Source organism: Oligoflexus tunisiensis (assembly GCF_001748245.1).
Taxonomy (GTDB): Bacteria; Bdellovibrionota_B; Oligoflexia; order Oligoflexales; family Oligoflexaceae; genus Oligoflexus; species Oligoflexus tunisiensis.
Genome location: NZ_BDFO01000001.1, coordinates 283924 through 341594, shown reverse-complemented (window position 1 = coordinate 341594; position 57671 = coordinate 283924). Strand labels below are relative to the sequence as shown.

General features: G+C 54.1%; 57 protein-coding genes and 1 tRNA gene (2 of these 58 only partly in view). 28 read left to right on the top strand and 30 right to left on the bottom strand.

Annotated elements, in window-relative coordinates:
* On the bottom strand, positions 1-16 hold the 5' portion of the coding sequence (tilS, locus tag OLTU_RS01565; RefSeq protein ID WP_141731006.1) for a tRNA lysidine(34) synthetase TilS. Its footprint begins 1037 nt before the window's first position; the window shows 16 of its 1053 coding nt (coding positions 1-16); it begins with the start codon at positions 14-16; the stop codon falls past the left edge of the window.
* A gap of 231 nt (positions 17-247) precedes the next feature.
* On the opposite strand from tilS, the gene OLTU_RS01560 reads away from it, so the two are divergent.
* The 4 genes from OLTU_RS01560 (at position 248) to tgt (ending at position 5170) form a co-directional block, all read left to right on the top strand.
* Entirely contained in the window at positions 248-1129 is an 882-nt protein-coding gene (locus tag OLTU_RS01560; protein ID WP_141731005.1) for a flagellin N-terminal helical domain-containing protein, read from the top strand.
* A gap of 33 nt (positions 1130-1162) precedes the next feature.
* Complete coding sequence (locus OLTU_RS01555; RefSeq protein WP_141731004.1) at positions 1163-2083, top strand: flagellin N-terminal helical domain-containing protein; 921 nt, start codon at positions 1163-1165, stop codon at positions 2081-2083.
* Positions 2084-2314: 231 nt separating this feature from the next.
* Positions 2315-2992, top strand: a complete 678-nt coding sequence (locus OLTU_RS01550; protein ID WP_141731003.1) for a PDZ domain-containing protein — start codon at positions 2315-2317, stop codon at positions 2990-2992.
* A gap of 144 nt (positions 2993-3136) precedes the next feature.
* Positions 3137-5170 (top strand): tRNA guanosine(34) transglycosylase Tgt, encoded by a 2034-nt coding sequence (gene tgt, locus OLTU_RS01545; protein ID WP_141731002.1) that lies wholly within the window; start codon positions 3137-3139, stop codon positions 5168-5170.
* Here the strand turns inward: tgt and OLTU_RS01540 are convergent.
* Positions 5154-6809, bottom strand: coding sequence for an AMP-binding protein (locus OLTU_RS01540; RefSeq protein WP_141731001.1), 1656 nt, complete (start codon positions 6807-6809; stop codon positions 5154-5156). The genes tgt and OLTU_RS01540 overlap by 17 nt on opposite strands.
* Before the next feature lie 138 nt (positions 6810-6947).
* Between OLTU_RS01540 and OLTU_RS01535 the strand changes: the two genes are divergently transcribed.
* From OLTU_RS01535 to OLTU_RS01520, 4 genes are all read left to right on the top strand, one after another.
* Entirely contained in the window at positions 6948-7466 is a 519-nt protein-coding gene (locus OLTU_RS01535; RefSeq protein WP_141731000.1) for a CinA family protein, read from the top strand.
* Positions 7463-8110 carry an outer membrane lipoprotein carrier protein LolA gene (locus OLTU_RS01530; RefSeq protein WP_141730999.1) on the top strand — a complete coding sequence of 216 codons (648 nt, stop codon included), beginning with the start codon at positions 7463-7465 and terminating at the stop codon, positions 8108-8110. Before OLTU_RS01535 ends, OLTU_RS01530 begins: the two co-directional genes overlap by 4 nt.
* Before the next feature lie 164 nt (positions 8111-8274).
* Positions 8275-9837 carry a sigma 54-interacting transcriptional regulator gene (locus OLTU_RS01525; RefSeq protein ID WP_141730998.1) on the top strand — a complete coding sequence of 521 codons (1563 nt, stop codon included), beginning with the start codon at positions 8275-8277 and terminating at the stop codon, positions 9835-9837.
* Between the two features lie 111 nt (positions 9838-9948).
* Positions 9949-10296, top strand: a complete 348-nt coding sequence (locus OLTU_RS01520; protein WP_141730997.1) for a hypothetical protein — start codon at positions 9949-9951, stop codon at positions 10294-10296.
* Here OLTU_RS01520 and OLTU_RS01515 read toward each other — a convergent pair whose 3' ends face one another.
* The 5 genes from OLTU_RS01515 to OLTU_RS01495 are packed head-to-tail and all read right to left on the bottom strand — an operon-like array spanning position 10297 to position 14908.
* Positions 10297-11382, bottom strand: a complete 1086-nt coding sequence (locus OLTU_RS01515) for an MBL fold metallo-hydrolase (RefSeq protein WP_218109779.1) — start codon at positions 11380-11382, stop codon at positions 10297-10299. It lies immediately after the preceding gene.
* A complete protein-coding gene (locus OLTU_RS01510) occupies positions 11333-12202 on the bottom strand; it encodes a carbon-nitrogen hydrolase family protein (protein WP_141730995.1) in 870 nt (289 codons plus the stop codon). The genes OLTU_RS01515 and OLTU_RS01510 overlap by 50 nt, the downstream gene beginning before the upstream one ends.
* Entirely contained in the window at positions 12202-13200 is a 999-nt protein-coding gene (locus tag OLTU_RS01505; protein WP_141730994.1) for an aspartate/ornithine carbamoyltransferase family protein, read from the bottom strand. The genes OLTU_RS01510 and OLTU_RS01505 overlap by 1 nt, the downstream gene beginning before the upstream one ends.
* Positions 13201-13214: 14 nt before the next feature.
* Positions 13215-14243 carry a phosphoribosylformylglycinamidine cyclo-ligase gene (purM, locus tag OLTU_RS01500; RefSeq protein WP_176736242.1) on the bottom strand — a complete coding sequence of 343 codons (1029 nt, stop codon included), beginning with the start codon at positions 14241-14243 and terminating at the stop codon, positions 13215-13217.
* Positions 14240-14908 carry a hypothetical protein gene (locus OLTU_RS01495; protein ID WP_141730992.1) on the bottom strand — a complete coding sequence of 223 codons (669 nt, stop codon included), beginning with the start codon at positions 14906-14908 and terminating at the stop codon, positions 14240-14242. The genes purM and OLTU_RS01495 overlap by 4 nt, the downstream gene beginning before the upstream one ends.
* A 183-nt stretch (positions 14909-15091) precedes the next feature.
* On the opposite strand from OLTU_RS01495, the gene OLTU_RS01490 reads away from it, so the two are divergent.
* The 5 genes from OLTU_RS01490 to OLTU_RS01470 all read left to right on the top strand — a co-directional run bounded on the left by OLTU_RS01490 (position 15092) and on the right by OLTU_RS01470 (position 18949).
* Entirely contained in the window at positions 15092-15892 is an 801-nt protein-coding gene (locus OLTU_RS01490; RefSeq protein WP_218109778.1) for an OmpA family protein, read from the top strand.
* 91 nt (positions 15893-15983) lie between these two features.
* Positions 15984-17189 carry an agmatine deiminase family protein gene (locus OLTU_RS01485; protein ID WP_141730990.1) on the top strand — a complete coding sequence of 402 codons (1206 nt, stop codon included), beginning with the start codon at positions 15984-15986 and terminating at the stop codon, positions 17187-17189.
* A 27-nt stretch (positions 17190-17216) separates the two neighbouring features.
* The gene (locus OLTU_RS01480) at positions 17217-17870 is read left to right on the top strand and encodes an SET domain-containing protein (protein ID WP_141730989.1); all 654 of its coding nucleotides are present in this window, start codon (positions 17217-17219) and stop codon (positions 17868-17870) included.
* A 193-nt stretch (positions 17871-18063) separates the two neighbouring features.
* Positions 18064-18585: a MarR family winged helix-turn-helix transcriptional regulator gene (locus OLTU_RS01475; protein ID WP_218109777.1), complete on the top strand. Its 522-nt coding sequence runs from the start codon at positions 18064-18066 to the stop codon at positions 18583-18585.
* Positions 18569-18949, top strand: a complete 381-nt coding sequence (locus OLTU_RS01470; RefSeq protein ID WP_141730987.1) for a hypothetical protein — start codon at positions 18569-18571, stop codon at positions 18947-18949. Before OLTU_RS01475 ends, OLTU_RS01470 begins: the two co-directional genes overlap by 17 nt.
* 18 nt (positions 18950-18967) lie before the next feature.
* On the opposite strand, the gene OLTU_RS01465 is transcribed toward OLTU_RS01470, so the two are convergent.
* The 12 genes from OLTU_RS01465 to OLTU_RS01405 all read right to left on the bottom strand — a co-directional run bounded on the left by OLTU_RS01465 (position 18968) and on the right by OLTU_RS01405 (position 31419).
* On the bottom strand, positions 18968-20104 hold the full coding sequence (locus OLTU_RS01465) for a hypothetical protein (protein WP_141730986.1): 1137 nt from the start codon (positions 20102-20104) through the stop codon (positions 18968-18970).
* A 110-nt stretch (positions 20105-20214) separates the two neighbouring features.
* Positions 20215-20604, bottom strand: coding sequence for an aminoacyl-tRNA hydrolase (pth2, locus tag OLTU_RS01460; RefSeq protein ID WP_218109776.1), 390 nt, complete (start codon positions 20602-20604; stop codon positions 20215-20217).
* A 4-nt stretch (positions 20605-20608) separates the two neighbouring features.
* Positions 20609-21199: a TetR/AcrR family transcriptional regulator gene (locus OLTU_RS01455; protein WP_141730985.1), complete on the bottom strand. Its 591-nt coding sequence runs from the start codon at positions 21197-21199 to the stop codon at positions 20609-20611.
* A gap of 3 nt (positions 21200-21202) precedes the next feature.
* The gene (locus tag OLTU_RS01450) at positions 21203-22024 is read right to left on the bottom strand and encodes an SDR family NAD(P)-dependent oxidoreductase (protein WP_141730984.1); all 822 of its coding nucleotides are present in this window, start codon (positions 22022-22024) and stop codon (positions 21203-21205) included.
* 116 nt (positions 22025-22140) lie between these two features.
* Positions 22141-22614, bottom strand: coding sequence for an SgcJ/EcaC family oxidoreductase (locus OLTU_RS01445; RefSeq protein WP_141730983.1), 474 nt, complete (start codon positions 22612-22614; stop codon positions 22141-22143).
* Positions 22615-23391: 777 nt separating this feature from the next.
* On the bottom strand, positions 23392-23757 hold the full coding sequence (locus tag OLTU_RS01440; protein WP_141730982.1) for a GIY-YIG nuclease family protein: 366 nt from the start codon (positions 23755-23757) through the stop codon (positions 23392-23394).
* A gap of 117 nt (positions 23758-23874) precedes the next feature.
* Positions 23875-23951: transfer RNA gene (locus tag OLTU_RS01435), tRNA-Ile, on the bottom strand.
* 137 nt (positions 23952-24088) lie between these two features.
* Positions 24089-24373: a helix-turn-helix domain-containing protein gene (locus tag OLTU_RS01430; RefSeq protein WP_141730981.1), complete on the bottom strand. Its 285-nt coding sequence runs from the start codon at positions 24371-24373 to the stop codon at positions 24089-24091.
* 486 nt (positions 24374-24859) lie between these two features.
* The gene (mutM, locus tag OLTU_RS01425) at positions 24860-25693 is read right to left on the bottom strand and encodes a bifunctional DNA-formamidopyrimidine glycosylase/DNA-(apurinic or apyrimidinic site) lyase (RefSeq protein ID WP_141730980.1); all 834 of its coding nucleotides are present in this window, start codon (positions 25691-25693) and stop codon (positions 24860-24862) included.
* An 86-nt stretch (positions 25694-25779) separates the two neighbouring features.
* Positions 25780-26877 carry a ParB/RepB/Spo0J family partition protein gene (locus tag OLTU_RS01420; protein WP_218109775.1) on the bottom strand — a complete coding sequence of 366 codons (1098 nt, stop codon included), beginning with the start codon at positions 26875-26877 and terminating at the stop codon, positions 25780-25782.
* A gap of 29 nt (positions 26878-26906) precedes the next feature.
* Positions 26907-27809, bottom strand: a complete 903-nt coding sequence (locus OLTU_RS01410) for a ParA family protein (RefSeq protein ID WP_176736238.1) — start codon at positions 27807-27809, stop codon at positions 26907-26909.
* Between the two features lie 190 nt (positions 27810-27999).
* Positions 28000-31419 carry a methylmalonyl-CoA mutase family protein gene (locus OLTU_RS01405; RefSeq protein ID WP_141730976.1) on the bottom strand — a complete coding sequence of 1140 codons (3420 nt, stop codon included), beginning with the start codon at positions 31417-31419 and terminating at the stop codon, positions 28000-28002.
* Between the two features lie 210 nt (positions 31420-31629).
* On the opposite strand from OLTU_RS01405, the gene OLTU_RS01400 reads away from it, so the two are divergent.
* A complete protein-coding gene (locus OLTU_RS01400) occupies positions 31630-31932 on the top strand; it encodes a hypothetical protein (protein WP_141730975.1) in 303 nt (100 codons plus the stop codon).
* A gap of 878 nt (positions 31933-32810) precedes the next feature.
* Here OLTU_RS01400 and OLTU_RS01395 read toward each other — a convergent pair.
* On the bottom strand, positions 32811-33767 hold the full coding sequence (locus OLTU_RS01395) for a UDP-glucuronic acid decarboxylase family protein (protein WP_141730974.1): 957 nt from the start codon (positions 33765-33767) through the stop codon (positions 32811-32813).
* Positions 33768-33867: 100 nt separating this feature from the next.
* Between OLTU_RS01395 and sucC the strand changes: the two genes are divergently transcribed.
* From sucC to murB, 4 genes are read left to right on the top strand one after another with little or no spacing between them, the layout of a single operon-like run.
* Complete coding sequence (gene sucC / locus OLTU_RS01390; protein WP_141730973.1) at positions 33868-35028, top strand: ADP-forming succinate--CoA ligase subunit beta; 1161 nt, start codon at positions 33868-33870, stop codon at positions 35026-35028.
* Between the two features lie 19 nt (positions 35029-35047).
* Positions 35048-35932: a succinate--CoA ligase subunit alpha gene (gene sucD / locus OLTU_RS01385; RefSeq protein ID WP_141730972.1), complete on the top strand. Its 885-nt coding sequence runs from the start codon at positions 35048-35050 to the stop codon at positions 35930-35932.
* 3 nt (positions 35933-35935) lie between these two features.
* Positions 35936-36499: a macro domain-containing protein gene (locus OLTU_RS01380; RefSeq protein WP_141730971.1), complete on the top strand. Its 564-nt coding sequence runs from the start codon at positions 35936-35938 to the stop codon at positions 36497-36499.
* On the top strand, positions 36496-37458 hold the full coding sequence (gene murB, locus OLTU_RS01375; protein WP_176736237.1) for a UDP-N-acetylmuramate dehydrogenase: 963 nt from the start codon (positions 36496-36498) through the stop codon (positions 37456-37458). The genes OLTU_RS01380 and murB overlap by 4 nt, the downstream gene beginning before the upstream one ends.
* Here murB and OLTU_RS01370 read toward each other — a convergent pair whose 3' ends face one another.
* Positions 37459-37932 (bottom strand): response regulator, encoded by a 474-nt coding sequence (locus OLTU_RS01370; RefSeq protein WP_218109774.1) that lies wholly within the window; start codon positions 37930-37932, stop codon positions 37459-37461. It lies immediately after the preceding gene.
* A gap of 539 nt (positions 37933-38471) precedes the next feature.
* Here OLTU_RS01370 and OLTU_RS01365 point away from each other — a divergent pair.
* Positions 38472-38906: an Hpt domain-containing protein gene (locus OLTU_RS01365; RefSeq protein ID WP_141730968.1), complete on the top strand. Its 435-nt coding sequence runs from the start codon at positions 38472-38474 to the stop codon at positions 38904-38906.
* Positions 38907-38913: 7 nt separating this feature from the next.
* Here the strand turns inward: OLTU_RS01365 and OLTU_RS01360 are convergent, their stop codons facing one another.
* Genes OLTU_RS01360 through trxB form a run of 3 tightly spaced genes read right to left on the bottom strand, consistent with a single transcriptional unit; the run spans position 38914 to position 41116 of the window.
* Positions 38914-39210 (bottom strand): DUF971 domain-containing protein, encoded by a 297-nt coding sequence (locus OLTU_RS01360; RefSeq protein ID WP_141730967.1) that lies wholly within the window; start codon positions 39208-39210, stop codon positions 38914-38916.
* Entirely contained in the window at positions 39203-40171 is a 969-nt protein-coding gene (locus OLTU_RS01355) for an Mrp/NBP35 family ATP-binding protein (RefSeq protein ID WP_141730966.1), read from the bottom strand. The genes OLTU_RS01360 and OLTU_RS01355 overlap by 8 nt, the downstream gene beginning before the upstream one ends.
* Positions 40172-40180: 9 nt before the next feature.
* A complete protein-coding gene (gene trxB, locus OLTU_RS01350) occupies positions 40181-41116 on the bottom strand; it encodes a thioredoxin-disulfide reductase (RefSeq protein WP_141730965.1) in 936 nt (311 codons plus the stop codon).
* Positions 41117-41604: 488 nt separating this feature from the next.
* Between trxB and OLTU_RS01345 the strand changes: the two genes are divergently transcribed.
* A complete protein-coding gene (locus OLTU_RS01345; RefSeq protein WP_141730964.1) occupies positions 41605-41946 on the top strand; it encodes a hypothetical protein in 342 nt (113 codons plus the stop codon).
* A gap of 68 nt (positions 41947-42014) precedes the next feature.
* Here OLTU_RS01345 and OLTU_RS01340 read toward each other — a convergent pair whose 3' ends face one another.
* The gene (locus OLTU_RS01340; protein ID WP_141730963.1) at positions 42015-42785 is read right to left on the bottom strand and encodes a hypothetical protein; all 771 of its coding nucleotides are present in this window, start codon (positions 42783-42785) and stop codon (positions 42015-42017) included.
* Positions 42786-43358: 573 nt separating this feature from the next.
* Here OLTU_RS01340 and OLTU_RS01335 point away from each other — a divergent pair.
* Positions 43359-43838 carry a hypothetical protein gene (locus tag OLTU_RS01335; protein WP_141730962.1) on the top strand — a complete coding sequence of 160 codons (480 nt, stop codon included), beginning with the start codon at positions 43359-43361 and terminating at the stop codon, positions 43836-43838.
* Between the two features lie 489 nt (positions 43839-44327).
* Here the strand turns inward: OLTU_RS01335 and OLTU_RS01330 are convergent, their stop codons facing one another.
* The 5 genes from OLTU_RS01330 to OLTU_RS01310 form a co-directional block, all read right to left on the bottom strand.
* Positions 44328-45857, bottom strand: a complete 1530-nt coding sequence (locus OLTU_RS01330; protein WP_141730961.1) for a PAS domain-containing protein — start codon at positions 45855-45857, stop codon at positions 44328-44330.
* Between the two features lie 11 nt (positions 45858-45868).
* On the bottom strand, positions 45869-48172 hold the full coding sequence (locus OLTU_RS01325; protein ID WP_141730960.1) for a PAS domain-containing protein: 2304 nt from the start codon (positions 48170-48172) through the stop codon (positions 45869-45871).
* Positions 48165-48527, bottom strand: a complete 363-nt coding sequence (locus OLTU_RS01320) for a response regulator (protein WP_141730959.1) — start codon at positions 48525-48527, stop codon at positions 48165-48167. Before OLTU_RS01320 ends, OLTU_RS01325 begins: the two co-directional genes overlap by 8 nt.
* A 230-nt stretch (positions 48528-48757) precedes the next feature.
* A complete protein-coding gene (locus OLTU_RS01315) occupies positions 48758-50728 on the bottom strand; it encodes a 7TM diverse intracellular signaling domain-containing protein (protein ID WP_141730958.1) in 1971 nt (656 codons plus the stop codon).
* Positions 50729-50839: 111 nt separating this feature from the next.
* Complete coding sequence (locus OLTU_RS01310; protein WP_176736236.1) at positions 50840-51880, bottom strand: alpha/beta hydrolase; 1041 nt, start codon at positions 51878-51880, stop codon at positions 50840-50842.
* Positions 51881-51942: 62 nt separating this feature from the next.
* Here OLTU_RS01310 and OLTU_RS01305 point away from each other — a divergent pair, with 62 nt between their 5' ends.
* The 7 genes from OLTU_RS01305 to OLTU_RS01275 all read left to right on the top strand — a co-directional run.
* Complete coding sequence (locus tag OLTU_RS01305) at positions 51943-52593, top strand: site-2 protease family protein (RefSeq protein WP_176736235.1); 651 nt, start codon at positions 51943-51945, stop codon at positions 52591-52593.
* A gap of 12 nt (positions 52594-52605) precedes the next feature.
* Complete coding sequence (locus OLTU_RS01300; RefSeq protein WP_141730955.1) at positions 52606-53043, top strand: VOC family protein; 438 nt, start codon at positions 52606-52608, stop codon at positions 53041-53043.
* Positions 53040-53561: a phosphatidylglycerophosphatase A family protein gene (locus OLTU_RS01295; RefSeq protein ID WP_141730954.1), complete on the top strand. Its 522-nt coding sequence runs from the start codon at positions 53040-53042 to the stop codon at positions 53559-53561. The genes OLTU_RS01300 and OLTU_RS01295 overlap by 4 nt, the downstream gene beginning before the upstream one ends.
* Positions 53562-53934: 373 nt before the next feature.
* Positions 53935-55389 (top strand): D-alanyl-D-alanine carboxypeptidase/D-alanyl-D-alanine endopeptidase, encoded by a 1455-nt coding sequence (dacB, locus tag OLTU_RS01290; protein WP_141730953.1) that lies wholly within the window; start codon positions 53935-53937, stop codon positions 55387-55389.
* 77 nt (positions 55390-55466) lie between these two features.
* A complete protein-coding gene (locus OLTU_RS01285; protein ID WP_176736234.1) occupies positions 55467-56861 on the top strand; it encodes an FAD-binding oxidoreductase in 1395 nt (464 codons plus the stop codon).
* Positions 56858-57589, top strand: coding sequence for a helix-turn-helix domain-containing protein (locus OLTU_RS01280; protein ID WP_141730951.1), 732 nt, complete (start codon positions 56858-56860; stop codon positions 57587-57589). Before OLTU_RS01285 ends, OLTU_RS01280 begins: the two co-directional genes overlap by 4 nt.
* Positions 57586-57671, top strand: partial view of a hypothetical protein gene (locus OLTU_RS01275; RefSeq protein WP_141730950.1) — the beginning only. 202 nt of this gene lie beyond the right edge of the window; only the first 86 of its 288 coding nucleotides appear in the window; its start codon is at positions 57586-57588; its stop codon lies beyond the right edge, outside the window. Before OLTU_RS01280 ends, OLTU_RS01275 begins: the two co-directional genes overlap by 4 nt.

The window sequence follows — 57671 nt, the reverse complement described above, 5'->3', positions numbered from 1 at the left end:
GTCCTTGAGGATTCATGAAAAAAACCCATTTTTCTAAATCATTTTTTACTTGTACGAAATAATTTCGTCCACAGCAACATCATAACTATTTGATTTTATTGAGATTTAATATCTCAGACCGAAGCCCCGGAAACCCCACCGCTCTCTCCCGCTTTTAAGGAAATTTCCAAACTCCCGATGGTTCTTTTGCAAGTTGCGACACCTTTCCCAGCCCAGGTACGGGCATACGCTTTTCAAGGAGGAAAGTATGGGTCTTCGCATAGCCACCAATGTGTCTTCTCTCATAGCTCAGCGCCACTCTCAAACGAATTCCAATCTATTGGATCGCAGTCTGGAACGGCTGTCATCCGGCTATCGCATCAACAAATCGTCGGATGATGCAGCAGGTCTGGCTGTTTCCGAAAGCTTGCGGGCCAAGGTTCGCGGGCTTAATCAAGCCAAACGCAACGCATCTGACGCTGTGTCGATGGTGCAAATCGCGGAAGGCTCACTGAATGAAGTGGGCAATATCATGATCCGTCTGCGCGAACTCACCGTGCAGTCGGCCTCGGATACCATCGGTGATGTCGAGCGGGGTTACCTCAACCGCGAATACACCCAGCTCGTCGATGAAATCGATCGCATCTCCAGCACGACCGAATTCAACTCCCTGAAGCTCTTTGATCCCAACCAAAAGGATCAACTGGTGATTCAGGTGGGCGTCAACCAAAGCGCGCCCGAAGACAACATCGACACCATCTCCATCGGTCTCGAAGGTTTGAAGACCTTCAACTCCGAACAGCTTGGCCTTGGCAAAGGTGCGGAAATCGGCCCCACGGAAGCCGATGGCAGTGACGCCATCTCCCGTGACGACATCACCGAAAAACTCAACACCATCGACAATGCCCTCACCCGCCTGAGCGGTGAACGCGCCACCCTCGGCTCCATTCAAAGTCGTCTGGATACCGCGGTGAATAACCTCGGCATCCAAACGGAGAATCTCACCACAGCCAACAGTCGCATCCGTGACGTGGACTTTGCGGAAGAGACCTCAAATCTCATGCAACGCAAGGTTCTTCAAGCGTCTTCCATGTCGGTTTTAATGCAGGCGAATGCCAAGCCAGAGATGGCTTTGCAGCTCCTGCGCTGATTTTCATAGGTCTTTCAACAAGGAGGTTTCGTTATGGGTATCCGAGTCAAAACCAACGTCGAGTCCATGATCGCACAGAAAAAACTTTCGGACAGTCGCCGCGAAGTCGCGTCGTCCATCGAGCGCTTGTCCTCCGGTCAGCGCATCAACAAATCAGCGGACGATGCCGCCGGACTCGCTGTATCGGAGCGAATTCGTTCCCGTATCGCCAGCATGGATGTTGCCAAACGTAACGCCAACGACGGTATCAGTTACATTCAGGTGGCGGAAGGCGGCCTGAATGAGATGACCAACGTCATGCTCCGTATGCGCCAGCTGGGTTCCCAGGCCGCATCGGATACCCTGGGTAACCGTGAGCGCGAGTTCCTGGACCGTGAATTCCAGCAGCTGCGCGATGAAGTCGGTCGTATCATGAAGACGACCGAGTTCAACGGGCGGAAGGTCCTGGAAGCCGGTGAAAACACTGCGATGCGCATCTTCGTGGGTTCCTCGAACCGGGCGGATGTCGATGGCAGCGCACCCGATATCGATCCCGAAAACGATTCGGATATCGTGACGATCAACCTGGAAGAGCTGAGCATTTTGAATGAAGCGATCGACCGCGTCGTCAACGGTGGTTTGGCCGTGGTTCCTGATGATCCAGACGGTGGCGCGGCTGACCTGAGCCCTGATGGAACGGATGCGCTTTTCAACGTGATCGATACCGCCATCAACGAAGTGGCCGGTTATCGCGCCTCCCTCGGTGCCGTTCAGTCCCGGTTGAACACAGCGATTTCAAACATCGATGTGACCAACGAGAACCTGAACGCTGCCAACAGCCGGATCCGTGATGTGGACTTCGCAGCGGAAACCGCCCGTTTCACCCAGAACAAGATCCTGGAACAGGCGGGTGCTGCGGTTCTGTCTCACGCCAACTCCAACCCTGAAATTGTGCTCCAGCTGCTCCGCGGCTAAGGCAGGAGGGGGCGGGTCTCCCGCCCCCTGACCCCACCCATCACACGGGTGACCTCTGTCGTTCTTTATGACAGTAAGGTCTGACTCTTACCCAAACATTCCCCATAACTTTCCAGAGCTTGATGACCCAAAGCCAGCACCCGTGAATCGGCACAGGCCTTGCTCCGATAGAGGTGGAGTGGTCTTCTGTGTGGATCCCGTTGTTGATCGGATACTGGAAAGGTTGTGGCCATGAAGAACTTCGCCGGACTCCTGTTTCTCCTTAGCCTTCTCATGGGGGCCTCCCTTGCCCAGGGAAACCCCTTTGATTATAACGTCCTCGGTGTGATCGCCAGCAGCCAGAATCAAAAGGGTGTGGCCCTCATCAAACACAAAACCAGCGGTCGCGTGGCTGCCTTCCGGGAAGGCCATGATGTGGTTCCCGGCTGCCGTATTGAAAAAATCTTCCGGAAAACCGTGACCTTTTCCTTTAACAACAAGTTCTACGACCTGAGCGTCGGCGACGAGAATCCGACCGAGGTGAAGTCCACCCCGGCTGTGAATGTTGCAGATAACCTCGTTCACGCCGACGGCATCGAACGTCAGGGCAATACCCTGAAGGTCACCCGCATGCTCAAGGACAACCTGGTCGGTGAAAACCTCAATAAGATCCTGATGCAGGCCGCTGCCGTCCCTCATGTGGAAAACGGCCGTCTCACCGGCTTTCAGCTGCTTGAGATCGATCAAGGGAGCATCTTTGATATCGCCGGTTTGAAAAACGGTGACATCATCACGCATATCAACGAACAGCCCATCAATGATGCCGCTTTGGCCATCAGAGCCCTGAGCCAGCTGAAAGCCGCCACCAGCGCCACCTTCAGCTACATTCGGAACCGCAAGCCGATGGAACTTGTGATCCAGATCAACTGACCTGATCCACGCCTTCCTATCCAGCCTGACTCCGATGCCAGTTTTCCCTGGTCCTTTTCAAGGAACGGCATTGCCCGTCTCTGCGCCATTGGGTATAACCCAGGGTCCGGCACTTGCCCAAGTCAACATTTATAGGTCAGCCCCATGACTCGTTTGAATTTTCGCGTTGAAGCCAAGGCCTCAGGGTCCCGCGCCCGCGCCTGTCGCTTTCAAACTCTGCATAGTGAAGTCCAGACGCCTATCTTCATGCCCGTCGGCACCCAGGCCACGGTCAAAGGCGTCAAGCCCGAGGAACTGGCCGCCACCGGCGCCAACATCCTGCTCGCGAATACCTATCACCTGATGCTCCGGCCTGGTGCCGCTGTATTTGAGCGCATGGGCGGGATTCACAAATTCACGAGCTGGGAGAAATCCTTTCTCACCGACTCGGGCGGTTTTCAAATTTTCTCGCTGCCGAACTCCCGGGTCATGGGCGAGGATGGAGCGCGTTTCCGCAGTTATGTCGATGGCACCGAACATCTTCTCACGCCCGAGCGCAGCATCAGCATGCAGCGTTCGATCGGCAGCGATATCATGATGGTGCTCGATCAGTGTGTGCCCTCCACCTCCGATTACCAGGTGGCGAAGGATGCCATGGAACTGACCCATCGCTGGGCCAGGCGCAGTCTCATCGCCCGCGGTGATTCCCCGCAATCCCTCTTTGGAATTGTTCAGGGTGCCTGCTACGAGGATCTGCGGCGACAGAGTGCAGCCACGCTCTGCGAGCTGCCCTTCGATGGATTTGCCATCGGCGGACTGGCCGTCGGGGAAACGAAGGCCGAGCGCGAGGATTTCTGTGAACTGACGGCCGGCCTTCTGCCGGAGAACCTGCCGCGCTATCTGATGGGCGTTGGCACGCCGATCGATCTGCTCGAAGCCGTGCATCGCGGTGTGGATATGTTTGACTGCATTATTCCCACGGCCCATGCGCAGCAGAGTGTAGCCTACACGACCCAGGGTCAGTTGCGCCTGGAGCGCGGCGTTTATAAATTTGGCGAAGAAAGAATCGATCCCGCGTGCAGCTGCTATACCTGCCAGCGCTATTCGCGGGCGTATATTCACCATCTCTGCAAAGCCAGCGAGGGTCTTGGCTCGCAGCTTCTCTCGATTCATAACCTGCATTTTTATCAGGACCTCATGCGCCGCATGCGGGAGCACATCCTGAATGATACCTTTGCCGCCTTTTATCGGGAGCAGCGTGAGGTGCTGGTCATCCGGGATCGCGACTTCCCGGCGAAACCGACCAAGCCTAAACGCAAGCCCCGCGAGGCGGCCCGGCAGCGCGGCGATTATCAGCTGATCGAATCCACCCAGGGTTTTTTCAGCATCGGTCAGCGTTCCAGCGGCGAGGTCATGCATTCCTTTGTGCATCCGGATGAAGAGGCCCGACTTCTTTATGCCGAGCAATCGCATCTCAGTCATCGCCTGCGGGAGGGTGGTGAGGAAGCGCTCGTCCTTTGGGATGTGGGCCTTGGAGCTGCGCATAATGTGATGGCGGCCATCCGGGTTTATGAAGGGCTGCTGGCTGATGGTCACACGGGACTCAAGCCTTTGCACATTTACAGCTTTGAAAATGATCTCGATTCCCTGCGTCTGGCCATGGATCATCTTTTGAAATTCAAACATCTCTGGCACAGCGGGCCTTCGCATCTGCTCCGCAAAGGCGAATGGAGCAGCGCGGATGGGCGCCTTGTTTGGAAACTTCTTGAGGGTGAGGCTCTGGAACGCATGCCGGAAGCTCCTGCTCCGCATATCGTATTCTATGATCCCTTCTCGGCGAAAACGAACGGGCCGCTCTGGTCGCTCGAAGCCTTCCAGAAACTCCATGCGTTCTGTGGCCACGAGACCGCTGAAATCTTCACCTACTCGGCTTCGACCCCCGTGCGGGCCTCGCTGCTGGCGGCAGGTTTCACCCTGGCCAAGGGTCGACCGTCGGCGGCGAAGGCGGATACGACCATCGCCCTGACCCCGCGCATGGCGCAGACCAATCCGTTTCAAAGAGAGCTGTTGGATCATGGCTGGTTTGGCCGCTGGGAGAGAAGCGATCGGCCTTATCCGGAGAATCTGGATGCCGGCCTGATCCCGTGGTTTTTGGGCCAGGTCCGGCAGCATCCGCAATGGGTCAGGTCCCTGTCCTGAGTTTACGCCGAAGGATCTTGCCGACATTGGTTTTCGGCAGTTCCTTCTCAAATGAATAATGCCGCGGCCGCTTGTAGCCGGTGAGATTTTTCTCACACCATTCGCGCAGTTCATTCTCGGTCAGCGATTCATCCTTTTTCACCACAAAAGCCTTCACAGCCTCGCCGGAGGTATTATCCGGCACACCAATCACAGCGGCTTCCAGGACCTTGGGGTGCGAGACCAGAACGTCCTCCACTTCATTCGGATAAACGTTGAAGCCCGAGACCAGAACCATATCCTTCTTGCGATCGACGATGTAGAAGAAACCGCGCTCGTCCATTTTCGCCACATCGCCCGTGTAGAGCCAGCCGTCGCGAATGGAGGAGGCCGTTTCCTCGGGCCGATTCCAGTAACCCGCCATCACCTGAGGACCTTTGACGATCAACTCACCGGGCTCGCCCAGGGGCACGTCGCGGCCATCATCATCGACGACGCGCGCTTCCGTCGAGGGCAAAGGCAGACCTATGGAGTTCGCTGGACAGTCGATATGCAGCGGGTTGCAGTGGGTCACCGGCGAGGCTTCCGTCAGACCAAAGCCCTCGAGCACCCGGGTTCCCGTAATCTGTTGGAATTCAGAAGCGACCGCGGACTGCAGAGCCGTACCTCCCGCCAGAGCAATTTTCAAGCTCTTGGGAGCAAGGTCACGGAAGACCTTGCAGTTATTGAGGGCATTATAAAGAGTGTTCACACCCGTCATCACCGTGATGTTATACTTGGCAAACATCTTCGCGGTGTTTTCAATGGGCACCGGTTTGGGCAGAAGTATCATGCGCCCGCCGAGGTTCAGGAAGGCCAGGAAGTTTACGGTCAAGGCAAAGATGTGATAGAGCGGCAAAGCCGTGAGGATGGTTTCATCACCTTTGGCCACATAAGGTTTCGACCATTCCTGAATTTGATACATGTTCGCGACGATGTTTCGATGAGTCAACATCGCACCTTTGGAGAGACCCGTGGTTCCGCCGGTATACTGGAGCACGGCGATGTCTTCGAGTTTGATCTGCGGCTTGGTATAGGGCTTGGCCGAGCCTTTCCGCAGACTTTCCTTGAAGGGAATGACGGTCAGATTATGTTTGGGGATCTGACCTTTCAAACGCAGAACGGTATTGACCAGCAGACCTTTCCAGGTCGGCAGCTGATCCCCGATCGAGGTGACGATCACCGATTGAATATCGGTTTCCTTGATAATCTCTTCGAGCTTGTCGAGGAACATATCAAGAATGAGCAAGGCTTTGGCGCCGGAGTCATGAAACTGATGCTTCATTTCACGGGACGTATAAAGCGGGTTGGTGTTGACACAGATCACACCGATTTTGGTGGCCGCATAGAGCGCGATAGGGAATTGCAGCACGTTCGGCAGCATGATGGCCAGGCGATCGCCCTTGCGAAGACCCATTTCATTTTGCAGATACGAAGCAAAATCATTTGCCAGCCGATCGAATTGACGAAAGGTCAGGTCCGCTCCCATGCAGGTCAGTGCGATTCTTGAGCTGTATTTATGACAGGTATCCTCAATCACGGAGGCGATATGAGTCCCTTCGGATAATTCGATCGTCGGTTTGACGATTTCGGGATAGTGCTGCAACCAAGCATGGCTCATGACCGCGTGACCTCCAAGTCAAAATTTCATATTTTCCCGGTGACCCTACCGCTACACTTTTTTACGGTCTTGTTTAGAATAAAGTGCGAATATACCTGTGTCTGGCTGTCCCGGCCAGTTAAAAGAGAGAGTACATAAGTGTTTGCTATTGATGATGTGATTTTTCAGGAACCGCTGCGCGAGCTGCAGGACTTGTCCCTGTCTCATCAGTTCCTCATTGCCACTGCTGAAAGCTGTACGGGAGGACTGCTGTCCGCCTTGCTCACCCATAGACCCGGGAGTTCCGGATTTTTTCTAGGTGGTGTGAATGCCTACGCAAACAGCGTCAAATCCCGGATTCTGGGCGTGCCCGAGGAGGACCTGAAACGATTTGGAGCGGTTTCCACCGAGGTGGCGAGCCGCATGGCAGCCGGTGTGCAGCATTTGTTTCAGTCCCACTTCAGCTGTTCGATTACCGGCGTGGCTGGACCCGGCGGTGGCACCCCGGACAAGCCGGTGGGCCTTGTCTGCTTTGGCTGGTCCACACCCGAAGGCACCACGTTTCAGGCCAGCCAGCTCTCAGGATCGCGTGAGGAGATCCGGGCCGCAAGTTGCCATGTGGCTTTGTCAGGACTCCTGCAACGAGTGAAGGCTTATGCCCATAAGGAGGTTTTGTGATTCGAATCGCGTTGTTTCTGGTTCTGAGTTTAACAACCCTGCCTCTGGCGCGTGCGGCTGAGCCCAGACTGCAGGATAAATATGCAGAAATTTTCTCCAGCCTGGATCATGTCGCAGTGGACTTTTCCCAAACCACTTACAAAAAACTCCGCGATCGTTCGACGATCCGCAGCGGCAATGCATACTTCTCCAAGCCCGGTATGTTTCGCTGGAATTTTACCGAGGGCAAAGCCGGCCTGGAGGAGTATTACTTCAACGGCGAAAAGCTGACCCACTATCGGGAGAAGGATAGACTGGTCAACCACTACAACACCAATGCGAGCCTCGCCCGCGAGCTGCAGGAAGTGGTGAATCTGGTCCTGGATCCGCGTGCGCTTTTGAACCGTTACAAGGTGAAGGAGATCAAATCCAAGGGTGGCCGGACCCAGGCGGTCCTGGTTCCGCAGCACCCGGAGAGCACCGATGTGAACTCGATCTTTGTCAAAGTCTCAGACGTCAAGAAATTCGTGGAGGAGGTCCAGATTTTTTACAATGACGGGAATTATACACAGTTTGCCTTCAAGAACCCGGTGAACAAAACCAACGACCGCAAAATCTTTACCTTTTCCCGCCAGGGCAATTTCACCGTCCGGCACCACGGTTGATCAGCTGCTGGGCAGTCCCTGCCCAGCCTTCCGGCAGTAATTTCCCAAGTCCTTAAAATCCCAACTGGAAACGATGTAAAGTTTTTGGCCGCTCGAGCCGATAAGTACTTTGATTGCGAAGTCCATGGACACTGCATAATGAGTACATATTCGGGAGCTTTGGTATGAGCCAGGAATCTGTCCGTTGGGAAGACTTTGACAAGATGCACGTCATCCGGAAGCTGAAGGAAATCGTTGGCAAATGGTGGCGTGTTCAAATCAACTTCACGGATAAAAAGGGCTTCCTGCGTGGAGTGCCGGAAGGCAAGTTCTTCAACCCTCTGAACCCCATCTGTCAGGCGATCGTCGCGGACAGTAAAGGCTTTTCCAAGCGCCTGGAAACAGCCAGGAAAACGACCGTTGAGTCGATGCATGGCAAAAAACCGAAGATTTCGATCGATCCGACCGGACTTTCGGTGATTTCGGTGCCCATTAACGTCAAAGGCGAGTTCCTGGGGACCGTCTTTGGGGATGGGTTCATCTGTGAAGACACCGCAGCGCAGCAGAAAGTTCAGATCAGTAACTATCTGGAACGCGACTTCCCCGACCGCCAGGACCTCCTCAGCAAGATTGATGAGCTGCCGGTCCTGTCCACCAAGGAACTGCATTATCTAACTGAACTCATCAACCTCGTGGTGGATGAGATTCTGGTCATGCACCGTTATCTGGATGATGAAAAGAGCAAGGTCAGCGAGCTCTCCAAGGAGCTCGGCCAGCGCTATGGTTTTGACCGCATGATCGGTAAATCCATGGCCATGCAGGAACTTTATCGCCTGCTGGAACGCGTCTGCGATTCCGAGACCACGGTCTTGATCCAGGGTGAAAACGGTACAGGTAAGGAACTGATCGCCAAGGCCCTGCATTACAACTCCAAGCGCAAGAACAAGCGCTTCCTCGTTGTCAACTGCGGTGCTTTCAACGAAAACCTTTTGGAATCCGAGCTCTTCGGTCATATGAAGGGCGCCTTTACCGGCGCTGTGAAAGACAAGAAAGGTCTTTTCGAAGCAGCCGATGGAGGCACGCTCTTCCTCGATGAGATCGGTGATACCTCGATGCAGATGCAGGTGAAGCTTCTCCGCGTTCTGCAGGAAGGGACCTTTACTCCCGTCGGTTCCACCGAGGTCAAACGCAGTAATGTCCGCGTCCTCGCGGCCACCAACCGCAACCTGATCGAGATGGTCAAACACGGCGAGTTCCGCGAAGACCTTTACTATCGTTTGAACGTGATCAACGTCGTGGTTCCGCCCCTGCGCGACCGCAAGGACGATATCGTTCTGCTCGCCGATCACTTTCTGACCAAATTCTCCAAGGCCACCAACAGCCCGAAAAAGCTGGTCAAGCAGGAATGCCTCGAGCGCCTGATGGATCATGACTGGCCCGGCAACGTTCGTGAGCTGGAAAACGAAATTGAACGTCTTTGTGTTCTCGCCGGCGATCAGAAGGAGATCAACTCCGAGCAGCTGTCGCAGCGGATCAAGGAAAGCACGAAGAAAAAATTCCCCGGTCTGCGGGTCAATGGCAACCTGAAGGATTCCCTCGAAGTCATGGAAAAGCAGATGATCCTCGAAGGCCTCGAACGCACCGGCTGGAACAAATCCAAGCTGGCGAAGGAACTCGGGATCAGTCGCGCGGGTTTGATCACGAAGGTGCAGAAGTACAATCTGGAGAAGCGGGCGAAGTCCAGCTGATCGGGAGCCCTGTTTGTCAGCCCCGAAGGGGCGCAAACGACCCGAGTCCGTCCGCGGACCACCAACCCACAAGAGCAGGCAGGCATGCCTTTAACGCCCCAAGGAGGGAATATGGTGCTCAAACTTTTCAGTAAAACGGCCGAGCAGGACGGAACCCCTGAGGGGCCATTGGATGGCAGTCAGCGTATGGAGCAGATGGAAAGTCATCTGCGCGACCTGGGCATTGAAGTTCTTAAACTTCGCCAGGAAGTAAACACGATGCTGGCGCGTCAGCAGACATTCAAGATCGCCCTGGGACGCCTGCGTGAATATCTCGAGGATCGTGGAGCACTGGACGAAGCCGCTCAGGAAATTCAGGTTCCCTTCCAGGAACTGCTCCATGAGAACGCTCAGGAAAGCGGCGAGGCGCCGCGTCATGCTCCAGCCGCAGCCCGCAAGAACAAAGGCAATCTGCACTGATCAAGACAGCACCCTGGACAACTCGATCTGGATTTCCTGATCGAGTTCCGGCCCGGGTCCTGGCAGACTATGAAAGAAGTTTCGCGCTTCCTCCGCCACCTGCTGTGGCCCCTGTCCATAGATACCCGACACATGAAAAACATGGAAATGCTGAATGCCGAGACTGCGGGCAATCAATGCACTCTGCCGGCTCGTCAGATGCGCCTTGTCTACCGCTCGCGAACGATCCTCATCGGCAAAACTGCTTTCGGAGATTCCATCGGACGCCTGACCAAAGGCCTTCCGCAAGGCTTCCAGATTCCGCGCCGAGAAGGATAAATCGGTGAGATAAACCAGCGAGCGTCCCCGCTGCTGGGTGATGATTTCCGCCGCCAGCTCGTCGATGGGAAACATCCGGCCATCCGCCTCGATCGTGCCCTCGGCCTGGCCTGTGCGCACCCGATACTGCAGATCCCCGAGCCAGGGACCGGCCTTGAGCTGCAGAGCCTTTAATTTTTCCGTGCGCACCTTGAGGATCGCCGGCGCTTCCAGCTTATAGGACACCGAGGGAATCCCTTTGTGATCCATGAGCGCCGCGGCCACCTGCGATCCATCCCGCAGGGTGACCAGATGATGATGCTTCAAGTCCGTGCGCGTCGCGGGAGCGGAAAATTTATCCGTATTGGTGAGGGAAGCCGTCCAAACCGATCCATCCCCACGCACTTCATAAACGTGAAAGCGGATCTGATCCGGATCAATCAGATTCCAGGTATAGGAATTGAGTTTGCACCGCACACGTTCAATGAAATCCTCGGGACCAAAGAGCGTGAGCTGCCGCCGATGCGGAACATTCACCCGCAGAAGGCGATCAAAGCCCACAAAATGATCCATATGCGCATGTGAAACAAACACGTGCCGCACCCGCAGCATATCCCGATGCCCCAGGTTTTCAATCACACCCAGATCAAACAGCAGAGCCTCGCCCATGCGTTTCAAAAGCACGAACACCGCAGGATCCCCCTGCAGGCCGTTGATCAATCGAAAATCGAAGGGCTTGTCACTCATAAAGCTCAGGACGCCTATTGCGAAGAGCGGGAAGACGATCACGCACGGCCTGAATACGATCCTTGTGGATTTCCGCCACCGCCACACCGGGAACACCGCCGGTATTGGCCAGCACATAACCCCAGGGATCGACGATCATGGAATGCCCATACGAGGAGCGGCCACGGCCGTGTTCTCCGGTTTGGTTGGCGGCAAACACATAGGCCTGCTGCTCCACGGCACGAGCCCTGAGGAGCAGTTCCCAATGATCCATGCCGGTATGCAGCGTGAACGCCGAAGGCAGGACGATAATATCCAGCGGCTGATCCTTCGCCAGTCGATCGAAATAGGCTGGAAAACGCAGATCATAACAGATGCCAAGGCCCACGCGGAAACCTTCCAGATCAAACGTGACCGGCTCATCACCGGCCAGGAATCCATCCGATTCGCAGTAAAGCGCTTCACCCTTGGTGCTGTATAGATTGAAAAGATGGGTCTTGCGATACTTGGCCGCACGCTGGCCCTGGCGGTCGAAGACATAGCAGGTGTTATAAACCCGGCGATGACCGAGGCGACCTTTTTCATCCGCCTCCTTCAACTCACCCGGCGCCGCCTGCTCGCCGAAGCTGCCAGCAAAAAGACAAATCTTATGCTCCCGCGCTGCGGCGGCCAGTCGCGTGCCCAGGGCTCCGCCCTCAGGCTCCCCCATTTCATGAATGCGGTCATACGATCCATGATAGGCAAAAACCTCAGGCAAAAGCACCCAGTCAGCTCCACGTGCGGCAGCCTTCGCTACCCAGTGCAGGGCTTCCTCGATATTCCGTTCCCGATCGTCGGTACTGGTCATGCAGATGCTGGCCAGGACAAGATTTTCTTTGCGCATTAAAGCTCCGGCAGAACGATCTTCCGATCCACTCCAAAGATCTTAGTCAGCAGGGCCACCCTTGTCCACATACCGTTTCTTTCCTGGCGCCAGTACCTGGCGCGGGGATCGGTGTCGATGGCCACATCCAATTCCTCGCGGCGCGGCAGGGGATGCATGATCACCGCGGTGCTCTTCATCAGCGGCAGGTGTTCGGCCTTCAGATGAAAGCGCCGGGAGTCGACTTTTTTCGACTCGCCGTTCGTATCATACTCATCCTGCACCCGGGTCATATAAACTGCATCGGCCATGCGCAGGGCGTCCGTAAACTGATCGGTTTCCTCGAACTTCTGGCCCTTTTGCTGAAGCTTCTGCCGCAGGTCATCGCTGATGCGGAATTCAGGCGGCGAAACGAAGAGGATCTTCACATCGCGATAGTTGCTCAGAAGGCCGCTCAGCGAGCGGATGGTCCGGCCCCGCTTCAGGTCGCCGACCATCATGATGGTCTTGCCATCAATGCCGCCGTTGCGCACAAAGCTCCGGTTCAAGGTATAAATATCAAGCAGCGCCTGCGTCGGGTGCTCATCCGGTCCGGAACCGGCATTCACAATCGGAATGGGTCGTTCGGTCTCGTCCAAAAGATTCGCGATGCGATCACAGAGGCCGGGCACCGGCGTCCGCATGATGATGACATCAACATAGCTCGAAAACGTGCGCAGCGAGTCCTCGATGCTCTCCCCCTTGCGCTCCGAACTCGTCGAAGAGTCGCGGATCTCGTTGGTCCCCATGCCCAGGATCTGACAGGCGGTTTGACAGGAGAGAAAGGTTCGAGTCGATGGCTGCGTAAAATACAGCATGGCCCGTCGATGAGCCAGGAGTCCCTGCAGATACATCAGACCTTCCTTCGACTTATCGAAGCGGCGGATGGTATCGGTCAGCTGACACATATGGTCCAGAAACGGACGATCAAACTGCGAGGAGCTGAGAACATGCAATGGTTTGGCTGGAGTCACTTCCATAAAACAATCCCTTCTCAAAGATAACGAACCGTGGATTCGCCGGAACCCGGGATCATCTCACCGATGGTCGCGCTGCCGAGACCGAGTTCCTTGCAAATCTGATGGAATTTTCCTTCTGCGTCGGCGGCCACCGCCGCGATCATGCCGGCCCCCATATTGAAGACGCCTTCGACATCTTCAAAGCGCGCGCCATGACTTTCATAAAAGCTGCGCATCCAATCGGGTGTGGGAATTTTCAGGGGATCAATCTGAGCGTCCAGGCCCTCCGGCAGAACGCGCGGCAGATTCCCCGAGATGCCACCACCCGTGATATTGGCGAGAGCATGCAGGGAACCCCAGCCCAGGCGGCGCAAAAGTTCGGGCACTTCATAATAAATTTTTGTCGGCTCGAGGATACGGTTCAGCATCGTCTGATCGACCGGTTTTTCCGCCAGCCACTTGCGGACCAGCGAATAACCGTTGCTATGAAAACCGCTGGCGTTCAAAGCAATCAGTTTATCACCGCGCTGCACGAGTTCCGGGCGCAGGCGTTTTTTTCCATCGACCACGCCGACCACAAAACCGGCCAGATCGAAATGTCCTTTTTCATAGAGTCCGGGAAGCTCGGCGGTTTCTCCGCCAAGCAGAGCCGCCTGGGATTGGGCCAGGCCCTTGCGGATCCCGGAAAGGATGGCCTTGAATTGTTTCTCATCCAATATTCCGGTCGCATAGTAATCGAGGAAAAAGAGCGGCCGGCCGCCGACCGTATAAAGATCGTTGACGCACATGGCGACTAGGTCCACGCCCAGCCCTTCGAGTTGATTGTGTTCGAGACCAAGCAGAACCTTGGTGCCGACGCCATCCGTTCCGGTCACCAGCAGAGGATCCTCCATGCCGGAAAAATCCGGGCGGAACAGCGCCGCGAAACCGCCAATCCCGGAGACAACTTCACCCCCGATTACCTGCTCGCCCTTGCGCGCTTGCAGCCAATCCACCAGAGCATCACCTTTGGCAACATCAACACCGGATTCCTTGTAAAAATCTTTGCCCTTTTGCTCGGTCATCGTTGAGGCTCCTCTATTATTTCTATATGAAGGATCAATTGTTTCAGTTGATGCCGGGTCCATTCCTCAGCGTTGCCATAAGGCAACAGAACCTGGCGGTTCTCAAAAATAGGCAGTTCCAAAAGTTCGGGCACCGCCACCGCAGCTTCAAGTCCGATCCACGTATCCGCTTCCACAAACAGCGCGCGCGCCAGCTCCTCTTCGCTCGTGCAACGGAGCAGCACGGGCACACCATAGTCCACGCCGACTTCCGCGAGGTACTGCAGCGTCGCCGTATCATGATCCTGCACCTTCAGGCTGTAGAGGTCGGCTCCCATGGCGATGGTTTCGAGCACCTGCGCTTCACCTGGCAAGGGATCCCAGCGTCCGAAGGCGCGTAAAGGATCCAGGTCCTTGGCCTGCCGGAACCATCGTGGTTCGGCCTGCTCATCCTTCAGCTCATAAAAGAACAGCTCCACGTCCGGTCTTGATTGAAAGAGCCTGGAATCGGGAGCTGTTTTCAGGGTGGTGGCGCGGAGCGGAACTCCGGAACCTCGGCTGGGAATTTTTCGTTGGGGCGGAGCCGTGGTGGCCAAACTCTTGAGACGATTGAGATAGATGGCCTCGTCATGAGCCGATCGCGGTTGATCCATCTGTTCAAGCAGGACATCCAGAAAATCTTTCACGTCCGCCTCCTGGAGTCTTCAAGAAAAAATTCAGTCATTTGAGAGGTTTGCTGGAAGGTGTCTAAAGTTTTGACGGGCCGTGCCGAACTCTTACCTGGAAGACAGAAGGACCCGTAGCCTTGAGTGGTGGCCATGGTAGCACTTAAGAATGTCCGTACAAACTGGATCATAATGGCTTTGTGCATGCCTCTCGTTGCACTTACAAACCATAGTCATGGAGAAGTTGTCTACAGGAAACTCAGCGCCGTGCAGATCAATGCGCCGGCGGCATCCTGTAAGCCTTTACCGGCTTTGCCTTCCCCCGAGGAGGAAGCGTCAGCCGGACTTGCTGTGATCAAAATTCAAAAGAAGGGGCGTTCCCTAATAGCACTTTTGGCTGGGGGACAGCGGGATGGTCTTCTGCCCGGCAGCCTCCTGCAAACCAGTCGGCAAGGAATTCCCACGGCCCTTTTAAAAACCACCGAAGTCCGCGAAAACTATACGATCGCCGAAGTCACGGCCGATGGCTCCAAGGATTCAGGTCTATATTTTCCCGAGGCCCCTGGGGTGATGGTGGGTGACCGGGCCGAACTGCAGGATATCAAAATCAGTCAAACACTTCGGATCCTGCCGAGTCGGACTCTGACCTATGATCGTCTTTTCATCGATCCGAAAATTTTTCCAACCACGTTCGAACTTTCCACCGAGGGACGCCATGCTCTCATCGAGCAGGCCCGGATTCTCATGACGGCGCATGCCCCCCTTCTCCTGGTCGAAGGTCATACCGATCCCAAGGGTGAAAGTGAAAGCAATCAGGTGGAATCCTATCAACGGGCCATGACGGTTCGGCAGGTGCTGATCGACGAGTTTGGACTCGATCCCAACCGTGTGGTTGCAATCGGACTCGGCGAAACCGAACCACTGGATGAACCCTATTTACCAGGTCGGGCGGAGGAAGCCCGAAGAATTGTCCTGAAGGTAAAATCCCAACCCCTCCCCCATTGATTGGTGTATCTATTTCAAAGGAAATCGGGCAACATGATCCCTTGTTGCCTGACTTTTTTTAGGGACTTTTTATGGACGCCGACGACTGACGATGAAAAAGAAACTGCTTCTGCCAGCAACCTGCTTGCTCGCCATCGCTGCTGTTCTGGGTTATCAGAACTGGGCTCCGCAAAAGATCCAAATTTCCAGCTTTAAATTCGAAAAAACCATTCAGCCGCGCCCTCTGGCCGAATATGAGCCTATGTTTGGTGTCGCTGTGAGTGAGCAGGTTCTGTTCCGGGAATCCGGTATAGAATTGGTTCGGGCGATGCTGGCTGCCAAGGCGAAAGTCTATATCTTCATGACGGCGGGTTTCAAGGAACAGGTTGAAGAACTTTTCACGGAAAAGAAGCCCTTCAAAGCGGATGAGCTGAAATCGATCACCCGGGTTGAGCTCGAGCATGAGAGCCCCTGGCTGCGCGATTTTTTTCCCATTCCGGTTCTCAGAGCCTATCCCTTCATTCCTCCGACACCCAGCTTCGTGGATTTTGTTTACCGTGATGGGAGCAGCTACGACGATGCTGCAATTCATCAATTTGCCTTGGCCATCAATTCCAGTGTCGAACATCTGCCCATCGTGATGGACGGCGGCAACTTCATGACCAATGGTGAAACCTGCATCGTCTCCGAGGAGATGTCGGACGACCCGGAATCCAATCGTCCCAAGGACCCCAATTTTTCGATCAGTGATCATGTCGCAGACATTTTTCAGCTGGCCCTCGGCTGTCGCAAGACTCGGGTCGTGAGCCAAATTCCTCATCCGCATGTCGACATGTTTTTGAAATTCGTCAACAGGAACACTATCCTGGTCAACGAGATTCAGGACCGGGCCATGGACCTGTTGGATGACGCGGACCCCGACTCCAAAGTCAAGATTCCCAAGATCAAGTCGGAACTGGATCGGATCGCCAAGGATCTGAGCAAGACCTTCCGGGTGGTCCGGGTACCCATGCCTCTCCCGGTCTACGATATTTTCTTTACTTATGCGAATTCTGTGATAGTAAACGATACAGTGATCATTCCAAGTTACAAGAACCCCGACCCCAGTCGAGGCACCTATCCGGACCAACACTTTTACGCGTCCTATGAGGAAGAGGTTCGAAAGGCTTATCAGGAAGTCGGGCTGAAGACGGTTTTTCTGAAGGCGGACGACTTGATAAAGGATGGGGGGGCCTTTCATTGCGTGACGTTTCACCTTCCCGATCTTGAAGCGATTGTACCCGAGTCGAGTCATTTGGCGGCAAAACCTAAGCCATGACTATTTTTAACGTGGGAGAGAGCCTACATGATACACCCCGACACCAAGTTAAAATGGGTTAGCAAAGAGATCGGCTACGGTGTCTTTGCAACCAAGTTGATCCCGAAAGGCACAGCGGTCTATGTGCGGGATCAGCTCGAGATCATCGTGGAGCGCAATGCCGCCTTGCTGAAAAATCCCGCCTACACGGATATTATTGAAAAATATTCGTACATCGACCCCAAGGGCGACTATGTCCTGAGCTGGGATCATGGCCGTTACGTCAACCATTGCTGCAATCCCAATACGGTGACGACCGGCTATGGTTTTGAAATCGCCCTGCGCGATATCGCTCCCGGGGAAGAGGTAACGGATGACTATGGTCTTCTGAATCTGGACGAAGAAATTCCACTGGCCTGCTGCAAGGAAAACTGCCGCGGCGTGGCACGTCCTTCGGATTTTGATGTCTATGCCGATCACTACGATGCGCTGGTCGTGGATGCTCTGACCCATTTTTATCTGGTGGATCAGCCGCTCCTTAAATTCTTTGATCGGAATACACTCAATCAGTTGAATGGTTATCTGGAAACCGGAAGTGCCTATATTTCCGTGCTTTCCCAGAAGTTCGTGGAAGGAGCCCGGCCGACTCCCGAGCTCCGCTATCGCAATGAACGGAAACGCAGTCTCGAGCGTTCCGAATAAGAGGCCGCTCTCGCCCCTACTCATGTCATGCTCAAAAAAAAGAAGACGCCGGGTTATGACCCGGCGTCTTTTATTTGGTGCTGCGCCTCGGCAGGAGCAGGCGGAATCACCCACCCTGGCATGATCGTGTCGCCGCTGAGGTTTCTGTTGCCTTGGACGGCTTTTGATGAAAATATGGGATCCCATATATCGGATGAAGACCATGACAGAAGCCAGATCCTCACATTGCCATAGTATCCTGAACTCGTTCCGCCGTCTGGTGAGTACGTTACATGTGGCTTCGCGCCAGGCGGAAAAGCAGCTCGGCATGAGCACCGCTCAGCTCTTTGCTTTGCAAAAACTTCAGGATGGACGCAAGCGTTCCCTTAACGAACTGGCCCTGCTGACCCACACGCATCAAAGTTCGCTCTCCGTGGTCGTCCGCAAGCTGGTGGACAAAGGCATGATTCAAAGCAGTCCCGCTCCCGAGGATTCCCGGCGTCTTCTGCTGCATCTCACGGCCAAAGGTCGACGGGTTTTGGAGAAGGCCTCCACGAGCGTTCCCGATCGCCTGCTTGAGGCTCTGGCGGCCATGAAGCCCAGGGATCAGATGGAACTCGATAGGCTTCTCTCCGAGCTGCTGGAGCGCGCAGCGATGGGCGATATGAAGGTCGAACTTTTCTTTGAATATGATGAAAACAAAAATAAAGAGGAACGTCATGAACAACGGGGCTGAAGGTCAAATGCGGGTCGTTTCAAGCGGCAAGGAAATCACGGGCTCGGCCCGCATCGTGCACGTGACCCAGCGCGATGCCGTGTTACGGGGCTTGAAAACCTTTGCCCTGACGGTGCTGGCCGCGCTCGCCACGATCATTATTCCCGGCGTGCATTTTATTTCCGTTCCTGGTGGCCTGATCGCGGCGCCCATCGTCGGCGTGATGGTCTTTATGAAAAGCCGCGGCGCCGTCAAGGGCATGTCCGGCTCGTTCACCTGTCCGCAATGCGGCGGGAGCAATGTGCTGGACTATCAGGAGGGCAAGCCGCCCTACTACGGATCGTGCCCAACCTGCAAAAGCCCCTACCAGGCCTTCCCCGCGTAAGGGCTCTGGACGTCGCCCTTATCGAGATTCAGGAAGACCCAGTACCTGATGGACGGCTGTGCCCGCTTCATGCACGATGCTCGTACAGTCCGCGATCGTTTTTTGAAATGCGAACGGCATCGGCACCGTCCGCGCGGTTATCGCCCGTCCCTCTTCGAAAAGCTGCGGCTGACAAAATTTGCCAGTCATCCCCCAGTGAATCGGAAAGTCCCGAAGATTCTCATTCTCCTTCGGATTATCCGTCAGCAGGTCCACGCGATTGTTGCCATCAAATTCAAAGGCCAGATGATTTTGCACGATCATGGCCAGATGCTCAAACTGGTTGCCGTAACCATAGATATCGACGATCGGACTTTCCTCATAGGATCGGCCGATCTCAGCCGGCGTGTACGTGGCCAGCTGGTCTTTGGCATTGGCGTCGCCGAAGAAAAGCCATTGCGCCAGGTAATAGACAGCATTATGCGGCGCTTCAGGCAACGCAGCGGACAGGTATTGACCGGTCAACGCCGCTGCTTTGAAATCGCAGGCATGAGCCAGTTCATGGGCCAGCAGTCCTTCCAGGTCCAGGCGTCGCGCATCCTCAATGGTCTCCGGCATCGCAGTATCCACCGAGAAAAAGAGGAGATTGATCTGATCATAATTTTCCTCGCGCGCATCTGGTCGCGTGCTGACCGTTTTCGCTTCCTCTTCGTTGGCTGCAAAATACCGGGCATCCAGATAGATGGCGCCACTCGGTGGATAATAAAAGGAAGGTCGGATATCGGTGGAAATCGCGATGCCTTTCACACAGGACAGCATGGAAACGAGTTCCGGCCTGGTTTGCAAGAGAAAGCTGCGGAAGCGTTCCGTCTGCCAGTCATGGCTGATCAGAGTATGACTCATCACCTGAGCCACCTGCTCCTCGCGCGTGGTCTCCTGGAGCTCCAGATAAGGCAGGTTACAGCCCGCCAGCGCCTCAGGGTTGCCATTCCCGGCGATGCAGCGATTGAATTTGGCATCATCCCGTTCCGAGGGGCTAATGCCTGCGAGATTCAGAGGTGTCTGTACCAGAAGTTGATCCGGTGCATGCAGAATATCCTTGCGACTTTTCTTTTTTTGACCGCAACCGGTCATGGCCACGAGACATGCAGCAATACAGATGACTATGCGTTTCACAATAGGGTCCCCCCGACCTGGCCTGAGTGGAAATTCAAATTGAGGCGGCTTGCCTGGATTTCCTATAGCCGATTTTTTGGATTTCGGGAACTCGACCCTTATTGACGTAGTTAATACAGGACGAGATCGCCGGTAATGGCGTCGATGCGCTCGGTCAGATCCGGCCCTATGGCGCAGGCTGTCAGGGTCGGCTGGCCGTGAAATTCGGTGCGACCGCTATCACGAATCATGTAGCTTTTCAGGCCGGCGGCCCGGGCCTTTTCGTGATGGGCCACCAGTTCCTCTTCACTATTCACACGCAGGCAGACCTTGGCCATGCCGTGCACGATCCAATGTTTTTCCATGTCTGTCAGCTCAATCGTGGTCGCCTTGTTTTGCAGGAGCAGCAGGCGCAAGGGTTCAATCAAAAAATCCATCGCCGCGTGCGACCCTTGAGCGATTTCCTTGCCGCGCCGCATGTTGAGATCCTTGCGGACCAGGATCACCTGTTTGATGCGCATGATTTCATTCCTCAGGCTGAACGGATCGCCAGATGCGTTCCGGTAAATGGTCCCAGGCCGCATCCATATCCAGTCCGGAGCCGCCGCTCAGCCAGCGACGGGCCAGCTCGGCAAGAGGGCCAATCAATAGAATTTCATAGAGAGGCAGCGGCAGGGCGATCACCTCACGGGCCCGGATATGCGGTTCAAAGAGAGCCATGAGCGCCTCGAGGATCGGCTGCTTCGCCTTGCGGATGTCCTCTTCATATTGCTGCATATAGGGGGCGTAGGCCGAGGCATGAATGAAACGCGCGGCGGTTTTTTTCTCGCGGGTCCATTCCATGTACGCGCGTGCCTGGGCGATCACCTTCGCCCGCGCTGTGGTTTCGGTTTCAACCGCACGGATAATGCTGTGCAGAAGATCAGCCATTGCACTTTGATAAAGCGCGGCCGAGACGCCATTGAGATTTCCAAAGTGATGATAGATGGAGCCGATGGAAACGCCGGAGACTTCACTCAGGCGCTCAATGGAAAGTTCATGACGGCTGAAAAGTTTCAGCGCCGCTTTCAGGACCCTGTCGGCCGTCTCCTGACCGCGCTGCTGTTTTCCGGCCATGATTTAACCCGCTTGTTTCATGTACTGCAGGGCCTGCTGCCACACCGCTTCCCGAAAGCCCGTATCCTGCATGAAGGGAGCAAGTGGCGCTTCCTTGAAACGATCATAAAAACGGCCATTGATGCCCTTGAATGCGGGATCCGTGCAAAGGCTCAGCGGAGCCCTGGCCCCTTCCTCAGGTGTCAGCCAAAGTCTTTTGACAAGATTCAACAGCATGCCCTTCACCCCACTCATCGCCCCAAGGTCCGTGCGCACCACTCCGGGATGCACCGCATTGATCGTCGCAGGACTGCCCTGCCAACGTTCAGCAAACGTCATGGTCGTAGCAAGGTTCAAAAGCTTTGTCGAGGCATAGGTCTTGAGCGCGCTAAAATTCTGGCCGGTGGCGCTTTGGGAAAAATTCCGATCGCCAAGCGGATAAAGTCCGGCCGTCATCTGCACGACGCGTGTACCATCACGCTGAAAGCGATCTTCCAATTGCATGTTCATGAGAAAAGGAGCGAGGTGGTTGACGACAAAGGCCTCCTCGAGTCCATCGGCCTGGATGATTTTCCTTTGGGGCCAGATCGCAGCATTGTGGATCAGACCATCGAGAGGCGGGAGCGCCTTTATGGCATGAATGGCCGACTGAATGCCTCGAAGGCTGCTTAAATCAGCCTGGAGAATACCGGAAACCTGTCCCGAAGGCAGAGTTCGAATCAAAGCCTCCGCGGCTTGACGATCGCGACAGAGCAGCGTCAACTGACAGCCCGAGGCTGCGAGTCCACGGGTGATGGCAGCGCCCAGGCCGCGATTGGCTCCGGTGATCAGAAAGTGTTGGGTCATGGCTGGCTCCTGAAACTGGAAAATATTTCTAGAAACATTTTCTAATTCTAATCGGAATCCCAGCCGGAAAACATGAGCGTGGCCAGATTTAATTATAACTATTTGATTTTATTATGTTATTCAGCCAAAATCTCCTGTGTCATGGCGTCCAGGGCTTCGGGACGTCCGTGGAGCTGCGCGGGTGTATTTTGAAAGCAGGCGATGACCCAGCGCCGCTCACGGCGGACGGCTGTCATCATTTGAAAGGCATTCAATGCCGGATTCAATTCCTTCTGGCCCGGTGGAACCATGCCAACGATGGCTTCCAGTTGAGCGACATCCGGCGTCAGAAAGCGGATGTCCTTGACCTTGAAGAGAAAGGGTGGCGTCGGGTGATCCCGAAAGATCGTGCCGATGGATTCCTCGATATCGCGGGCTCCGTGGTGATGGGTTCCATCAAAACCAATGATCAAGCCATCATCAGCGAAGGCAGCCGCCAGCTTGATCGCATCGCGCTGATTCCAGCCTTCTATCATGCTCTGATACAGTTTTTCAATCTGTGCTTCTTCGGTGCCTACCGCATAAGGTGATCCGGAATATTGTGGGCACATGGGCATCTCCCTGTCACATGAGAGTCGGTTGTCATCGTGATGGAGGCCATCTTACCGGGAAAGTTTTCAAATGGCGAATCGCGCTGTTTCCCAAAACGAAATTCGAAAGGCAAAGTGATCGCACGGTCCTGCTCAGCTCGAAAGAACAGTCTGGTGGTTGGAAGGGCAATCGGGTCGGCCGTCCTGCTCAGCTTGAAGAACTGTCTGGTGCCCTGGAAGGGCAAAGGGGTCGACCTTCCGCTTCGGCACGAAAGGACAACCTGCTGACTTAGGGCAAAGGGGTCTACCCTCCGCCTCGGCATGCAAGGACAGCCTGCTGGCCTGAAGGGCAAAGGGGTTGATCGCCCCTACGGCCCGGCGCCTCGATCGGCAAACGGGTCGACCGATCTGCTCAATACTTCAGACAGGAGAGAGTTCATTCGACTTCGCTCGGTAACGAAACGGTCCGCTGTCTCGGAGAGCAATCCACCTTCCCTGCTGAGTGCGAAGCAACGTCTCCTGCCTGACCATCCTTGCTCAACACGGCAAGCAGTCCGCTGCCCTGCAAGGTCCCGGAGTCAACTGTCCCTGCTCGCTGCGAAAGGGCAAGGCGATCCACCATCCTTGCTCTGCAGCCTGCTCGACGATACTCGACACACAGGCAGTCCGGTAACTCAAATGGCAAGGAACGTCGCATGAAACAACTGTCTGCTGGCTGCCCGCCTCTCACACGTGAAAGCCTTTCTTCCCCTGGCTTTTAGAGCGTCAAAACTCTGACAACCGGGCGACGGCCGTGCCTTAATCATGAGGCAAGGACGCACCTGGCCAGGGACAGGATGGACGCCGTCGCTGCCGGCCGGGAGGTGCATAAGGATTTTTTAAATGCGGCGGGCAGGTGCGCTCCTGCTCCTCGAACTCGCGAATCAGTCTTTCCCTTTCCCAACGATTCATCCGCTTGATTTCCTTTTCCCGGATATTGGCCTGACCCGCATGCCCATGGGTTTCAAAGTAGACGAGATACGTGATGTCATATCGTGCTGTATAACTGTTCGGGTTGTGCTTTGTTCGATGTTCGTGCAGGCGCCGTTCGAGATTGTTCGTGACCCCGGTGTAGAGAAGTCTGCGGAAACGGTCACTCAGGATGTAGACATAATACATTCGCATGCCCTGCTTCTACCGCAGGTCGCGCCGTATGAGAAAGGACATGAAGTGGAGAGAAATGTCCGGACACGGACGACGCAAAAAACCCGGCTGCGATTTCTCGTCAACCGGGTCTTTTGATGGTGGGGATGAGATGACTCGAACATCCGACCTCACGCTTATCAGGCGTGTGCTCTAACCACCTGAGCTACATCCCCATCGGAAGACACTTTATAAGTGTTCGTCTTTTTGCTGTCAACCTTTTTGAATCCAAAAAGCTCGACCCAACTGGTTCTGGACTAAGTAAAAGAGCCCCGCACTTCTGCAGGGCTCTTGTGCAGCGCAAGGCTGGAACTTAGTTGGTGAACGAAGGGCTCTCAGCGCCTTCCACCATGTCTTCACCGCCGACTTTGGTCTTGAGACCCCAGTCAGACGCGCCGTAACGCTTCAGTTTGCGTTGCAGCGTGCGAATACCAATCCCCAGAGCGCGGGCGGTATGCGTACGGTTGAAGTTTTTCTGTCTCAGAGTTTCCAGGATCACAATGCGCTCGATTTCACGCAGTTTTGTTCCAGGGGGAAAAGTGACAGAAGATGTGTCGAAGTTGAGTGCAGCATCATTCGTGTTTTCCGGTGTCATCATAGCTGATTTCCTCCGATTTGGCTATTTATCCCGTTCCTCACATCCGCAAGAAACTTTGGTACCCCATCGCTCACACAGGACCCAAGACATCCGTTCTATCAACATCTCTTCCCCATCCAGGGACCGATGGCGGCCGCATCCTGCAGCTCTGTCCTGTCTTACTTGCCGTGAACTCCTGCTCACAAGCAAACTTTGGCATTTCTCGTATCCAAGGAACACATCAGTTTCAACTCGGAAGGGCTTTTTGCAGGGCTCCTGCGGATCTTCCGTGGAGGCTTGACGTGAACTCAATGCCTTAGCTGCGACAAATTAGCAGTTTGAGAGACAATGTCAACATATTTAGTGAGGTTTTTTGTGCTTCATCGCAAATTTTTTTGCGCAGTGCCGGGAAGGCCATCTAACCCGCTGAAATCACACAGGAACCCGGCCTTTTCAGATGCGTCAAACACGACCCATTTGACGCTTAATGCGGGCGGGACGCGCTCTTCAGCGCTGGCAACGGCGACAAAAGTAAGTCGCACGACCCCCAATTCTGCTGCTGCTAATTCCCGTTTTACACCGCAAACAAGGATCACCATCGCGGCCATAAACGCTCAGTGAGAGTTCAAAATAGCCCGGTTCCCCGTCGACATGTTTATAGTCGCGGAAGGTCGTGCCACCGGCCTGGATTGCTGCCGTCAGCACTGATTTGATGGCGCCACTGATTTTGGTCCACTCCTCACGCTTGACGGCAGACGCTTTGCGCGAAGGTTTGACTCCCGCAAGAAAGAGGCTTTCGTTTGCATAGATGTTGCCCACGCCGACGACGTTGTGCGCATCCATGAGAAAGTTCTTCACCGCCACGGTTTTCCCGCGACTGCGCTGATAAAGAATTTCATCAAGACCTTCCGTTTCCAAGGGCTCGGGCCCCAGGTTCCTGATGAGTGGATGCTGCGAAAGGGCATCACGCGAGCTACAGAGAATACAGCCGAAACGCCGAGGATCCACATAATGCAGATAACCCACGGGGCCGGAGTCATCGATCACGCGAAAACTTGCATGCGTGTGATTCCAACGGCCGGTGGCTTCCGGGCTGAACAGCATATTGCCGGTCATCCCAAGATGGATGATGGCATAGCCGCTTTCTGTTTCAATCAGCAGGTATTTGGAACGACGTTCCACAGACAATATGGTTTTTCCGGCGATCAATTCCCGCAGATCCTGCATGGGAATCGGCCAGCGGAGATCCGGTCGATGAAAGACCATTTCATCGAGCTTTTTACCCAGAATGACCGACCGTACGGCCCGGGTTAAACATTCGACTTCTGGCAATTCAGGCATGAAAAAAGCTCCTCAACAGCACCATCCCGGATTGGGATGGTGCGAAGGGAGGATCATAGGAATAATTCAGCGCTGAAACAAGATGATTACGAGTCGATGGTGGAGGGGCGGCGGGAGGCTTTCTGTGCGCCGGGCAGCAGCTGACGCCGCATGCGATTCAGGAGGGCCGGCTTGAAATAGCCCGCAATACAAAGCTGTTCGACCAGCTGCCAGGCCTGTTGCGCTTCCGCAGGCCCCCGCGCGCCCGAGAACAAGGCCTTGAGCGAAGAACGGGCTTCCTTTTGCTGTTCCACATCGATCGTTTTAGGCAAACGATCCGGCTGAGGGGCTTGATCCGTGTTGTCCTTCTGCGCCTGATGACGCGCGAGCATGAACTGCATCTGCTTCATCAAAATCGCAAGCGGAGGCAATTCGCCTTTGCGGGCCAGCTGGATCGCCCAGGTCGCATGAAACAGATCGGGATGCTGCCGGCACAGAGCCTGGCATTCCGGAGCCATTGTCACCAGACGGCGATACCAGCCCACGGTCCGTGGATTGACCCCGACCCGTTCCGCAATGGCCTGATCGCTCTCACCCAGATGATTCGCCTGCTGATAGGCCTGCGACAGATCCAGATAAAACACGTCCTCGCGCAGGTTCGCGGCGATCGTGTGATAAAGTTCATCACGCGTGGAGGCGAAGGGAAGAATCACGCACTCGATGGTTTTCCAGCCGAGCATTTTCGCAGCCAGAATCCGGCGATGACCGTTTTTACAAACGAAGGAAAATTCCCCGTTCACGCCGGTCTTAAGACAGAGCGTGGGGAATTGAATGAGTCCATCCTTTTGCATCGATTCGGCAAGGACCTTCAGGTGATCCTGGTTGTAAGCCTCACGAATATTTTCGTTCAGCTTGATGTTCTCAACCGGAACCTTCTGGATGGTTTTGCCGTTTCGTTCGATCTGAGCCTGCAGCTGCTCAAACACGGAACTGGGAGCCGCGCTGGGCTTGGGAGCCGGTTCAGGCGCAGGCGCAGGCGCAGGTGCTTCCGCCGCAGAAGCACCCCGGCGCGCCTCGGAAGCCGCGGGTGCTGTCGGAGCCTTTGAGGCCGCGGGACGGGCTGCCTGCGATTCACGCGAGGGGCGCGAGGTATTCACTTCGCGCGCCGCACCCTTCACCATTTTGTCGAGATTCTTCTTGGCCATTTCACGCATTGATGCCATGGGTGCCTCTCTCAGAGCAGATTGATTTCTTCGTTGCCATCCTGCAACTGCCATTCTCCTTCATCACGGACCTTCTCACGCAGAACGCCAAGGTGCTCGAGATTGGGGCGTTCGATCTTCTTCGCATCGACCTGCTTCAAAAGCACCCGGGTCAGCTTCAGATAATCGTCCTTCACCGAGCGGGCACTGGGCAAAGCCGCGGCCGGACAGCTCTGCAGGTTGCCCGTGGCGACCGCGTTGGAGACGCGGATGGCAGGCTTCAGCAGATTCACGCGGGCGCTCTTGAGGTGCTTGCTGATAAAGCGAATGTACGAGTCATGCGCGGGAATTTTCTTCACGCAGCTCAGCATGACGCCGAGACAGTGCAGATCCGGATTTTCCTCGTCGTGAATTTCTTCACATTCCGCCACGAGATCCAAAAATCCGTCGTAGCTGTCAGGCTCGGGAAAGCTGGGGATCAGGTACCAGTTGGAAGCCGCGAGGGCCGCCTGCAGCAGCACGTTGATCTGCGGCTTGGTGTCGATCAGCACAAAATCGAAATTCTTCTCAACACCCTTCAAAAGGTGTTTAAAAAGCTTAAAACTCCGTGCCGAGCGCCCAAATTCGGTTTGAGCCGCCTTGAGTTCCTTGGTCGAGGGAATGACCCAGATGTTTTTATACGGGCTTTCGACCATCACCTGATCATAGGTGAGCTTGCCACGCAGGGCATGCCAGAGCGTTTCCTGATTGCGGTCGAAAAGATCCCGCACACCCAAAGCTTTGGTGGCGTTGCCTTGATCGTCCGAATCGATGACCAGAACCCTTTTGCCAAGAACGGTGCCGAGCAGATAAGCGACGTTCGTCACCGAGGTCGTCTTGCCGACTCCACCTTTAATATTGGCAAAGGTTATAACGTGAGTACGGGGTTCACGCATGGGACCTCCCTCCATTGGATATTTGCTGTTATGATGTCTAGGAAATACGGTACCGGTTTTCGTTAGGGGCAACAAGAGTAGAAAAAAAGTCGGGGCTGTACATGATGTACAGCCCGCGTCGAAGATCCTGAAAAGCTTTTACTTTAAGACTGTTTTATCCCTTGCGACCAAATCCAGGTCGCTCCGCATATTACATGTTCCGTCGGTACTGACCACCGACTTCATAAAGCGCCTGGGAAATCTGTCCAAGCGTGCAGACACGCCCCACATCCATCAAACAGTGGAAGATATTTTTACCATCCAGCGCCGCCTGTTTCAAACGGGCAATCGCCGCATCGCCGGTTGAGCCATTTCTTTTGATGAAGTCATGCGCGGATTGAATCGCGTATTCCTTTTCCTCCGGGGTGGAACGGATCACCTCGGCTGGAATCACCGTCGGCGATCCATCCTTGCCGAGGAAGGTGTTCACGCCGATGATGGGCAGATCACCCGTGTGCTTCAGCGATTCATAGTAAAGCGATTCATCCTGAATCTTCGACCGCTGATACATGCGTTCCATCGCCCCCAGCACACCCCCGCGTTCGGAAATTGCGCGGAATTCCGCCATCACCGCTTCCTCAACCAGATCCGTCAGCTCTTCGATAATAAAGGAACCCTGCAAGGGATTTTCGTTTTTCGCAAGCCCGAGTTCCTTGTTGATGATCAACTGAATGGCCATCGCCCGCCGCACGGATTCCTCAGTTGGCGTCGTAATGGCTTCGTCGTAAGCGTTGGTATGCAAGGAGTTGCAGTTGTCATAGATCGCGTAAAGCGCTTGCAGCGTGGTTCTTATGTCATTGAATGCAATCTCCTGGGCGTGCAGACTGCGTCCTGAGGTTTGAATGTGGTACTTAAGCTTCTGCGACCTATCATTGCCGCCATACTTATACTTCATGGCCTTGGCCCAGATACGCCGCGCCACCCGACCAATCACCGCGTACTCAGGATCGGTGCCGTTCGAAAAGAAGAAGGAAAGATTCGGCGCAAAGTCATCGATGTGCATGCCGCGGGACAAATAATATTCAACATAAGTGAAACCGTTGGCGAGCGTGAACGCCAGCTGAGTGATGGGATTGGCACCGGCTTCCGCGATGTGATAGCCCGAGATGGAAACGGAATAGAAATTCCGCACCTGCTCCTTGATGAAATATTCCTGAATATCACCCATCATGCGCAGGGCAAATTCCGTCGAGAAAATGCAGGTATTTTGCGCCTGATCCTCTTTCAGGATATCGGCCTGCACTGTTCCGCGAACCTGCTTCAACGTGCTGGCTTTTATCTTCTCGTAAACCTCAAGCGGCAGAACCTGATCACCCGTCACACCGAGCAGCATCAAACCCAGACCATCATTGCCGTCGGGCAGCTCACCGTTATAACGCGGACGCGGCACATCGTAGCGGCGATAGATCTCCTTGATCTTCTCCTCCACCTGCGCGGTTAATCCCTGCTCGCGAATATGGAGTTCACACTGCTGATCGATCGCTGTATTCAGAAAGAATGCGAGCAGCATCGGCGCGGGACCGTTAATCGTCATCGACACCGAAGTATTGGGCTGCGCGAGGTTGAAGCCGGAGTAAAGTTTTTTCGCATCATCAACGGTCGCAATGCTCACACCGGAGTTGCCAATCTTGCCGTAAATATCCGGACGATGATCAGGATCCTCACCATAGAGCGTCACCGAATCGAAAGCCGTGGAAAGACGCTTGGCCGGCATGCCTTTCGAAACGTAATGAAAACGCTTGTTGGTGCGCTCCGGTCCGCCTTCACCGGCAAACATGCGAGCGGGATCCTCACCTTCACGTTTCAGTGGGAAAACACCGGCTGCATAAGGGAATTCACCGGGAACATTTTCCATCAAAATCCAGCCAAGAATTTCACCCCAATCCTCATAACGCGGCAGCGCCACCTTGCGAATGTTCAGATGCGCGAGGGATTCATAAATGAGGCTTTGCTCGATAACCTTGTCACGCACCTTGTACTGATAAACCGGACCCGCATATTTTTCCTTGAGCTCATGCCAGCCGAGCAGGACCTGACGGCATTCATGATCGAGCCGCGGTTCCAGCGCATTGTAGTGTTTGATTAATTCCTGAACAATTAAGCTGTCACCCGCCTGAGCCTCGAGGGCCGTGACGTAACGCGCGGTTTTCTGCGTTTTGCGCAGGGCATCGACCGTTCCCTGAATCTGGAAGAGCTGCCGCGCAATCGCCACCTGCTGCTGAATGAAGGATTTATACTGCTCGTGATTTTCGCTGAGCTCGGCCAGATACCGCACGCGTTCAGGCGGCAGAAGATAACGCCGCTGGCTGAGGCCCAATTCCTGCGTGGCGAGCTTTTGAAAGCTGCTGCCGGTTTTGGCATTCAGAATGTCGATCAGGCGATTATAGAGCTGATTCATGCCGCTGTCGTTGAACTGCGAGGCGATGGTACCGAGCACGGGCAAATCATCATCCGAGCCGGTCCAAAGATTCTGATTGCGGCGATACTGTTTTTTGACATCGCGCATGGCATCCAGCGAGCCGCGCTTGTCGAATTTATTGATGGCGATCACGTCGGCAAAATCGAGCATATCGATCTTTTCCAGCTGCGTGGCCGCGCCGTATTCCGAGGTCATCACATACAACGAAACATCGGAATGCTCGACGATTTCCGTATCCGACTGGCCAATGCCCGAGGTTTCCACAATGATGAGGTCAAATCCAGCGGCCTTGCAGATCTCAATGGAGTCCTGCACATATTTGCTTAGCGCCAAATTGGACTGGCGTGTGGCCAGCGAGCGCATATAGACGCGCGGATGATGAATCGCATTCATCCGGATCCGGTCACCCAGGAGAGCACCGCCGGTTTTTCGCTTGGAAGGGTCGACGGAAATGATGGCCACCGTCTCATCGTGATGGGAACGCAGATACCGGCGGACAAGCTCATCGACGAGCGAAGATTTGCCGGCGCCCCCGGTCCCGGTGATGCCAAGCACGGGAACCTTGCGATCGCCCCTCAGAGCCTGAACACTTTTCTGCAGCGTCTCGCGATAATCCCCATGGTTTTCCGCCACGGAAATCACCCGCGCAATTGCCTGAGGATCCTTTTGCGTCACGAGGGGCAGCAGCGCATCCACGGGCGGTTTCTGCGTGCTGAAATCGCAATTTTGCAAGAGGTGGTTGATCATACCCTGCAGTCCCATGGCCCGGCCATCATCCGGAGAATAGATGCGGGTGATCCCATAGGCATGCAGCTCATCGATCTCGGTGGGCAGAATGGTACCGCCGCCACCACCGAAGATCTTGATGTTGGCCTTGCGTTCTTTGAGGAGGTCGTGGATATATTTGAAAAACTCCAGGTGACCACCTTGATACGAGGTGATCGCAATGCCCTGGGCATCTTCCTGGATAGCGCAGTCGACAATTTCAGCGGCCGATCGATTGTGACCCAGGTGAATAACCTCGGCGCCCGAAGCCTGCAGGATGCGACGCATGATGTTGATCGCGGCGTCATGCCCATCGAACAGAGATGCCGCGGTGACAATACGTATTTGGTGTTGAGGTTTATATGCCGTTGTCTGGGACAGGGTCATGAGCCTTCACTCCTTCATTCTTGTGCCATTCTTATAGCCTGGCCAAATCGAGTTTGGCTAGGATTCTGCAGGCTATTTAATGTCAAAGTGGCCCAAGAAAAGTGCAGGATGCGATTGAGCAGAAGGCTCGGAAAAAGGTAGCTTTGTTCTCAGCACCTTGAACATGGTGTACAATGGCTGCAATTCCATATTTTGAATCGGAGGCTACGAATGGCAAAGTCGAAGAAGAGCGCTGGCAAAGGCAAAAGCAGCAAGACGGTGGTCAAAACCAAAAGCGCCGTCAAGGGCAGCGCTCGCAAAAGCGTTGGCAAGACCAGCGCCAGTGCTCCCGTATCGGCTGCAAAGACGACAGGAGCCAATAAGGTTTTGGAATACAAACTGTTTGTCGAAGATTCAGTTCGCAATCTGGAAGATCAGGTGAACTATTACATCGGCAAGGGTTGGTCTCCTGTGGGTGGTGTGGTTGTCCAGGGTCAGAACAACTACATGCAGACCATGGTTCGCCAGGGCTAATGCCGTGGAGGCCTCCACACTTGGCTGGAGGCTCTTCCTTCCTCCCTTTCCACACGCACATCCGCCGTGGGATTTTCACCGTGAAAACATCTGCGTCTTTCTGCATAGCCGGAACCGCAAAGCCTGCATCGGCGGGGTTTGATTCGTTACGTCAGCATGAAGGACAATCTGCGTCGTAAAGGCAAAAATCTTTGAAACTCGCGCGGTGCACGGATTTCAAAGGCAATGAGCATCCTTTGGAACGCGGAAAGAATTCTACATAAATTTACCTAAATTTAATCACCATGAAAAAGTTTTCCTCCAGGACATTCTTCCAATCCAGCTTCGTCAGTCAATCGTGCTGTATATCAATTTGTACAAGCCATTGATTTTACAAGGTCTTGCTTTCCTACATCCTGCCGATTTCGCTTAAGATTGATCGAAACTCTTGAAACCATGCCTGGGAAGGTGCTTGCGTGGGCCTTTGCAAAGTATTGGATAACATGAGCAGGTGGCCGTAGATTCAGCAGCAGGTCCAGCAGCCCCATTCGCTCTCGACCCCGGAAATTATGCAAGAACGTGAAAGCCCTGTAATGATCGAAATATTCCATTTCAATCAAAAGATTAGCTGCTCGGAGTTCGGCCCGAGAAGGGCCCGATTAGCCACAGGATTTCGCGTAGTTTTATTACAAGTGTACTCTCAACATGCCGTACCTGAATCGGTATCAGGAAAACACGCTCCTTCCCCGTTTTTCTGGTCCAACTCGCCCTAGTGGTACGAAGTCCCTTTCCCGTGGGTTCATTCCCCCTTCGCCGCCAAATGGCTCGTTTGGCTTAGCCCGTCCGTAAGGACGGGTGCCCATCTTTTTTAATTTAAAACATCGATCGACTCAGAAATTTCAGCGAGAGTTGGCGAGAGCCGTGCGGAAGTAATCGATCGTTTTCTTGAGGCCTTCCTCAAGCTCGACCTTGGGCTGGTAGTTCAGGTATTTCTGCGCCAGGGAAAGATCGGGGCGGCGCACCTTGGGATCATCCTGGGGCAGAGGTTTTTGCACAATGCGCGAGCGACTGCCAGTCAAACGAATCACACGCTCGGCAAGTTCGGCCACCGTAAACTCATTGGCATTGCCGCAGTTGATCGGTCCGAGCGTTTCATCCTGCTCACTCAAAGCGATGATGCCCTCGACGAGATCGTCGCAGTAACAGAACGAGCGCGTTTGAGAGCCGTCGCCGTAAATGGTGATGTCCTCATTCTGCAGAGCCTGTACGATGAAGTTGGAAACCACCCGGCCATCGTCGATCGCCATGCGCGGTCCATAGGTGTTGAAGATACGCACGAGACGCACTTCGACTCCATGCTGACGGCTGTAATCATAGCAAAGCGTTTCCGCAGCACGCTTGCCCTCGTCATAGCAGCTGCGTGGACCGATCGGATTCACATTGCCCCAGTAGGCTTCGGTTTGGGGGTGTTGCAGAGGATCGCCGTACACCTCCGAAGTGCTGGCGTGAGTCAGGCGGGCTCCCACACGCTTGGCGAGGCCCAGAAGGTTCATTGTCCCCAGCACGGACGTTTTCATCGTCTTGATCGGATTGCTCTGGTAATGCACAGGACTCGCGGGGCAGGCAAAATTCAGAATCAAATCCACTTCAGCCATGTAAGGCTCAACGATATCGTGACGTACAAGTTCAAAGTTTGGATGCGTGAGCAGATGCCGAATATTCGCCTTGTTGCCTGTGTGAAAATTATCGACACAGATGACTTCCCAACCCCTGCCAATATATCTATCGCAGAGATGACTCCCAATGAAGCCGGCACCACCTGCAATAAGAACGCGACCCTTTGTCGGCAATGGCATCAAAACCCCTCCGTGTCTGTGATTAAGGATGCAAGGTCCGATCATAGTATGTTAGCCTATTGCGACCTGCAAACGATTTGTCGATGCTCCGGAGGATTAAATGAACATCCACGAATACCAGGCAAAATTACTCTTCAAGCAAAACGGTGTGCCCGTACCTGATGGTTACCTGGCCACCAATCCCACTGAAGCAGAATTTGCCATGCGCCGTCTCGGAACTGAAGTCGCCGTTGTCAAAGCCCAGGTTCACGCGGGCGGTCGCGGCAAAGCTGGTGGCGTCAAGCTCGCCAAGAGTCCCGAGGAATGCCGCAAGATTGCTGAAGCCATGATCGGCATGGACCTGATCACACACCAGACGTATCCCGAGGGCAAGAAGGTCCATAAGGTCTATGTCGAGGCCGGGAGCAAGATTGTAAAAGAATACTATCTCGCCCTCTTTTTGGATCGCGAGAATGCTGGCATCGGCATCATGTTCTCAACCGAAGGCGGTATGGATATCGAGGAAGTGGCCGCGAAAACCCCGGAAAAAATCGCGACTGTGGTTGTCGATCCCACCGTGGGCCTGCAGGGTCACCACATTCGCCAGCTGTGCTGGTCGATGAATCTGCCGGCAGCCGAGCAGAAGGAAATGACCCCGATCGTCCGCAATCTCTACAAGATGTTCATTAAGTACGATTACTCTATGCTCGAAATCAACCCCCTGATCGTGAACGATCAAGGCAAGATGTTCGCGCTCGACGGCAAAATGAATTTCGATGACAACGCTCTTTATCGGCAGAAGGACGTGGAACTCTTCCGCGACTATCTTGAGGAAGATGAGCGTGAAGTCACCGCTTCCAAATATGGTCTGAGCTACATCGGCCTGGATGGCAACATCGGCTGCCTGGTAAACGGCGCTGGCCTCGCGATGGCGACCATGGACATCGTGAAACATTACGGCGGAAAACCAGCCAACTTCCTTGACGTCGGCGGCGGCGCCTCGCAGGAAACGGTGACCAACGCCTTCCGCATTCTCTTTGCAGATCCCGGCGTGAAGGGTCTTTTCGTCAACATCTTCGGCGGTATCATGCGCTGTGATGTGATTGCCAACGGAATCGTGGCCGCAGCCAAGGAACTTGGTTTGCGTGTTCCCATGGTGGTTCGTCTCGAAGGCACGAACGTGGAGCAGGGCAAGGAGATTCTGAAAAAATCCGGCCTGAACCTCTACGCCGCCAGCGATATGGCCGATGGCGCCAAGAAAATCGTCGAACTTGTGAAGTAAAGACTGAAGGAGCATCCACGTGTCTATTCTTGTCGATCAAAATACCCGCGTCATCACTCAGGGGATCACCGGCAAGTCTGGTGAATTCCATACCCGTCTTTCTCACGAATACGCGCCCCGCTTTGTCGGTGGTGTGACGCCCGGCAAGGGCGGACAAAAAGGTGTGAGCGATCTGCCGATCTTCAACACCGTGCATGAAGCTCGTGAAAAAGCCGGCGCCAACGCCTCGATGATTTTCGTTCCCCCTCCGTACGCAGCCGATGCCATTCTGGAAGCGATCGACGCGGAAATCGAACTCATCATCTGTATCACCGAAGGCATTCCAGTTTTGGACATGATTCCGGTGAAAAAAGCCCTGGAACGTTCCAAATCCCGCCTCGTCGGCCCCAACTGCCCTGGTGTGATCACACCCGGTCAGTGCAAAATCGGGATCATGCCTGGCCACATTCACAAAGTGGGTTCGGCCGGTATCGTTTCCAAATCAGGAACGTTGACCTATGAATCCGTCGGTCAAACAACAGCGATGGGCATCGGTCAAAGCTCGTGCATCGGCATTGGTGGCGACCCCATCATTGGCACGACGTTCATCGACGTTCTGCAGCTCTTTGAAGCGGATCCCCAGACCGAAGGTATCGTACTGATCGGTGAGATCGGTGGCGATGCGGAAATCAAAGCCGCTCAGTTCATCAAGGAAAACATCAAAAAGCCTGTGGCTGCCTTCATCGCGGGTCAGACCGCACCCAAAGGCAAACGCATGGGCCATGCCGGTGCCATCATCTCGGGCGGCAGTGGAACAGCAGCCGAGAAAATGGCCGCTTTGGAAGAAGCCGGCGTTGTCGTGGCGAAGAGCCCGGCCGATATCGGCCAGGCGCTGAAAACCGCTCTGGAGAAAAGTCGGAGATAATCCATGTTGGGCCTGCGCCATTACCGGGGAACCGCGATCGATCTCTTTCAAGGCGATATCACCAGCTTCGTCTGCGATGCGATGGTGAATGCGGCCAACTCCTCTCTCCGCGGAGGCGGTGGCGTCGATGGAGCGATTCATCAGGTGGGTGGGCCGAGCATACTCGAGGAATGCGTGCGGATCGGACGTTGTGAAACCGGGGATGCCGTGATCACAACTGCCGGTCGGCTACCCGCAAAAAAAGTTATTCATACGGTCGGACCAATCTGGCGAGGCGGTACAGAAGGGGAAGCCGAACTTTTGTACAGTTCCTACCAAAAGAGTCTGCATTTGGCGGCTGAATCGAAATTGCTTCATGTCGCAATTCCATCGATCAGTACCGGAATATATGGTTATCCTGTGACGGACGCAGCCATGGTTGGCATGAAAAGCATAAAAAATTTCTGCGACGACAAACCCCAGGCCCTGCGCCGCATCACAATGGTTTTGTTTGACAGCGAAACCTATAAAGCCTGGCAAAAAGCTCTCTTCACCTGCTTTCCCGAAGCCGAGGGGGATGCGACTTGAAATTACGGGACTTGGCCTACTATCGCACGGGCGGCCGTTGTCAGGCCCTCTATGAACCCAAAAACATCGAAGATCTCAGCCGCATCGTGCAGGCTCTTCACGCCACCCGGCAGAGATATTTCGTGCTGGGCGGTGGGACGAACTCCCTCGTGCTCGATGAGGACTGGCCCGGTGCCGTCATCGTGTTCCGTCGCATGAAAAAAATTGAAGTGCGCGGCACGAGCCTTTATGTGGAAGCGGGTGCCGACAACACCGCTGTGTCCCAGGCGGCTCTGGAAGCCAAACTGGAAGGTGTGGCCTGGATGAACCGACTTCCTGGACAGATCGGTGGCACCGTGCGGATGAACGCGCGCTGTTATGGTGGCGAAATCAGTCAGGTGACGCGGGAAGTGCATACGGTTCTGCCCGATGGCAGCATTCGCGTTTATACCGCTGCAGACGGCATCTTCCGCGGATACAAGGACACGCTCTTCATGGACAATGGCGCCATCGTCGCGGCCGCTGTTCTGCAGCTCGAGGAAGGTGTGCGGGGCTCCATTGAAACCCGCATGAAATTTTACGAGCAGGATCGAATGAACAAGGGGCAGTTCCATTACCCCACCTGCGGCTGTGTCTTCAAAAACGATTACAGCGTCGGTGTTCCCAGCGGGATGCTGCTCGACAAGGCTGGCGCCCATAAGTTAAGCCGACCCGAGGTTGCGCTCAATCCGCAGCACGCGAACTTTGTCTATAACAAGGGTGCGAGCAGCCGCGACATCCTGGAACTGACGCTGGCCATGCGGGACCTCGTCTATCAGGAGTACGGAGTCTGGCTGGAGTACGAGATGGAGATTCTGGGTGAACTGCCGGCGGATCTCAAGGCCCGGGTGCAGGACAAAAAACCGGCCCGTTTCCAGGAGAGCAAACTGGAGCCCCTGAGGGCCCTGTTTCAGAAAAAACAGAATCCGGGTGGAGGTTGATCAGGGGTCTTCGCTTTCAGATTGAAGGCGGAGTTTCAACGCGGTCTCGAGTATCTTTTCATAGCCCTCGGACTTGTTCATAAAGGCCTTTACACAGGCCGGACAATTCTCCAGCTCCGTGCTGCGATCCATGCCACTGATCATGATCATGGGCTTGTTACCAAAAAGAGTCATCATGTAGTCCGCCACATCCTTGCCATTGATGGCGCCCAGATCATAGTCCACGATGGCTACATCATACTGGGCCAGAAGACCCACAAAGCCGAGGTCATCCAGCGAATGAAAGACATCGAGCGCCACACCCTCGCGTGCAGCCCAGCGACTGATGACAGCTCCATAGACCGGATCATCATCGATCAGAATGATGCGGGGCCCCGCCGGGACCGGAAACACCTCGGCCTTGATTTCATCCGCATGATCCTTGTCGCGCCTCTGCGGTCGACGGACCGCAGTCAGCACCATGGATTGATTCATCGTATGATTCCTCCAATGGATGGATTCCATGGTCGCGCGAAACTCCTCGCTCCGCGCGCCATCCTTCCTATCGCGTAACGCAGCCTTCGAATTCACGGGCGCCTCTCAGCTTTCTGCCGCAGGCGGCCAAGCCCCTGTGCTCACCCAACATAAAAAGAAAACCTGATCAGAAAGTAAGACGGCCATACCGGGAATTTCAAGCGGCCACGACCGGGTCGAGCGGGCTCAGCCGGCTGGGGCGGACGCATGACCTGTCTTTTTCAGGACATAAGCCTGCTGCAAGAATAGGCAGCCTGCAGGGCCTTATTTTTCAGCTTGATAGCGCCCTTCCCTGGGCTAATTCAGTCATGGCCTGATGTTCCGACGACGCTCTGGCTACAGGAAAATCAGCCATAATAATTCTTACGAAAGAGTAAAAAGTGGAATCGTTTTTGCATTTCTCACATGGCCACGTAAGCTCACTCGACATCGAGGCGAAACGTTAAAAAACGACGCGCTGGTCACCAATTATGCAAAGCAACTGAATAGAGGAAACGAAGATGAGTAGCATGCCTCAGAATCCAGGATTGTTCGTCAACACTGAGGACCAGATGGTCGAACTCACGTCCTCGAGTCCCATTCTGAATGCGGCGCTGATTGAGCAGTACGAAGCCATGGATGAAGGTGTGACTGACGATGCCCTGCTGCCCAAGATTTTCGGAATCTTCCATCGAAACATTCCGGAGCATCTCGAGCGTCTGACCGTGGCCTTGCAAAGCCAGGACGAAGAGACGGTAAACTATGTCATTCACAAGATGCTGGGCATGGCCCACAATGTGGGTGCCCTGCGCTTATCGGATATTCTGATGATACTGGAGCAGGCGGAAACTGCCACCAAGATGCACCTGACGGGTAACGAAGTGGCCATGCTGCAAAGAGAGTTTGAGGCTGCCGTGGCAGCCCTTCAGGAGCATCTGGACCAAAGGACTCATTGAGTCCGTTTCAGCCGATCTCTCGCAGTCTTTCGAAGGGATAGATGCCGGTCCTGTGACCATCGGTGAAATGAATCGTCAGCGCATAGCGCCCCACGGATTCAATCTTGACCGGACGTACGCTCTCCGGAATATCATCCGGATTCAGGGTCCGTTTCTTGGTGACTTCATCGATACAGTTGGCGCAGCGGCACTGCCGCCGTAACTCGACCACATCGTAAAGACTCTTGCGACCATCCGTCCAGGTGATGGCCAGCGTGCGATCATCCTGTTGCCAGATGCGTTGAACACGCGCTTGATCAGACATGACGTTTCCACTCCAACAGGAAATAACCCAAAGCTCCAGACCCATCACGCTCGAGAAGCCTGTGCTGCTTCTTCACCTGCTGGGCCATCTCCTGATAGGCCTGGCCCACAATCGAGGAGGGATTGCTGACCACAAAGGCCACACCTTCGTCACCGGCTTCAGCCACACGAGGATCCAGGGGCAGCTCGGCCAGCAGCGGAATGGAGGCTTCATCAGCCAGTTTTTTGCCACCACCACGACGGAAGATATAATGCTTCTTCTCACAGCCATCGCAGATGAAGTAGCTCATATTTTCTACAATTCCGAGGACCGGCACGTTCACAGTCTTGAACATGTGAACGGCCTTGCGGACATCGATCAGCGAAACCTCCTGCGGGGTCGTAACCAGGACCGCACCGCTGAGCGGCACCATCTGCGCAAGGGTCAGATGAATATCGCCCGTTCCCGGCGGCAGATCGATCACCAGATAGTCCAGTTCACCCCAGACGACCTGAGTCAGAAACTGACGAATCACCTGGGTGACCATCGGTCCCCGCATCAGCTGAGCTTGGCCAGGAGCCGCAAACATGCCGATCGACATGACCTTGATGCCTTCATATTCCGAAGGAATCAAAAGATCATCTTCGGTCATGGTCGGCCGCTGCGCTCGCGTCATCTGCTGCAGGGAGGGGCCGTGCACATCGGCGTCCACGATACCAACCTTATGCCCATCCTGCGCCAGAGCCAGCGCCAGATTCAAGGCGACGGTTGATTTTCCGACGCCACCCTTACCGGAGCCGACGGCAATCAGATGTTTCACCTGATCCAGAGCTCCGGATTTGGGAGGCACCTGAGCCTGCGCTCCAGGAGCACGGGGTGCAGCGTGAGCGGCAGGAGGCGGAGTCGGTGCAGGAGCCGTTGGCGCGGGTTTTGATTCCGGACCGCCGCTGAGTTTTTCCTGGATACGTTTTAGAAAGCTCACGGCTTGCTCCTAGTTGTTAAGGCTTTCCAGGTAGTGTTGAGCCTGGATGGCCGCCTGACAGCCCATACCGGCGGCGGTAATCGCCTGTTTGAAATGCGGATCGGCGATATCACCGGCAGCAAAGACACCAGGAGTTTTGGTCTTGGTGTAGTTGGTGACCTTGATATAACCGTGGTCATCCAGATCCACAAAAGGCTGGAACACAACCGAGTTGGGTGTATGACCGATGGCATAGAAGAGGCCATCGATTTTCATTTCCTCTTTTTCGCCGTTTTCGGTGTTTTCGAGAACAACACCGGTCAGACCCGTTGCATCGGATTGCAGCGAGCTGACCGTAAACGGGAGTTTGAACGTAATCTTGGGATTATTGCGCGCGCGGTCGAGCATGATGGGTGAAGCCTTGAACACATCGCGTCGATGGATCAGGATGACTTCACTGCACAGCTTGCTGAGGTAGTTGGCCTCCTCCATCGCCGAGTCGCCACCACCGACCACGATCACGCGCTTGCCTTTGAAAAAGAATCCATCACAGGTTGCACAGGTGGAGACACCGCGGCCCATGAGCGACCACTCGCCGTCGATCTTCAAGGTCTTGGCCGTCGCACCGGTCGCGATGATCACGGACTTCGCATGAATCTCTTCGCTATCGGTCCAGAGTTTTTTGATGGGACCGGAAAGATCCACCTTGGTGATGGTATCGTAAATGATTTCCGTGCCGAAACGTTCGGCCTGGGCCGTCATATCCTGCATCAGCTTCGGACCCAGAATGCCATGTTCGAAGCCAGGAAAGTTTTCCACTTCCGTGGTCGTGGTCAGCTGACCACCATGCATAATCCCCGCATAGATCACAGGACTGAGATTGGCACGGGCAGCGTAAATGGCTGCGGTCAGCCCCGCAGGTCCGGTCCCGACGATGACAACATTGCGAACTGGCTTGGTGGTCATATTTCTAGGTTCCTTTACGCGTCTTTTCTTTAACGGCTTACGAAGATACCAGCGTCCGCCCCGGCTGTCATCCCTTGGGCGTCCGCGACTGTTCAGAAGGAGTCAGCTCTTGTCGTCAAGGCTGGCATGACGTGGAAAACGTAAGAGAAAATGAAACTTCCCGCTACATATCTGGAAATTGATTGAATCCATGCGTGCAAAGAGATCATGTGCCATATGGACCCCTACACCTTTCATATTGGCTGAGGTAACATCGGGCGCTGGACGGCTGGCAGCACGAACCCATCCCATTCCTGATGCTCACACGTGAAGCACCACACGCCACTGAAATAGACAAACTGCACTGCTTTCATCTGACGAAAACTCTGATTCTCTATGAAGTTTTCGTAAGAATAAACCGCGAATCGTGGTTCCCATTGCATCGAAATCCTGGGTTCTCTATGAACTCACTCAGATTCGAAAGTGAATCTACACTGATGGAGATGTTTATGAAGCACGCACTGCTTATTATTGGTTTGCTGGCAGTTCCAACCTGCGCATATTCATGGACGGGTGAATGCTACGAGGATGGTGAAATGTTTGCCCAGGAATTCGCTGCCACCGAGTATTGTGAGAAAGAGCCCAACGCCAAGGTTTCCGAAATGCAAGAGGTTGGGGCTGTTGATCTCTGCGACTCACCTCCTGAACTGAGAGCCTTGAAGTCTGGTTGCATGGACGCGCTGATTCCAGCCATCGCAGAACTTTATTTTTCTGGTGAGTGTGAAAAATTTAAGCATGTAAAAGATTCTCCAGTACGCATCTATTCCTTGAAAAGAAGGCTCTGCAAGTAACTCTCGGCCTATGGTGGTGAAGACCACCATAGGACTGACATACAGTAAAGAAAGTCCACAATCCAGATCTACGGGAAGTGAAACCGAATGCCAAGATTGACGGTGGCGGACTCAAAGCGATAGTTCCGATCCTCTCCTTCAGTGACCTTAAGCGGATCGGGCTCATCGCTGAGAATATTGGAAAGGGCGCGAGCATAGAGCGAAAAGTTCAGGCGCCGGGTTCGGAGAACAATGACCTCCATCTCGGTAAAAAGTCCAGGTTTAAGGCTCTGAACCGTGACTCTTTCTGATTTATCGATCATGATTCTTCCATACATCAATTCAGGACCTCCGCCGAGCGTGAAAAGGATCCATGGAAGATAAGGTACGGTAAGCCCTGCTTGGACATAGAGATTGGGCAAAACTCCCAGGAACATCGCGTCGACCTGAACTTCGACGCTGTCATCAATATTGCCTTCAGCATCAACACTGTAGACACGGATTTTGTTCTTATCTGGATCGTTGGTAAGATTATAAAACATCAGCGGAAGAGCGATGCCATAATCAAAATGAAATACTTTCAGAAAATATCGACTTTTTAAGGGCTTCTGCAGAAAGAGCGAGACGCTGGGGGAAGACGTGCCCATGGCTTCGTTAGGCGACCAACATTCGGCTGTATTCACTCCTGTGTTGGGATCCACGCCCGTAGGTCGGCAATAATCATCGAAGGCCAAGGACCCTGATGCGCTGGAACTGGAAATATCGATTCCCGGCCTGAAGGAATTACTTTTGCCGTACGCCTCAGCATACCCAGTGGACCCAAGTAAAAGCAGAAGAATTCGGGGCAGTTTGCGGGACACGCCCTATCCTCCTTTTCTGTTGAAAAACCGCGGGCATTCATCTCTCCGTCGGCATAAAGGGGCATAGTTTTAGGTTCTTTTTTCTCGCGGGACACTTTCCAGCATTTTGATCCCCTGGGAAGATCCACCGATTACACCAATAAGACCCTGGAGTTAAGCCTTCATCATGCTCTGAGATGCAGCTCAATCCGCAGCCAGTTATCGATCCAAATATTGCAGGCTAAAAATACTGAAAAACTGCAGGATTTTTCCGGGTGCATAATTCCGTGAATGATCAGCATCTGGCTGCGATGAATAACTCATGAAAGCAATTTGATCCTGATTTTCGGACAAGAAAGGCCAGAAAGTGATTTATTCGCAACATGAAAACGAGTAATCGTGAGGGAGGACGAAGCGGATAAATTTAAGTTGGATCAAAGTCAATTCAAGAGCGCTCAAGAGTTCATGCCCGGGGCCCAGCAGCGAATTCGGCTTCAAATCGTCCGCTTCGAAATTCGATGGAGAGCTTTTAGTTTTTTCGATGTTTGAAGGCGCGATTTCTTTTAATTGTCAACACGGTAGGAGGAATACGACATGATTGGATATCTCAAGAAGCTTTTAATTGCCTTGACTCCCTTTCTGCTGGCTACGGGTGTAAGTATGGGGGCTGATGGCTCCAACACGGACTCCCATGAAGTCGATAGTGTTCGGGCTGCGACGTTGCCAGTCATCTTCCGGGTGCCCCTCGATCAGTATGGACGACAGCTTGCTCATGCTATGGAAATGCGTATGTACACGGGAGCGCCTGTTGCGAATCAGGCAACTGTGAATCCCGCGCACATGTGGAATCAATCTGTATATCTTTCCAATCAACACGCCGTAAGAAATGCCGATGACGGTATGGATCAAGGTGCCGACCAGGTGGATACGAGGAGATTCTACTATTATAATCCAGGTCGCTATTACTATTGGCAACCATATGGTTACTATGCTTACTACTATTATCCCTCTTATCCATACTACTATTACCATAATTACTACACTTACTACCCCTATTACCCTTACCACTACTAAACCAGGGCTTTTTGAAGTAATCCCTCGATTTCTCGCGAGGGACATCATGAGGCCAAAGGCTGCCTGAGCTTCAGTGCAGCCTTCCTAGCTCAGAAGGGCACTCTTGTTGAAACATAGCGGCAGCTGACATCCTCTCGTTGGATGACGTACCCGTGCAGGCATGCGTATTTTCTAAGGTTTGCCAGGGCTTCACATCTGTTATTCCCTTTAACTTCCGCGCCATTCGCCGTGCAGACGGTGGGGCGAAACTCACGGGTGCAGACGGTCTGCTGTTGGCAGTTATTGAAGTCGATCTGAGGATTATCCGTGAAGGACGTCTGAGGACGGCTCCGAACATATCATTTTCCTCCCGTAGAGTGAGCACTCGGATTATCTCTGCGTATGGAAAATAAAGGCAAGATGGCATCTTTATGCACTTCATAATGTAATTTGACTAGGATTCATGCTTTCATAAGCCGGTAGGAGCTGTAGAACTTTGTAGACAAAAGTTCAGGCGAACTTATCGTGCATGTCATCAGCCGATCGTGTGACTCTCCCATAGGCCTGATTCAAAGCTTCGATCAGGTGCTCCAGCTCGTGAAACTGTGAAAGGGAATCGGGAGCGGATGAACTGATCAGGCATTTGAGCTGTTGGAACTCAGTCGTCAGGGCTGTGAGGATGGGATTGAGCTGAGACACAGCGTTGGCAATGAAGTCATCCCGAACCTGTATAGCCTTCTGAGCATCGCAGTACAGCAGGGAGTTATCGATCGCGATGGCAGCACGACGCCCAATCTCTTCGGCCAGATCCAGGTCCTTCGGAGAATAATGACGATTCGAAGTGGAATAGTTCAGGGAAATCGCTCCCAGGATTTTGTCACGCGCGGCCAGGGGAATCAGAAGACAGGATTGCGGCTGAATCTTCCTCAAACGCTCCAAATGCACAGGATTGACCGTGGCCTCTTGCAGGCTCTCCTCCGTTATATCCGGCTCCGCTATGCTTTTTCCGGTTTTGATGACAGTCTCCGCGCGATAGAAATCCTCGGGCTTGGGAGAAAATTGATCAACCGCCACTGGCGCCAATTCAGGATCAACGTGAGCCGTTGTTACGGGCTCGACTTTCCCCGCTTCGGTCAACCTGAAGACGGCACACCAGTCGGCCAGGACGGGGATCACGAACCTGGCCACATGCTCGAGTGTGGCACTGTATTCAAGCGTCGAGGCGAGGGTCCTGCTGATCGAGGCCAGCAGTTCGAATTTTCTTCGCTCGGCTTCAATTTCCTGCGTGGCGCGCACGCTGGCTGTAATATCCTGGCAAACGCCGACGAGACCGGTCAGCTGCCCGGATTCATCGACTTCGGCGTGCCCCCAGGTGTGCAGGTGGCGAATGGCTCCATCAGGACGCAGGATGCGTTCGTCGTGTGAAAAAGAACTGTGGTCCCTGAAAACGGACTCCATCGTGCTACGGACCCTCTCCCTGTCATCGGGATGAACTTTCTCCAGATAACTGTCATAAGTCGGCTGATGCCTGTCGGGATGCAGACCATAGATCCTGTAAAGTTCATCCGTCCAGACCACGTTGGGCTCATGAACCTTCCACTCCCAGACTCCCAGGGTTGCGACCCGCTGAACTTCGTCAAAGAGCCTGCTGTTCCGCTCCAGCCTTTCGTCGCCCTTTTTTCCTGCCGAGATATCGAAACAAATCGCCCGTGTGCCGATGACTTCAGAATTCCGATTTTGAAGGAGGGTGATACGACATTGATACCAGCCGTCCGGACTGTGCACGCTCGACCCTTTGATCTCAAAACAGTGATCCGCCTGGTTCCGATACGCCTGACGGCAGGCCTGGATGATGCTCTGCCGGGTCAGAACAGGCTGCATCTCAGCAGGATCCTGCCCTTCCTCCAGACGATGAAACGCCTGATTGCCGAACTTCAATTGGCCGCTGCTGTCGACCAGAGCGATGATCTCCAGACCGCCCTGGAACGCGGCCTCGCCAAAGTCGAATTCGATAGAGGAAGATTCCAATTGCGTTGCCAAGTTGCACCTTCTTATCCGAGAGCGTGGGGAAGGACGACGGTGAATGTCGATCCTTCATTGACCTCACTTTCGACACAGATTTTTCCACGATGAGCCAGCGCGACCTGATTGGCGATAAAGAGCCCAAGACCGAAACCGCCGTAGGTCTCGACCGGAGCGATGCGTTCAAACCTTTGAAAGATCCTGGTCTGGTTCTCTTTCGATATGCCGATACCATGATCACGCACCCTCAGTCTGGCAAATTCCCCGTCGGCAGAGGTCGTGACGCGCACGAGCTTTCCAGGTCCAAATTTTATGGCATTGAGCAGGAGAGTATGAATGATCCGTTCGATCCTCATGCGATCCCAGCGACCTCGGACCTGTGGTGCCAGATCAAGTTCCAGAACGCAGCCTGCCTTCTCGAATTCCCTGGTCAGCTGCGTCGCAACCTTCTTCACCAATTCCGAAAGGTCAAGATTCGTGAAAGCCAGAACCAGATGTCCCGCCTGGATCAGCGACGCGTCGAGCATATCTTCGACGAGACGTTTGGCGCGATTCAGCTGATCATCCGAAATCTCCAGCATCCTAAGGAGGTCCTGCCTGTGGGCCGGGGATTCGATCATCCCGGAGAGAATGGATCGGCGCAGGTATTGGACCTGAAACTTGAGGGGAGTCAAGGGTGTTCGCAGTTCGTGGGAAGCGAGAGTGATGAAATCATCACGGAGTTTGATGGCATCCATCGCATCCTGATGCGCCTTCGATTCCTGGGAAAGAAGTCTGTCGCGTTCCTCCTGGTGGCGGATGCGCTCCGTGACGTTGGTGACCATGCCGACACAAAAGAGCGGCTCATTCTGCAAGCCTCTCGCCAAAGAGCAGATCAGATGACACCAAACGACCTCCCCGCTCCTGGAGATATAACGCTTCTCGGCCTCATAACGGTCGATTTTGCCCGCGGCAAGATCAGTTAGCTGAATCCAACAGGCTTCAAAATCATCGGGATGGGAAATCCCCTTGATTCCGAGCTTTTGAAATTCCTCTTCGCTGTAGCCCAGCATCTGAGTCAACGCTGGATTGACTTTAAAGATAAATCCTGTGCGATCTATCAAGCCAATCCCCACCTCGGCATATTCAAACACGGCGCGAAAACGCGCCTCACTGAACTTGAGTGCCTCCTTCGCACCATGATCCTCATTGATATCGAGGATGACACCGATACCAAAGGTTGGCTGTCCTTCAGGATCACGCCCCAGGGAGACACAAAGATGCACCCATAAGGGGACTCCATCCTTCGGAATATAGCGCTTTTCCATCTCAAATCTATCCAACTGACCTTGATTCAGCTGCGAAAGAAGTGAAAGTTGCCGCTCGTATTCGCCTGGATGACTGATGCCTTGGATTCCCAGTTTCTTGATCTCGTCCTCGGAATATCCAAGCATGCGGCAGAAGGCCGAATTCACTTGCACGAAGTTGCCTTCTGTATCGAGAACGGTGATACCGACCGGGGCCAATTCGAAGACCGTCCGGAATCGCTCCTCGCTTAGCTTGAGTTCCCGCTCCGCTTTCTTTTGATCGGTGATATCGAGGATGAACGTCACCATGTCTTCCCGTGATCCCTCGATGAGGGCCGCCCCCACGAGAGCATGGACCCGACTTCCATCCTTGCGTCGATACTCCTTCTCATAGGGCGTACAGGAACCCTTGTCTCTTATTTCCAGCAGGGCCTTGGCCTGGGCTGTGGAGTATTCCGGAGCCGTCAGGTCAGTCCAGCGAATTTTCCCGGCAAGGAGCTCAGCTTTTGAATATCCTATCAGATCCAGAACATAGCGATTGGCATCATGGACCGTTCCATAAATATCGGTAAAGGCCATACCAATGAGATTCGAATCAGCCAGGCGACGGAAGCGGGACTCACTCTCACGAAGAGTCTCCATGGCTCGATAACAGGTGGTGGAGTCCCGCCAGGTCATGACGCGGCCGACACGTTCGCCATGCAGGATACGTGGTATCACGTAGCGTTCGAAGACGCGGCCATTTTTCAGCTTCACGAGATCAAACCACTCCCGGTCGGGCTGCGCTTCGATTTCCTGGAGCCTTCGGACAAAGACCTTGGGCTGATCGAGCAGCCTCAGCACAGATTTGAGCCAGACTCTGGTATGACTCAAACCTTCGAGGTCATAGGGCAAGTCCCATATTTGCAGGAATTTGCGATTGAAGGCCAGAATATGGCCATCGTTATCGATGATGAGGATGGCATCGGCGATGGATTCAATCACCGATTCAAGAATCGAAAGTGAATCTGCAGCTTGGTATAAGCCGCTTTCCATCGATTCAGCCACAATACTCCCTCACAGTTTGAAACAGCTGATCGAACTCAACAGGCTTAAATAAAACGCATTTGGCGTTCCTGACCCTATGAGCATGCTCCGTATAAGCCGTGAGCAATACGATTGGGATGGAGGAAAATGCTTCCTGCTGCTCGATCGCGGCAGCGAACTCAAACCCGTTCATGACCGGCATCATGAGATCCAGAAGAATGAGTGACGGCGGATCGATCTTTCCCAGGAGTTCGAGAGCTTCCTGGCCGTTTGAGGTTTGCATGACCTCGTATCCTTCCATTTGCAGCATCAGACTCAACGTATCACGAATACCTTCATCATCTTCGACGATGAGGATGGGTTTTAAAGTGCGCATGCTCTGGCCTTATCCTCATTGAAGAGCTCGACTGGATTCATTCCCTTGGACAATGCGATCCTAAAAATCCTGAAAACACTGGCACGCGATTAATTTAGGGGATTTCTTGAGACGGGACAACTGGCCATTTTGTAGATTCAAGTCATGATTCTGGCTTTTGTCGAGCAAGCTCATGGCCAGCATCCTGATTCTGAATGGATAAGATTGCCTACATAACCAGCCTGCTTGATTCAGAGCGCTATCAAGTGCGTATCCACAAGATTGGATCGGGAGGCGATGATTCGGAAATAGAGTCGTGTGGCAGCGGGATCGTCGCGCACGATCAGGGAATTTTCCTTCAGGTCATAAACTTGAAAATCCAGGCGTGATTGACGATCAAGACTTTTGAAAACCCTTTCCTGCAAAATGATGATGTTGGCCGCCTGTCTTCCTTTCAGAAGAATCTTTCTCATCCCTTCATATCGTGTGGCCAGGACGATGGCACGGCCATATAGGTCATATTCCTTGGTTCCTGACTCGGGATAAAAACCCGAAATGCCGTCGATCGCGATGCCAATCCCACAGTGGATGGGATCCGAATAGTCAAGTATGGCAACTTCCTCTTCAAAGATGGCGACGAAGCGATAAGCCAGCTCCATGGCCGCCAGGGCGATGGAATCGTGACGAGCCTTGAAGGGGTAGCCGATCGAACAGAGGAAGCCATCGCCCATTTCCTTGATCCGATAGGCGTTGGCCTTAAGGTCCTTTCCATCATAGCCTTCGGTCATGATCTCGTTGCAACGCCGAAAAACCGTTCTAAAAAAATCCTTGGCCTTGACATGTTGTATCCTGGAGCTGCCGGCGATATCGAAACACATAACACAGGCTTCTCCTGGGCCGGTCGGCATGGTCTCTTCAAGGTTTTCTCCATGACTAATTTGTTTAATCTGATGCGGATAGAAAACTTTTTCCAGCTGATTGAAGGCGTGCTTCATTTCCTTCTGTGACTGGAAAAGGGCTGCCGTCTTCTCTTCCATGGCCAGTTTTACCTTCTGCGATGTGGCCAGGGATACCAGGATCATTTCCAGATAATAGCCCACAGCAATCGACGAGGACGCGTATTCGATATTCAGGGTGGGAGCGCTCTGATAGAAAGCTGCCGTTATCATGGCGCCTGCCGTGTAACAACCCCAGGATATCAGGTAAAAAAATGCCGGCGAAAAACCCTGTCGATACCTTTTATACGCGTACCACACGAGGATGATGCAAGCGCAGGAGGCGGAGATGACCTGCCCGATGCGCGAAGGGAAACCATCCCAGATGCAGAGGCCGAAGGTTGTGATGCAGCTGCAGGCCAGAAAATAGTTGGCTCTCCTGAAATAGGTTCGAAGGTCCAGGAAAATCGACCCGAACACGCAGATGCTCACCAGGAATATGGAGTAGATGAGATTGAATCCAGTCAGTGTTGACATGCGGAAGGGAAAGTACTTCTGATAGCTGATCGAGACAAACATGAAGGAAAGAAAAAAACCAAACAGCAGATAAAAGCAGTAGGCCATCCTCTCCTTGGTTCGCATGTTAAAGGCACTGACCAAATTGTAGAGGAAGAGGGACAGAAATCCCCCAACCAGCATGGATATGAACAGGGAATAGTCATAAAAGAATTTCGGAGTTTCCCCCAACGCATAGGCATAGGGAATAAAACTGGTGGCAAAAGTCTTTTGCTGAAAAAGGAGAGTATTGAGACCTGGTTTCAACTCCACCCTAAAGTGCGGAAGGTGGTTGAAATAACCCTGGTTGCCAAACTCCGCGCCTCCTTTTATTGCGAACCATGAGTCCGCACCATGATTGTATACGGAGACGTTCAGCAGGAAGGGTGTATATTTGCTGATGACGTCCAGCGGGCGTGATACGTCGTAGCGGTTCTCAATTTGGATGGCGAACCAAAAGGTGGACTGGGAATAGCCGCGCATGATGACATTGCCTTCGGAACGCTCGAATAGCCCCTGCCTAAACTTCTGTAAAGCCTGAAGGTGGCTCATTTCATGGTGCGGATCTTCGAAAACAAAGGTTTTATCACCCAGAGGCTTGAGCGTCTGAATCTCATCCAGTTGAACAACACTGTCCTGAACTTCGGGTGGACCTTGTCCCCATGCCTGGCGGGAGAGGACGACAAGGAGCAGCCCAAAAACAAGCATCAGAATGGGTTTGCCTTTTGTCACAATCGATTCCACTCCGCCTGGGGATGGTGCTATTCATTCTTCGGCAAAAGCTCCTCTTGCCATAAACCGCAATCCTCACCTTAATTTTACCCATATGTCGGACTTCCTGATCTACCCCTCATGCACCAGAGCCTGGCTCAGAAGGGGTAAACTGACATCGTAGCGGTAGCTCGTACCGGAATGATTGTCATCAAACTCAAAGACCTGATGATGAATTCCATGCCCCTGCAGTTTCTGCTTGATCTGACGCATGCCGAAGTGCAGGTGATATTGATCCCTGTTGCCGCAGTCAAAATAAAGATAACGCAGCTGCTGCAGAGCCTCCCGACATTGAGTCTGTTCGATCATCACCACCGGATCATTGGCCAGCCACTTCTGCCAGACTTCGTCATCCAGCGCTCCCGTCATAGGATCGATGGGCAGACGATAGCCATCCGGCTCGGTGGGATCGGGACTATAGCTGGCCGCCATCCCGAGGAGCATAAGGATGTGAACATCCTTGCCGCCGATCTTGGGACCTTTGCGGAGGGCTGTCAGATAACTGCTGACGCTGCCGGAATGTCGAGCCAGAGCGTAGCAGAGGTCGACCAGGTCACGGCGGTAAAGAAGATCAAAGCCCATATCACCTGAATGACAGGCAACAGCGGCGAATGTTCCGGGGCGATCCATGGCCAGACGCAGAGCCCCAAATCCTCCCGAGGACCGGCCAAAAACCGCACGTGAGGCGGAGCCCTTCAGAACGGGATAATGCGCTTCGATGTACGGGATAATTTCCTCGACGATATGATCCGCATGACGCCCAAGATACGATGAATTGATATACTGACTGCCGCCAAAATCTGTATAGAGATCCGGGCAGACCACCACGCAAGGCTTCAAGGCGCCATCGTCCATGAGACGCTGCAGACGGTTCGGCAGGCTTTCCTTGAACGGTTCCCAATCCATCTGCTGCCGGCCGGCGCTGGTCCACGGGGCCAGGCAATACAGCACGGGAAAACGGCGTTCGGGGGATTCCAGCGCCGCCGCAGGCAGGAAAACCGTGACCGGACGCGCGCTGTCAACACCGGCTGGATTGCCTTGCAGGACAGTACTTTGGACCCACTCGGTCACGATACGATAACGCGGTCCGCGGTCTTTTAATGTGGTTAGCAATGAATTTTCCTCCATCTTTCGTTATGATCGTGTGGAATGCTGTTCCACACCATGAGGTAGCTATGGATTTCGCTTACGGCGCCCGCGTCGTCAACATGATGATTGCCTTGATCATCGCCCTGACCTTTCATGAGGCGTCTCACGCCCTCATGGCGAGGATCCAGGGCGATCGGACACCCCAGATCGATGGTCGTTTGACCCTGAACCCGATTCCGCACATCGATCCCATTGGAACCCTGTTTTTCCCACTGCTCGGCGCCATGGTCGGCGGCTTTTTGTTCGGCTGGGCCAAACCGGTCAGTGTTGATCCCCGCAATTTCCGTGATCAAAAATGGGGCCAGGTTATGGTCGCCGCCGCAGGCCCTGCCTCCAATCTCATTCTCAGTATCGTGGCCCTGATCGGCATGCAGTTCATGAGCGGGGCTCAGGATGGTTCGGTCATGATCGGTTTCTATCGACTCGCCGAACAGCTGGTCTGGATCAATGCCATCCTTGCCATTTTCAATCTTCTGCCGGTCTATCCTTTGGATGGCGGCACCATAGTCTATGAACTCCTGTCCCCTGATATGCGCCGCAAGTATGAAGAGTATGTGATTCCTTATGGATCCTTTGCTCTGCTCGCGCTGATGCTGGTCGGTGGCTTGAGCTGGTTGGGATATGTGGCCGGTTTCTGGGTTCTGATTGCACGCTGGATGGTCAGCTTTGTCATCTGATCAGGAGCTCTTATGAAAATTGTGGGAATCAATCATCTCGGTCTCGCGGCCAAGGATCCCGTGAAGGCACGCTGGTTTTTGGCTGAAATCCTGAAGCTGCCGTTCCTCGGCGAGGAACTGGTCAAGGAGCAAAAGACCAACACGATCATGTTTGAATCCTCGGTGGGCCCGGCTGCGGCTGGTGCCCGGCTTGAAATTGTCGCCAATCAGGAAGGCGAGGACGGGCCGATCAAAAAATTCGTCGAAACCAAAGGCGGCGGCATTCATCATATGGCGTTGTCGGTGGATAATCTCGATGAGGCTTTGATAGAGCTGAAAGTCAAGGGCATTGAACTGATCGATGAGAAACCGCGGTACGGCGCTCATAACAGCCGCATCGCTTTCATTCATCCGCGCGCCACCGGCGGCATCCTGATCGAACTCGTTCAGGCGACGGCGGAGCACGGATGAAAACGTCCCAGAAACGTGGACCGCCGCGCCTCAATTTTTGGAGCATCCTTGCGGTTGCGGCGCCGCTGGGGCTCATGCCCAAGGCACCCGGAACCTTCGGCAGCCTCGCCGGCATTCCTGTGGGCCTCGCCTTTTACCATTACGGTCACATGCTCGGCGTCCGCTGGAATGTTTCCGGCACCCTCGTGCAGATTGGTCTTCTCACGTTGCTTGGCCTTTTGTCCTGGTGGGCGATTGATAAGACGGAAAAATTCTGGGGCACTCATGATGATGGCCGCATCGTCATCGACGAAGTGCTGGGCCAGGCGATTCCGCTCAGTTTGATGCCTGCGGATTGGAAGTGGATCGCCCTGGCTTTTGTGCTCTTTCGCTTCTTTGATATCGTCAAGCCGGGCCCCATCGGCTGGGCGGATCGGGAGCTGCCGGGCGCCTGGGGAACCATGATTGATGATGTGATCGCCGGTATTTTCACCTGGGCGGTTCTCGCCCTGGCTCAGACGCTGGGCCTTGTCCTGTGAATTTTTTTCCATGGTGTTTTTCCTGCGTGGGGAAACACATGGATATCTTCAGAATCTTTACCTTTATTTCATGAAACATCCCGTTGACGAAACGCCGGCGACAATCGCATGATGAGCGCAAGGTTATGCCGTTTCCTTTATTGTCTTCCATTTGGAGTCGCTCGAATGGATTCGAATTCCTTGTGGTGGCGTCTGGCCATCAGTTTGATGGTGCTTAAAAGGAGATCGTTATCGTCAACCTTCGCGACTGATTTCGCCGCACGACGCTATCTGGCCCTCTTCGCATTTCGGTGCTGATTGGCGCATCTGCTTTTTTCCTTCTGCAATGCTATAATGGGCCCGAATCCGGTATGGCCTGCGGAAAGGATGCTCCATGCGTTTACCTTCGTTCTCTGCTTTTCTCGTGATCGCTGTTCTCGGAACAGGTGTTGCCCAACCTGCTCCCGCGCTGACCAACATGAATGGCAATGTGGAATCGATTCTCGTTCAAAGATTAAGTGATGGCAAAGTGGTTTATTCGAGCGGCCCCGATCGCTCTCTGACACCGGCTTCTGTCACCAAGGTGATTACCTCGGCGGCCCTTTTGCATTATTTTGGGCCCGCGCATACGTTCAAGACCCGCTTCTACTATAGCGGGCTGCGAAGCGGCGACGTGATTCAGGGCAATCTCTATGTGAAAGGTGACGGTGATCCACTCGTCATCAATGAAAAACTCTGGCAGCTCGCCGCCGATCTTCGGCATCTCGGCGTCAAGAGTTTCACCGGTGACCTCATCATCGACAATGATCTCTTCGACAATGAGAAGCGCGATTCCTCGCGACAGGATGGAATCAAAGCCTCGGATCGTGCCTATGATGCGCCGGTCAGCGCCTTTGGTTTGAATTTCAACACGCTGCCGATCGCGGTTTCACCCAGCGCCAAGGCTGGACAGAAAGGCCGCGTGAGTTTTGATCCCTATCCCATTCCCAACCTCCCGCTGATCAACAACACGAGCACCACCACCGGTGTCAAAAGCTCGATCCAGGCTGTCCGCCAAAGCCGTGGGAATCAATCGACCCTGGTGGTGTCGGGTTCCATCGGTTCCCAGGCGCCGATGGTGAAGGTCTATCGTTCCATGGGCAATGCCGTGACGGAAGGTGGCGAACAGCTGCGGGCCTTTCTTGAAGCCTCGGGAGTCCTGGTGCATGGGAAGGTGAAGGAAGGTTCCACACCAGTGTCCGCAAAATTGCTCTACACGCTCGAAAGCTACGATCTGGGCTTCATCGTGCGGGGTCTCAATCATTATTCGAATAATTTTATTGCCGACATGCTGGTCAAGCGCCTGGGTGCAGCCTTTCCCGAGCGCGGCGAAGCGGACGTTGACGGCAGCGGCACCCTGAAAAATGGCGTGAGCGCCATCGAGCGTTTTCTGCGCGACGAGGTGGGAATCAAGGACAAATTTGAAATCATCAACGGCTCGGGTCTCGACAATCGCAATCGCTTCAGCGCGGAGCAGATCGTTAAGGTGCTCACCTACATGCACCAGCATATGGAGCTTTATCCCGAATTCCTGGCCAGCTTCCCCGCGTCCGGTTTGACCGGAACACTGGAAAAACGCTTTAAAAAACTGGGAGACGGGGAAATTCAGGGCCTGGTTCGTGCCAAAACGGGTACTCTCTCCCAGCCGGTCTCCGTGTCGAGTCTGGCCGGATACATGGGCCATCCGAAGCATGGAATGCTGGCCTTTGCCATACTGAACAATGGCAAAAGTCCCGACAACCAGCCCACTGTGGCGGACTTTCGCCGGCGTCAGGATCAGGCCTTGTATGAGATCCTCGCAAAGTACTAAAACCGCCTGGAACGCGCTAGGCGCTTCGAATTTTCCCTGCTAAGATCCTGGGCCTACGACTCATGAAAGGACATGCCGTGACTGCCGTGCACCTGGAAGCCCTCAAAGCCATCGTCACCGAATCGCGTTTGACCGTAAAATCCGACGACTTGCAGGTTTACGGCAAGGACTGGACGCGTTCCACACCGGATCCGCTCGCCGTTGTTTTCCCGAAAACCACGGACGAGGTCAGCCGGATTTTACGCTACTGCAATGAGCATAAAATTCGCGTGGTGCCGAGCGGTGGACGCACAGGTCTGGCCGGTGCGTGCAATGCTTCGCATCAGGAGCTCGTGGTGTCCCTGGAAAAAATGAATCGCATTCTGGGCATCGACCCCATCAATATGAGCGTCACCGCGGAAGCCGGTGTTATCATCGAAACCCTGCAAAAAGCGGCCAAGGATGCCGGACTCTTCTATCCGGTGGATCTGGCTGCCAAAGGCAGCTGCCAGCTCGGCGGCAATATTGCCACCAATGCCGGCGGTTTGAAATTGATTCGCTACGGCGGCACCCGTGAGCAGGTGCTCGGTTTGGAAGTGGTGATGGCTGATGGCACGGTGCTGGATTTGAACTATGATCTGCGCAAGAACAATATCGGCTACGATCTGAAGCAGCTCTTTGTGGCTTCGGAAGGAACGCTCGGCATAGTCACCAAAGCGACGATGAAACTGGCGCCTTTGCCGAAGGAGCTGCGGCTCACCTGTATGGCGACCGACAGCTTTGAAAAAATCACGCAGCTTTTGGGTCTGGTCAACCTGCGTGGCATACATCCCACGGCGTTTGAGTTTTTCACCAAGGCCTGTTTGAATCTGGTGCTGAAGCATCAGACCCAAAGACAGAACCCCTTTGGTGACAGGCATGAATTTTACGTGCTGCTGGAATTTGAAAAACAGCCGGAAGGGGCCAAAGATCCCATGGAACCCTTCCTCGAGGAAGCGTTTGAGCGCGGTCTGATTACCGATGCGGTGATTGCCACGAGCTCTGCGGAATTCCATAATCTTTGGGGTCTGCGCGAACTGATCAGCGAATCGGTGTCGATGGAAGGCCTGGTTCGCAAGAATGATATCGCGCTGCCGATCAGCAGTCTGCCGCCCTTTATCAAGGAAATGGAAAAGGTCCTCGCCAACGTCCGCGGTGTGCAGATGTTCCTTTTCGGGCACATCGGTGACGGCAACCTGCATTTGAACTATTCCGCCCCCACCAGCATGGATTACGAAGCCTTCCGCTCGCTCACGCGGACTACGGAGGTCGAGGTTTTCAAGCTCGTGGAGAAATATCGCGGCAGCATTTCTGCAGAACACGGCATCGGCGTTCTGAAAAAGGCCGACCTGCATTTCTGCGCGCCCAAGGAAGTGGTGGAGACCATGCGTAAGATCAAAGCGATCTTTGATCCGAATGGAATTTTGAACCCAGGGAAAATTTTCGATCTATGACGACGACCGCACAATCGCTGGCTGCCGCCATCGCCCGCTGGCTCGAAGGGCGGCAGAACCGCAGCCTGCAAATGCTGGCACGCCTCTCGTCTGTGAGCTATTCCACGGTGCGGCGGGTGGCGCAGGGTGAGGTGGATCCTTCCCAGGAAGTGGCGATCGCCATCGCCTCGATCATCATGCCGGAAGCCGAGCTGCGGGACTTTGTCGGCAGCCGCTGGCCGGCGCTCAAACGCTTTGTGGTGAATGTCAGCTATCGCACGACCGAGGATGATCTCGCGCGCTTTTTGCACTCCGAGGAGCATCTCAAGATACTGGTCCTCGCCAGCCATATTCAAGGCATCAATGAGAAGGATGTGATCGAAACCTACGGGCAGGGTCTCATTCCTTATTTTGAAGATATCGTGGCGGCCGGAGTCCTGACCCGCAAGGGTGATAAATGGATTCTGGATCAGGATGTCGGCAGTTCCTCTTTCGAGCATGCCCGCCGTTCGCTCGCCACGTTCATCAGCATGTGTTCCCGCAGAAATGATGAGATCAAGGGAGCCTCAGCCGCCTACGTGGGCTGGGAATCCCTGAACAAGGAGGCCGCTCTGCAGCTCGCGGCCCTTGAGGCCAAATTCTGCGAGGATGCGTTTGCCATCATCGGTGACAAGACCAATCGTGGCGATGTTCTGGTTTTCTTTGGAACTCTATTCAACGTCCTCAAGGGTCAGGAGAGATTGGTATGAAAGCTTTGTATTTGATCCTGGCTCTGGCTTTTGGAAGCCCGGCCTTTGCCGGCGGGGCCATCGGCGGATCCACAGGATCCAA

What these genes read in the sequence shown, in the direction of transcription:
- OLTU_RS01335 (WP_141730962.1), top strand. Translation starts at nt 43,359, where the DNA reads ATGATTGGATATCTCAAGAAGCTTTTAATTGCCTTGACTCCCTTTCTG.
- OLTU_RS01295 (WP_141730954.1), top strand. Translation starts at nt 53,040, where the DNA reads ATGAAAACGTCCCAGAAACGTGGACCGCCGCGCCTCAATTTTTGGAGC.
- OLTU_RS01370 (WP_218109774.1), bottom strand. Translation starts at nt 37,932, where the DNA reads ATGAATCAATCCATGGTGCTGACTGCGGTCCGTCGACCGCAGAGGCGC.
- OLTU_RS01475 (WP_218109777.1), top strand. Translation starts at nt 18,064, where the DNA reads ATGAAGACCATGACAGAAGCCAGATCCTCACATTGCCATAGTATCCTG.
- OLTU_RS01450 (WP_141730984.1), bottom strand. Translation starts at nt 22,024, where the DNA reads ATGACCCAACACTTTCTGATCACCGGAGCCAATCGCGGCCTGGGCGCT.
- mutM (WP_141730980.1), bottom strand. Translation starts at nt 25,693, where the DNA reads ATGCCTGAATTGCCAGAAGTCGAATGTTTAACCCGGGCCGTACGGTCG.
- OLTU_RS01470 (WP_141730987.1), top strand. Translation starts at nt 18,569, where the DNA reads ATGAACAACGGGGCTGAAGGTCAAATGCGGGTCGTTTCAAGCGGCAAG.
- OLTU_RS01520 (WP_141730997.1), top strand. Translation starts at nt 9,949, where the DNA reads ATGGTGCTCAAACTTTTCAGTAAAACGGCCGAGCAGGACGGAACCCCT.
- OLTU_RS01550 (WP_141731003.1), top strand. Translation starts at nt 2,315, where the DNA reads ATGAAGAACTTCGCCGGACTCCTGTTTCTCCTTAGCCTTCTCATGGGG.
- OLTU_RS01510 (WP_141730995.1), bottom strand. Translation starts at nt 12,202, where the DNA reads ATGCGCAAAGAAAATCTTGTCCTGGCCAGCATCTGCATGACCAGTACC.
- OLTU_RS01455 (WP_141730985.1), bottom strand. Translation starts at nt 21,199, where the DNA reads ATGGCCGGAAAACAGCAGCGCGGTCAGGAGACGGCCGACAGGGTCCTG.
- OLTU_RS01525 (WP_141730998.1), top strand. Translation starts at nt 8,275, where the DNA reads ATGAGCCAGGAATCTGTCCGTTGGGAAGACTTTGACAAGATGCACGTC.
- purM (WP_176736242.1), bottom strand. Translation starts at nt 14,243, where the DNA reads ATGACCGAGCAAAAGGGCAAAGATTTTTACAAGGAATCCGGTGTTGAT.
- OLTU_RS01555 (WP_141731004.1), top strand. Translation starts at nt 1,163, where the DNA reads ATGGGTATCCGAGTCAAAACCAACGTCGAGTCCATGATCGCACAGAAA.
- OLTU_RS01280 (WP_141730951.1), top strand. Translation starts at nt 56,858, where the DNA reads ATGACGACGACCGCACAATCGCTGGCTGCCGCCATCGCCCGCTGGCTC.
- OLTU_RS01490 (WP_218109778.1), top strand. Translation starts at nt 15,092, where the DNA reads ATGCCTCTCGTTGCACTTACAAACCATAGTCATGGAGAAGTTGTCTAC.
- OLTU_RS01400 (WP_141730975.1), top strand. Translation starts at nt 31,630, where the DNA reads ATGGCAAAGTCGAAGAAGAGCGCTGGCAAAGGCAAAAGCAGCAAGACG.
- OLTU_RS01380 (WP_141730971.1), top strand. Translation starts at nt 35,936, where the DNA reads ATGTTGGGCCTGCGCCATTACCGGGGAACCGCGATCGATCTCTTTCAA.
- dacB (WP_141730953.1), top strand. Translation starts at nt 53,935, where the DNA reads ATGCGTTTACCTTCGTTCTCTGCTTTTCTCGTGATCGCTGTTCTCGGA.
- tgt (WP_141731002.1), top strand. Translation starts at nt 3,137, where the DNA reads ATGACTCGTTTGAATTTTCGCGTTGAAGCCAAGGCCTCAGGGTCCCGC.
- OLTU_RS01485 (WP_141730990.1), top strand. Translation starts at nt 15,984, where the DNA reads ATGAAAAAGAAACTGCTTCTGCCAGCAACCTGCTTGCTCGCCATCGCT.
- OLTU_RS01305 (WP_176736235.1), top strand. Translation starts at nt 51,943, where the DNA reads ATGGATTTCGCTTACGGCGCCCGCGTCGTCAACATGATGATTGCCTTG.
- pth2 (WP_218109776.1), bottom strand. Translation starts at nt 20,604, where the DNA reads ATGCGCATCAAACAGGTGATCCTGGTCCGCAAGGATCTCAACATGCGG.
- OLTU_RS01420 (WP_218109775.1), bottom strand. Translation starts at nt 26,877, where the DNA reads ATGGCCAAGAAGAATCTCGACAAAATGGTGAAGGGTGCGGCGCGCGAA.
- OLTU_RS01560 (WP_141731005.1), top strand. Translation starts at nt 248, where the DNA reads ATGGGTCTTCGCATAGCCACCAATGTGTCTTCTCTCATAGCTCAGCGC.
- OLTU_RS01345 (WP_141730964.1), top strand. Translation starts at nt 41,605, where the DNA reads ATGAAGCACGCACTGCTTATTATTGGTTTGCTGGCAGTTCCAACCTGC.
- OLTU_RS01540 (WP_141731001.1), bottom strand. Translation starts at nt 6,809, where the DNA reads ATGAGCCATGCTTGGTTGCAGCACTATCCCGAAATCGTCAAACCGACG.
- sucC (WP_141730973.1), top strand. Translation starts at nt 33,868, where the DNA reads ATGAACATCCACGAATACCAGGCAAAATTACTCTTCAAGCAAAACGGT.
- OLTU_RS01365 (WP_141730968.1), top strand. Translation starts at nt 38,472, where the DNA reads ATGAGTAGCATGCCTCAGAATCCAGGATTGTTCGTCAACACTGAGGAC.
- OLTU_RS01480 (WP_141730989.1), top strand. Translation starts at nt 17,217, where the DNA reads ATGATACACCCCGACACCAAGTTAAAATGGGTTAGCAAAGAGATCGGC.
- OLTU_RS01445 (WP_141730983.1), bottom strand. Translation starts at nt 22,614, where the DNA reads ATGTGCCCACAATATTCCGGATCACCTTATGCGGTAGGCACCGAAGAA.
- OLTU_RS01405 (WP_141730976.1), bottom strand. Translation starts at nt 31,419, where the DNA reads ATGACCCTGTCCCAGACAACGGCATATAAACCTCAACACCAAATACGT.
- OLTU_RS01360 (WP_141730967.1), bottom strand. Translation starts at nt 39,210, where the DNA reads ATGTCTGATCAAGCGCGTGTTCAACGCATCTGGCAACAGGATGATCGC.
- OLTU_RS01430 (WP_141730981.1), bottom strand. Translation starts at nt 24,373, where the DNA reads ATGATGACACCGGAAAACACGAATGATGCTGCACTCAACTTCGACACA.
- OLTU_RS01440 (WP_141730982.1), bottom strand. Translation starts at nt 23,757, where the DNA reads ATGCGAATGTATTATGTCTACATCCTGAGTGACCGTTTCCGCAGACTT.
- trxB (WP_141730965.1), bottom strand. Translation starts at nt 41,116, where the DNA reads ATGACCACCAAGCCAGTTCGCAATGTTGTCATCGTCGGGACCGGACCT.
- OLTU_RS01410 (WP_176736238.1), bottom strand. Translation starts at nt 27,809, where the DNA reads ATGCGTGAACCCCGTACTCACGTTATAACCTTTGCCAATATTAAAGGT.
- OLTU_RS01395 (WP_141730974.1), bottom strand. Translation starts at nt 33,767, where the DNA reads ATGCCATTGCCGACAAAGGGTCGCGTTCTTATTGCAGGTGGTGCCGGC.
- OLTU_RS01320 (WP_141730959.1), bottom strand. Translation starts at nt 48,527, where the DNA reads ATGCGCACTTTAAAACCCATCCTCATCGTCGAAGATGATGAAGGTATT.
- OLTU_RS01300 (WP_141730955.1), top strand. Translation starts at nt 52,606, where the DNA reads ATGAAAATTGTGGGAATCAATCATCTCGGTCTCGCGGCCAAGGATCCC.
- OLTU_RS01505 (WP_141730994.1), bottom strand. Translation starts at nt 13,200, where the DNA reads ATGGAAGTGACTCCAGCCAAACCATTGCATGTTCTCAGCTCCTCGCAG.